Origin of the sequence: Lysobacter sp. cf310, assembly GCF_900114355.1 — a bacterium.
Taxonomy (GTDB): Bacteria; Pseudomonadota; Gammaproteobacteria; order Xanthomonadales; family Xanthomonadaceae; genus Lysobacter.
In genome coordinates this window covers 499,572-554,115 of record NZ_FOSS01000001.1, presented here as the reverse complement: position 1 = coordinate 554,115, position 54,544 = coordinate 499,572, and the positions used below count along the sequence as shown (strand labels likewise).

The 54,544-nt window shown below is 69.3% G+C and carries 54 protein-coding genes and 1 pseudogene (2 of these 55 only partly in view); 18 read left to right on the top strand and 37 right to left on the bottom strand.

The features are described 5' to 3' along the window. Positions 1-432, top strand: partial view of a hypothetical protein gene (locus tag BMZ45_RS02420; protein ID WP_091632006.1) — the end only. 3,462 nt of this gene lie to the left of the window's left edge; the window shows 432 of its 3,894 coding nt (coding positions 3,463-3,894); its start codon lies beyond the left edge, outside the window; it ends in the stop codon at positions 430-432. A gap of 31 nt (positions 433-463) precedes the next feature. On the opposite strand, the gene BMZ45_RS02415 is transcribed toward BMZ45_RS02420, so the two are convergent. After that, positions 464-1,030, bottom strand: coding sequence for a DNA-3-methyladenine glycosylase I (locus BMZ45_RS02415; RefSeq protein ID WP_091632003.1), 567 nt, complete (start codon positions 1,028-1,030; stop codon positions 464-466). A gap of 161 nt (positions 1,031-1,191) precedes the next feature. On the opposite strand from BMZ45_RS02415, the gene BMZ45_RS02410 reads away from it, so the two are divergent. The 4 genes and pseudogenes from BMZ45_RS02410 to BMZ45_RS02395 all read left to right on the top strand — a co-directional run. After that, positions 1,192-1,758 carry a YqgE/AlgH family protein gene (locus tag BMZ45_RS02410; protein WP_175488892.1) on the top strand — a complete coding sequence of 189 codons (567 nt, stop codon included), beginning with the start codon at positions 1,192-1,194 and terminating at the stop codon, positions 1,756-1,758. Beyond that, positions 1,755-2,249, top strand: a complete 495-nt coding sequence (ruvX, locus tag BMZ45_RS02405; RefSeq protein ID WP_056182780.1) for a Holliday junction resolvase RuvX — start codon at positions 1,755-1,757, stop codon at positions 2,247-2,249. Before BMZ45_RS02410 ends, ruvX begins: the two co-directional genes overlap by 4 nt. After that, positions 2,246-3,190: an aspartate carbamoyltransferase catalytic subunit gene (locus BMZ45_RS02400; protein WP_091632000.1), complete on the top strand. Its 945-nt coding sequence runs from the start codon at positions 2,246-2,248 to the stop codon at positions 3,188-3,190. The genes ruvX and BMZ45_RS02400 overlap by 4 nt, the downstream gene beginning before the upstream one ends. A gap of 45 nt (positions 3,191-3,235) precedes the next feature. Next, positions 3,236-3,451 (top strand): annotated as a pseudogene (locus BMZ45_RS02395) (alkylphosphonate utilization protein); the annotation flags it as partial. Positions 3,452-3,690: 239 nt separating this feature from the next. Here the strand turns inward: BMZ45_RS02395 and BMZ45_RS02390 are convergent. Both BMZ45_RS02390 and mgtE read right to left on the bottom strand, forming a co-directional pair. Then, positions 3,691-4,557, bottom strand: coding sequence for a carboxylesterase family protein (locus tag BMZ45_RS02390; RefSeq protein WP_254776508.1), 867 nt, complete (start codon positions 4,555-4,557; stop codon positions 3,691-3,693). A 127-nt stretch (positions 4,558-4,684) separates the two neighbouring features. Further along, positions 4,685-6,046 carry a magnesium transporter gene (gene mgtE / locus BMZ45_RS02385; RefSeq protein WP_056182786.1) on the bottom strand — a complete coding sequence of 454 codons (1,362 nt, stop codon included), beginning with the start codon at positions 6,044-6,046 and terminating at the stop codon, positions 4,685-4,687. Between the two features lie 316 nt (positions 6,047-6,362). Between mgtE and BMZ45_RS02380 the strand changes: the two genes are divergently transcribed. Then, positions 6,363-6,920, top strand: a complete 558-nt coding sequence (locus tag BMZ45_RS02380; RefSeq protein ID WP_091631994.1) for a DUF4189 domain-containing protein — start codon at positions 6,363-6,365, stop codon at positions 6,918-6,920. A gap of 22 nt (positions 6,921-6,942) precedes the next feature. Here the strand turns inward: BMZ45_RS02380 and ptsP are convergent, their stop codons facing one another. The 15 genes from ptsP to BMZ45_RS02305 all read right to left on the bottom strand — a co-directional run bounded on the left by ptsP (position 6,943) and on the right by BMZ45_RS02305 (position 19,090). Beyond that, positions 6,943-8,655: a phosphoenolpyruvate--protein phosphotransferase gene (ptsP, locus tag BMZ45_RS02375; RefSeq protein WP_091631992.1), complete on the bottom strand. Its 1,713-nt coding sequence runs from the start codon at positions 8,653-8,655 to the stop codon at positions 6,943-6,945. Between the two features lie 29 nt (positions 8,656-8,684). Further along, the gene (locus BMZ45_RS02370; RefSeq protein WP_091631989.1) at positions 8,685-8,954 is read right to left on the bottom strand and encodes an HPr family phosphocarrier protein; all 270 of its coding nucleotides are present in this window, start codon (positions 8,952-8,954) and stop codon (positions 8,685-8,687) included. A 61-nt stretch (positions 8,955-9,015) separates the two neighbouring features. Next, a complete protein-coding gene (locus BMZ45_RS02365) occupies positions 9,016-9,408 on the bottom strand; it encodes a PTS sugar transporter subunit IIA (protein ID WP_057163929.1) in 393 nt (130 codons plus the stop codon). Between the two features lie 157 nt (positions 9,409-9,565). Further along, positions 9,566-9,859 carry a hypothetical protein gene (locus tag BMZ45_RS02360; protein ID WP_139215364.1) on the bottom strand — a complete coding sequence of 98 codons (294 nt, stop codon included), beginning with the start codon at positions 9,857-9,859 and terminating at the stop codon, positions 9,566-9,568. A gap of 68 nt (positions 9,860-9,927) precedes the next feature. Continuing rightward, positions 9,928-10,266 carry a hypothetical protein gene (locus BMZ45_RS02355; protein ID WP_091631984.1) on the bottom strand — a complete coding sequence of 113 codons (339 nt, stop codon included), beginning with the start codon at positions 10,264-10,266 and terminating at the stop codon, positions 9,928-9,930. A gap of 177 nt (positions 10,267-10,443) precedes the next feature. Next, positions 10,444-11,325 (bottom strand): RNase adapter RapZ, encoded by an 882-nt coding sequence (gene rapZ, locus BMZ45_RS02350; protein ID WP_091631981.1) that lies wholly within the window; start codon positions 11,323-11,325, stop codon positions 10,444-10,446. Beyond that, positions 11,322-12,272, bottom strand: a complete 951-nt coding sequence (hprK, locus tag BMZ45_RS02345) for an HPr(Ser) kinase/phosphatase (protein WP_091631978.1) — start codon at positions 12,270-12,272, stop codon at positions 11,322-11,324. The genes rapZ and hprK overlap by 4 nt, the downstream gene beginning before the upstream one ends. Next, positions 12,269-12,742, bottom strand: a complete 474-nt coding sequence (locus BMZ45_RS02340; protein WP_091631975.1) for a PTS sugar transporter subunit IIA — start codon at positions 12,740-12,742, stop codon at positions 12,269-12,271. Before BMZ45_RS02340 ends, hprK begins: the two co-directional genes overlap by 4 nt. A 43-nt stretch (positions 12,743-12,785) precedes the next feature. Continuing rightward, a complete protein-coding gene (gene raiA / locus BMZ45_RS02335) occupies positions 12,786-13,112 on the bottom strand; it encodes a ribosome hibernation-promoting factor, HPF/YfiA family (protein ID WP_091631973.1) in 327 nt (108 codons plus the stop codon). A gap of 980 nt (positions 13,113-14,092) precedes the next feature. Then, on the bottom strand, positions 14,093-15,535 hold the full coding sequence (locus BMZ45_RS02330; RefSeq protein WP_091631970.1) for an RNA polymerase factor sigma-54: 1,443 nt from the start codon (positions 15,533-15,535) through the stop codon (positions 14,093-14,095). Between the two features lie 97 nt (positions 15,536-15,632). Next, on the bottom strand, positions 15,633-16,352 hold the full coding sequence (gene lptB, locus BMZ45_RS02325) for an LPS export ABC transporter ATP-binding protein (protein ID WP_091631967.1): 720 nt from the start codon (positions 16,350-16,352) through the stop codon (positions 15,633-15,635). Beyond that, positions 16,352-16,879 (bottom strand): lipopolysaccharide transport periplasmic protein LptA, encoded by a 528-nt coding sequence (gene lptA, locus BMZ45_RS02320; protein WP_091631965.1) that lies wholly within the window; start codon positions 16,877-16,879, stop codon positions 16,352-16,354. Before lptA ends, lptB begins: the two co-directional genes overlap by 1 nt. Then, the gene (gene lptC / locus BMZ45_RS02315; RefSeq protein ID WP_091631962.1) at positions 16,860-17,426 is read right to left on the bottom strand and encodes an LPS export ABC transporter periplasmic protein LptC; all 567 of its coding nucleotides are present in this window, start codon (positions 17,424-17,426) and stop codon (positions 16,860-16,862) included. Before lptC ends, lptA begins: the two co-directional genes overlap by 20 nt. Continuing rightward, complete coding sequence (locus BMZ45_RS02310; protein ID WP_091631960.1) at positions 17,423-17,971, bottom strand: KdsC family phosphatase; 549 nt, start codon at positions 17,969-17,971, stop codon at positions 17,423-17,425. The genes lptC and BMZ45_RS02310 overlap by 4 nt, the downstream gene beginning before the upstream one ends. A 102-nt stretch (positions 17,972-18,073) precedes the next feature. Continuing rightward, a complete protein-coding gene (locus tag BMZ45_RS02305; RefSeq protein WP_091631957.1) occupies positions 18,074-19,090 on the bottom strand; it encodes a KpsF/GutQ family sugar-phosphate isomerase in 1,017 nt (338 codons plus the stop codon). Positions 19,091-19,567: 477 nt separating this feature from the next. On the opposite strand from BMZ45_RS02305, the gene BMZ45_RS02300 reads away from it, so the two are divergent. From BMZ45_RS02300 to BMZ45_RS02290, 3 genes are all read left to right on the top strand, one after another. After that, the gene (locus BMZ45_RS02300) at positions 19,568-19,807 is read left to right on the top strand and encodes a BolA family protein (RefSeq protein WP_056182837.1); all 240 of its coding nucleotides are present in this window, start codon (positions 19,568-19,570) and stop codon (positions 19,805-19,807) included. A 116-nt stretch (positions 19,808-19,923) separates the two neighbouring features. Further along, complete coding sequence (murA, locus tag BMZ45_RS02295) at positions 19,924-21,180, top strand: UDP-N-acetylglucosamine 1-carboxyvinyltransferase (protein ID WP_091631954.1); 1,257 nt, start codon at positions 19,924-19,926, stop codon at positions 21,178-21,180. A 215-nt stretch (positions 21,181-21,395) separates the two neighbouring features. Then, positions 21,396-25,811: an RHS repeat protein gene (locus tag BMZ45_RS02290; RefSeq protein ID WP_175488891.1), complete on the top strand. Its 4,416-nt coding sequence runs from the start codon at positions 21,396-21,398 to the stop codon at positions 25,809-25,811. A 754-nt stretch (positions 25,812-26,565) separates the two neighbouring features. On the opposite strand, the gene BMZ45_RS02285 is transcribed toward BMZ45_RS02290, so the two are convergent. Then, the gene (locus tag BMZ45_RS02285) at positions 26,566-28,113 is read right to left on the bottom strand and encodes a S41 family peptidase (protein ID WP_139215363.1); all 1,548 of its coding nucleotides are present in this window, start codon (positions 28,111-28,113) and stop codon (positions 26,566-26,568) included. A 142-nt stretch (positions 28,114-28,255) separates the two neighbouring features. Here BMZ45_RS02285 and BMZ45_RS02280 point away from each other — a divergent pair, with 142 nt between their 5' ends. After that, positions 28,256-29,581: a winged helix-turn-helix domain-containing protein gene (locus tag BMZ45_RS02280; protein WP_175488890.1), complete on the top strand. Its 1,326-nt coding sequence runs from the start codon at positions 28,256-28,258 to the stop codon at positions 29,579-29,581. A gap of 172 nt (positions 29,582-29,753) precedes the next feature. Next, complete coding sequence (locus tag BMZ45_RS02275) at positions 29,754-30,824, top strand: hypothetical protein (RefSeq protein ID WP_091631946.1); 1,071 nt, start codon at positions 29,754-29,756, stop codon at positions 30,822-30,824. A gap of 120 nt (positions 30,825-30,944) precedes the next feature. On the opposite strand, the gene BMZ45_RS02270 is transcribed toward BMZ45_RS02275, so the two are convergent. The 7 genes from BMZ45_RS02270 to purM form a co-directional block, all read right to left on the bottom strand. Further along, positions 30,945-31,643: a DUF3108 domain-containing protein gene (locus tag BMZ45_RS02270; protein WP_091631943.1), complete on the bottom strand. Its 699-nt coding sequence runs from the start codon at positions 31,641-31,643 to the stop codon at positions 30,945-30,947. After that, positions 31,643-32,356: a DUF3108 domain-containing protein gene (locus BMZ45_RS02265; protein ID WP_091631940.1), complete on the bottom strand. Its 714-nt coding sequence runs from the start codon at positions 32,354-32,356 to the stop codon at positions 31,643-31,645. Before BMZ45_RS02265 ends, BMZ45_RS02270 begins: the two co-directional genes overlap by 1 nt. A 94-nt stretch (positions 32,357-32,450) precedes the next feature. Beyond that, positions 32,451-33,113, bottom strand: coding sequence for a phosphoribosylglycinamide formyltransferase (gene purN, locus BMZ45_RS02260; protein WP_091631938.1), 663 nt, complete (start codon positions 33,111-33,113; stop codon positions 32,451-32,453). A gap of 94 nt (positions 33,114-33,207) precedes the next feature. Next, entirely contained in the window at positions 33,208-33,615 is a 408-nt protein-coding gene (locus BMZ45_RS02255) for a DUF4259 domain-containing protein (protein WP_091631935.1), read from the bottom strand. A 117-nt stretch (positions 33,616-33,732) separates the two neighbouring features. Continuing rightward, positions 33,733-34,209, bottom strand: a complete 477-nt coding sequence (locus BMZ45_RS02250) for a hypothetical protein (protein ID WP_091631932.1) — start codon at positions 34,207-34,209, stop codon at positions 33,733-33,735. Then, on the bottom strand, positions 34,206-34,814 hold the full coding sequence (locus tag BMZ45_RS02245) for a DUF2238 domain-containing protein (protein ID WP_091631930.1): 609 nt from the start codon (positions 34,812-34,814) through the stop codon (positions 34,206-34,208). Before BMZ45_RS02245 ends, BMZ45_RS02250 begins: the two co-directional genes overlap by 4 nt. Before the next feature lie 108 nt (positions 34,815-34,922). After that, positions 34,923-35,951, bottom strand: a complete 1,029-nt coding sequence (purM, locus tag BMZ45_RS02240) for a phosphoribosylformylglycinamidine cyclo-ligase (protein ID WP_175488959.1) — start codon at positions 35,949-35,951, stop codon at positions 34,923-34,925. Positions 35,952-36,110: 159 nt separating this feature from the next. On the opposite strand from purM, the gene BMZ45_RS02235 reads away from it, so the two are divergent. The 4 genes from BMZ45_RS02235 (at position 36,111) to BMZ45_RS02220 (ending at position 39,619) form a co-directional block, all read left to right on the top strand. Continuing rightward, positions 36,111-37,184 (top strand): DUF2066 domain-containing protein, encoded by a 1,074-nt coding sequence (locus BMZ45_RS02235; protein ID WP_091631925.1) that lies wholly within the window; start codon positions 36,111-36,113, stop codon positions 37,182-37,184. A 74-nt stretch (positions 37,185-37,258) separates the two neighbouring features. After that, positions 37,259-38,410 carry an AI-2E family transporter gene (locus BMZ45_RS02230; protein WP_091631922.1) on the top strand — a complete coding sequence of 384 codons (1,152 nt, stop codon included), beginning with the start codon at positions 37,259-37,261 and terminating at the stop codon, positions 38,408-38,410. Between the two features lie 45 nt (positions 38,411-38,455). Continuing rightward, entirely contained in the window at positions 38,456-39,151 is a 696-nt protein-coding gene (gene hda, locus BMZ45_RS02225) for a DnaA regulatory inactivator Hda (protein ID WP_091631919.1), read from the top strand. 126 nt (positions 39,152-39,277) lie between these two features. Further along, a complete protein-coding gene (locus BMZ45_RS02220) occupies positions 39,278-39,619 on the top strand; it encodes a hypothetical protein (RefSeq protein ID WP_139215362.1) in 342 nt (113 codons plus the stop codon). Between the two features lie 378 nt (positions 39,620-39,997). Here the strand turns inward: BMZ45_RS02220 and BMZ45_RS02215 are convergent, their stop codons facing one another. The 7 genes from BMZ45_RS02215 to cysG all read right to left on the bottom strand — a co-directional run bounded on the left by BMZ45_RS02215 (position 39,998) and on the right by cysG (position 46,363). Continuing rightward, on the bottom strand, positions 39,998-40,636 hold the full coding sequence (locus BMZ45_RS02215; RefSeq protein ID WP_091633967.1) for a dioxygenase family protein: 639 nt from the start codon (positions 40,634-40,636) through the stop codon (positions 39,998-40,000). Between the two features lie 52 nt (positions 40,637-40,688). After that, positions 40,689-41,417: a 5,6-dimethylbenzimidazole synthase gene (gene bluB, locus BMZ45_RS02210; RefSeq protein WP_091631913.1), complete on the bottom strand. Its 729-nt coding sequence runs from the start codon at positions 41,415-41,417 to the stop codon at positions 40,689-40,691. A 43-nt stretch (positions 41,418-41,460) separates the two neighbouring features. Continuing rightward, positions 41,461-42,012 (bottom strand): RNA 2'-phosphotransferase, encoded by a 552-nt coding sequence (locus BMZ45_RS02205; RefSeq protein WP_091633964.1) that lies wholly within the window; start codon positions 42,010-42,012, stop codon positions 41,461-41,463. A 42-nt stretch (positions 42,013-42,054) separates the two neighbouring features. After that, positions 42,055-42,753 carry an N-acetylmuramate alpha-1-phosphate uridylyltransferase MurU gene (gene murU, locus BMZ45_RS02200; protein ID WP_091631911.1) on the bottom strand — a complete coding sequence of 233 codons (699 nt, stop codon included), beginning with the start codon at positions 42,751-42,753 and terminating at the stop codon, positions 42,055-42,057. Then, the gene (locus BMZ45_RS02195; protein WP_091631908.1) at positions 42,750-43,766 is read right to left on the bottom strand and encodes an aminoglycoside phosphotransferase family protein; all 1,017 of its coding nucleotides are present in this window, start codon (positions 43,764-43,766) and stop codon (positions 42,750-42,752) included. Before BMZ45_RS02195 ends, murU begins: the two co-directional genes overlap by 4 nt. A 154-nt stretch (positions 43,767-43,920) precedes the next feature. Next, positions 43,921-44,901, bottom strand: a complete 981-nt coding sequence (cysK, locus tag BMZ45_RS02190; protein ID WP_091631905.1) for a cysteine synthase A — start codon at positions 44,899-44,901, stop codon at positions 43,921-43,923. Positions 44,902-44,935: 34 nt separating this feature from the next. Beyond that, positions 44,936-46,363 (bottom strand): siroheme synthase CysG, encoded by a 1,428-nt coding sequence (cysG, locus tag BMZ45_RS02185; RefSeq protein WP_091631903.1) that lies wholly within the window; start codon positions 46,361-46,363, stop codon positions 44,936-44,938. 286 nt (positions 46,364-46,649) lie between these two features. On the opposite strand from cysG, the gene BMZ45_RS02180 reads away from it, so the two are divergent. Further along, positions 46,650-47,633 (top strand): LysR family transcriptional regulator, encoded by a 984-nt coding sequence (locus BMZ45_RS02180; RefSeq protein WP_056182892.1) that lies wholly within the window; start codon positions 46,650-46,652, stop codon positions 47,631-47,633. 308 nt (positions 47,634-47,941) lie between these two features. Here the strand turns inward: BMZ45_RS02180 and BMZ45_RS02175 are convergent, their stop codons facing one another. From BMZ45_RS02175 to BMZ45_RS02165, 4 genes are read right to left on the bottom strand one after another with little or no spacing between them, the layout of a single operon-like run. Continuing rightward, a complete protein-coding gene (locus BMZ45_RS02175; protein WP_091631900.1) occupies positions 47,942-48,688 on the bottom strand; it encodes a phosphoadenylyl-sulfate reductase in 747 nt (248 codons plus the stop codon). Continuing rightward, entirely contained in the window at positions 48,685-50,439 is a 1,755-nt protein-coding gene (gene cysI / locus BMZ45_RS02170; RefSeq protein WP_091631898.1) for an assimilatory sulfite reductase (NADPH) hemoprotein subunit, read from the bottom strand. Before cysI ends, BMZ45_RS02175 begins: the two co-directional genes overlap by 4 nt. Then, a complete protein-coding gene (locus BMZ45_RS21495) occupies positions 50,436-50,573 on the bottom strand; it encodes a hypothetical protein (protein WP_157499692.1) in 138 nt (45 codons plus the stop codon). Before BMZ45_RS21495 ends, cysI begins: the two co-directional genes overlap by 4 nt. Further along, positions 50,573-52,375: an assimilatory sulfite reductase (NADPH) flavoprotein subunit gene (locus BMZ45_RS02165; RefSeq protein WP_091631895.1), complete on the bottom strand. Its 1,803-nt coding sequence runs from the start codon at positions 52,373-52,375 to the stop codon at positions 50,573-50,575. Before BMZ45_RS02165 ends, BMZ45_RS21495 begins: the two co-directional genes overlap by 1 nt. A gap of 267 nt (positions 52,376-52,642) precedes the next feature. Here BMZ45_RS02165 and cysD point away from each other — a divergent pair, with 267 nt between their 5' ends. Both cysD and cysN read left to right on the top strand, forming a co-directional pair. Further along, complete coding sequence (gene cysD / locus BMZ45_RS02160; RefSeq protein WP_254776507.1) at positions 52,643-53,542, top strand: sulfate adenylyltransferase subunit CysD; 900 nt, start codon at positions 52,643-52,645, stop codon at positions 53,540-53,542. Beyond that, positions 53,542-54,544, top strand: the 5' portion of a protein-coding gene (gene cysN / locus BMZ45_RS02155) for a sulfate adenylyltransferase subunit CysN (RefSeq protein WP_091631889.1). 869 nt of this gene lie beyond the right edge of the window; only the first 1,003 of its 1,872 coding nucleotides appear in the window; its start codon is at positions 53,542-53,544; the stop codon falls past the right edge of the window. Before cysD ends, cysN begins: the two co-directional genes overlap by 1 nt.

The following is a 54,544-nucleotide window of genomic DNA, read 5'->3' as shown; positions in this document are numbered from 1 at the left end:
ACGCGCGCGCGCGCCGCGGCCTTGCCATGGAAAACCCTGCAGCCCGGCGCGACCATGCCCGGGATCGAGAACGTGGTGCGCTCGGCGCGCGCGCGCAACGCCGACGCCCCCAAGGCCTATGCGCAACCGACCCTGGTGGTGCACCGCATCGACGACGACGGCGCCTGCGCCGAGGCGCTCAAGGATTGGCTGACGCCGCAACTGAGCGCCTGGTACGGCCCGGCGCCGCAGGTCGAACTGCGCAAACTGCCCGGCGCCTTCAAGCCCGAGGACCGCGTGATCGAACTGTGGCTGCCGAATGCGCGCGCGCCGGTGCAGCAGGCGGCATCGCCCGGGCTGGCGCCCGCGTCGCGCACGCCGGCGACGGGCGCGGAGCCGGCTGCGGTCGTTGCGCGCGTTCCTGCCACGGTCGCATCCGCGCCGACGCGCTAGCGCGCGGGCCTTGCTACGGAACGTGGATCGTTCAGGCCTTCGCCGCCCGCATCCACGGCGGCGGCGGACGCCGCTTGGCCAGCTTGGCGTAGACCGGGCAGCTCTCGCGATGGCCGCCGGGCAGGTAGCCCAGGCTCATCAGGAATTCGTTGGTGATTTCGCCGCCGGTGAAGCGGAAGGTGTTTTTGAACAGCTTGACCCAGGCCGCCTTGTCGCGCGGGCGGCCGTCCAGCAGTAGGTGCGCGTCCAGCCATTGCGCGAAACCGCCGTGACTGGCGCGCAGGCTCTGCACGATCTGGGCGTTATGGATGGCGGCGTCGACCTTGAGGCGGTTGCGGATGATGCCGGCGTCGGCGAGCAGGCGCGCGCGCTCGGCGTCGCCGTAGGCGGCCACCGTGTCGACGTCGAAACCGTCGTAGGCGGCGCGGAAACCGTCGCGCTTGCGCAGGATGGTTTCCCAGCTCAGCCCGGCCTGGTTGATCTCCAGGATCAGGCGCTCGAACAGCTCGGCCTCGGCGCGTTGCGGGAAGCCGTATTCGCGGTCGTGATAAGGGCCGTGCAGGGGATGGCCGGGGGCGTAATCGCAGTAACCGGACATGTTCAAGCGCGTCCGTGGCGCGAGTGGACGGCGGCCGTGGCCGGCGCCGGGAAACGGAGGGTCGGCCGGGGCATGGCTCGGGTCCGGGGCAGGGGGCAAACCCCATGCTACGACGGATCGGCCGCGACCCGCGAGCGCGACACGCACGTTAGAATGGCGCCATGTCCGTGATGCCCACACCCCTGGCCAGCCAGCTCCTGATCGCGCTGCCCGCGCTGTCGGATACCAACTTTTCGCGCAGCGTCGCCCTGATCTGCCAGCACGACGACGACGGCGCCATGGGCATCGTGGTCAACCGACCCTCCGAGTACACCCTGGGCGAGGTCTTCGGCCAGATGGGCGTGGACGGCGGCGACGACCGCCTGCGTTCGCAGGTCGTGCTGGCCGGCGGCCCGGTCCATCCGGAGCGCGGCTTCGTGCTGCACGACGGCGGCATGCACTGGGATTCGACCCTGGCGATCGCCGATGCGCTGTTCCTGACCACCTCGCGCGACATCCTGGAAGCGATGGCGCGCGGCGAAGGTCCCGAGAACGCGATCGTCGCGCTGGGCTGCGCGGGCTGGGGTTCGGGCCAGCTCGAACACGAGCTGACCGAGAACGACTGGCTGACCGCGCCGGCCGACGCCGAGCTGCTGTTCGACCTGCCGCTGGACGCGCGCTGGCATGCCGCCGCGGGCCGCATCGGCGTGGATTTCGCGCACCTGGCCGACTACGCCGGGCACGCATGAACGCCGACGCCGATCAGCGCACGGTCATCCGCCGCGACGGCACGGTGCTGGGCTTCGATGTCGGTGCGCGCCGGATCGGCGTGGCGGTGGGCAGCGCCTTCGGCCACGGCGCGCGCGCGCTGGCGGTGGTGGACGTGCACGGCCACGGCCCGGACTGGAACGCGATCGACCGTCTGCGCAACGAATGGCGCCCGGACGGCCTGATCGTCGGCGACCCCATGACCCTGGAGGGCGGCGATCAGCCGGCCCGCCTGCGCGCGCACGCGTTCGCGCGCGAGCTGCATGCACGCTACAACCTGCCGGTGGTGCTGGTGGACGAGCGCTTGAGTTCGATCGAGGCCGCGCAACGCTTCGCCGCCGATCGCGCCGAGGGCCGCAAGCGCCGGCGCGACGCCGAGGCGCTGGACGCGGTCGCCGCGGCGGTGATCGTCGAGCGCTACCTGGCCGCCCCCGACGACGCTCTCGACCTGAACCAACTGCCCGCCGCATGAACTCGACGTTTTCGCATACGCCGCCGGCCGCCGCGCCGCGCCATCTGTTGACCCTGGACGGCATCTCGCGCGACGCGCTGACCGCCCTGCTGATCCGCGCCCAGGCCTTCGCCGAAGGCCACTACGACCGCCGCGCGCTGGACGGGCTGGCGGTGTGCACGCTGTTCTTCGAGCCGTCCACGCGCACGCGCATGAGCTTCCAGCTCGCGGCCCAGCGCCTGGGCGCGCATACGATCAACTTCGACGCCTCGACCTCGTCCACGCGCAAGGGCGAGACCGCGCTGGACACGCTCAAGAACCTGGAAGCGATGGGCGTGCGCGGCTTCGTGATCCGCCACCACGAGGACGGCGCGGTCGCGGCCCTGGCCGAGCACGTCGATCCGGGCACCAGTCTGGTCAACGCCGGCGACGGCCGCAGCGCGCACCCGACCCAGGGCCTGCTCGACATGCTGACCCTGCGCCAGGCCAAGGGCACCGATTTCTCCGGCCTGCGCGTGCTGATCGTGGGCGACCTGCGCCATTCGCGCGTCGCGCGTTCGGACCTGCACGCGCTGCGCGCGCTGGGCACCGGCGAGATCCGCGTTTGCGGCCCCGCCGCGCTGCTGCCCGACGCGGCGACCCTGCAGGGCTGCACGGTCTCGCAGGATCTGGACGCCGCGCTCGAAGGCGTGGATGCGGTGATGATGCTGCGCCTGCAACGCGAGCGCATGGAGGAGGGCCTAGTGGCGTCGCTGGACGACTACCACCGCGACTACGGCCTCACCGCCGCGCGCCTCAAGCGCGCCGCCGCGGACGCGATCGTGATGCACCCGGGCCCGATCAATCGCGGCGTCGAGATCACCGACGAGGTCGCCGACGGCCCGCAGTCGCTGATCCTGACCCAGGTCGCCAACGGCGTCGCCGCGCGCATGGCCGTACTCGAAGCCCTGCTCAAGGGCTGAACCCATTACTAGCCGCGACGCCCCCGGCGCCGGCAAGGACATCGAAGCATGATCGTGAAAGACAGCAATGGCACCGCGCTCGCCGACGGCGACTCGGTGCTGGTGATCAAGGACCTGAAGGTGAAGGGCACCTCGGTGACGCTCAAGCGCGGCACCCTGTGCAAGAACATCCGCCTCACGGACGACGAAGATCTGATCGAGTGCAACGTCGAGAAGGTCAAGGGGCTGGTGCTGCGCACCGAGTTTCTGAAGAAGGCTTGAGCGGGTAGAAGCGAATCCCGCTCAATAGCGGGTAGAGCAAATCCCCCTCAATCCCCCTTTTTCAAAGGGGGAGGAAGCGTATGGCTGGCCGGTCCCAGCGTACGCTTGTCTTGTTTTTGGATGAGGAAACAAGCTCAACAAGGCGCATCGCGCCCCGCTTGTCTTCCCCCTTTGAAAAAGGGGGATTGAGGGGGATTTGCTGTTGTTGTTGCTGTTGCTGTTGCCCCGAGCCTTCCGCCTCAGTGCCGCCGCTGCCGCCACAGCCAGGGCCACAGCGCATCGCTGGCATAGGCCGGATCCCAGGCGTTGTGCGCGACACCCGCGAACTCGGTGTAGCGCACGTCGCCGCCGGCCTGCTTGAGCGCCTCGGCCATGCGCCGCGACTGCTGCACCGGCACCGACTCGTCGCGGTCGCCGTGGAAGATCCAGGTCGGCAGGCGATGCAGGCGCTGGGCCGCGATCGCGAACGGATCGTCGTCGGTGGCCACGCCGCGCACATACAGGTCCCCGCCGGCGACCGGCGCGGTCACGCCGCCGCAGATCGGCACCAGCGCGGCGAAGCGGTCGGGCTGCAGCAGCGCCAGTTCGTAGACGCCGTAGCCGCCGCGCGACAGGCCGGTCAGCGCGACCCGGTCCGGGTCGCCGTCGAATTCGCGCAGCGCCGCATCCAGCGCGGCCAGCGCCATGCGCGCGGTGCCGTCGGTCCAGGATTCGTTGGCGGGCGACTGCGGGAACACCGCGATCGCCGGAAACTCGTCCTGGGCGCGGCGGATGTGCGGCGCCAGCCCGACCGCGAGCTGGCGCTGGTTGTCGTCGCCGCGTTCGCCCGAGCCGTGCAGGAACAGCAGCGCCGGCGGATGCCGGCCGCCGGCCGCGCGCGCGGGCACGAACACTTGATAGCGATAGGTCCGACCCTCGAGCTCCAGGCTGCGCTCGACGAAGGCGCCGTGTTCGCGGGCCGCGGGCGTGTGCGTGCAGGAGGCCGCGATCATCACGGCCAACGGCAGCAGGATCGCCCAAAGGCGAACGGTAACGGGTCGCAGCATCGTGCTGTCCACGGCATCCTTGTTGATCGCATCATTCCGTGCGATTTCCGCGCTGTCCATGCGCGATCCTGCGATTTGCCGCGACCGCCACATTGGGAAAAGTCGTCGTTCACCTTCGTGGATCCCGTTCAGCGAGCGTGGTGATGCGCAGCACGATCCAGGTGTGCGCCGCTGCGTCCGAGCGCGCTCAGCGCAGCAGGATCAGCGTGGCCAGGCCGAGGAAGCTCAGGAAGCCCATCACGTCGGTGAGCGTGGTCAGCACCACGCCGCCGGCCAGGGCCGGATCGAAGCCCAGACGCTTGAGCGTGACCGGCACCAGCACGCCACCGGCCGCGGCGGTGAGCAGATTGATCGTGAGCGCGGCGCCGATCACCAGCGACAGGCCGGGCTGGCGGAACCACAGCAGCACGATCAGACCCAGGCCGATGCCCAGCACCACGCCGTTGATCAGCGCCACCGACAGCTCCTTGCGCAGCAGCACGCCGACGTTGGACGCGCCGATCTGGCCCAGGGCCAGGCCGCGGATCATCAGCGCCAGCACCTGAGTACCGGCGTTGCCGCCCATGCCGGCGACGATCGGCATCAGCGCCGCCAGGGCGACCAGCTTGGCGATGGAGTCCTCGAACTGGCCGACCACGCTGGCGGCCAGGAAGGCGGTGCACAGGTTCACGCTGAGCCAGATCAGGCGGCGCCGGAACGCGCGCCGGACCGGGCTGAACAAGTCCTCGTCCTCGTCCAGGCCGGCCGCGCTCAAGGCCTGGTGCTCGGCCTGGTCGCGGATGATGTCGACCACGTCGTCGATGGTGATGCGGCCGAGCAGGATGTTGTTGTCGTCGACGACCGGGGCGCTGATCCAGTCGTGGTCGGAGAACTGGCGCGCGACTTCGCTGTCGGTCTCGGTCACGTCGATCGCCGGCTGCTCGTCGTCGATCAGTTCGTTGATCGGCGTGCCGGGCTCGTGGGTGAGCAGGGCGGCCAGGGCGATGCGACCCAGGTACTGGTGGCGGCGGCTGACCACGTACAGGTGGTCGGTGTGTTCGGGCAGTTCGCCGCGCAGGCGCAGGTAGCGCAGCACTACGTCGATGGTGGTGTCGGCGCGCACCGTCACCACGTCCGGGTTCATCAGGCGGCCGGCGGTGTCCTCCGCGTACGACAGCACCTGCTCCAGGCGCTCGCGGTTTTCGCGGTCCATCGACTTGAGGACTTCGTCGATGACGGTGTCGGGCAGATCCTCGACCAGATCGGCGAGGTCGTCGATGTCGAGGTCCTCGACCGCGGCCACGATCTCGTCGGTGTCCATGTCCGCGAGCAGGCTTTCGCGCACTTCGTCGCCGACGTGGACCAGCACCTCGCCGTCGTCCTCGGGATCGACCAGGCCCCAGACCACGACGCGCTTGCCGGGCGGCAGCGATTCGAGCAGGTTGCCGATCTCGGCGGGCGAGAGGGTGTTGACCAGGCGCCGCACCGGCCCCAGACGACCGCTGTCGAGCGCATCGGAAAGCAGGCGCAGCTGACGCGCGGTCTTGTCGTGGCGGACGGCTTCGGCCATGCGGTACTTCCGTTGGCGCGTCGCGGCCACGAGGGCGGCGACTGGGTTAAGCGTTCATGCGGGCATTATCGCCCGCGAGGCCGGCAAAGCCTAGAGAAATCGGCATCCGCGCGCGTTGGCGCGGCGTACGCCGCATCGCTGGGAGCGACGCGGCACACGCGTGTACGCGCATGCGCGACCGGTCCGCCGCAAATTCGGTGGACAGTCCGGTGGCGCATCCGGCCGGCGCGCGCGTGGCCGCCACAATGGCGGGGCGCGCACTCGCGTATTCGGCGCGAGCGCGGACCGCAGCGGGCGCAGACAGGGGGAAGCAAGGATGAACATCAACACGTGGGCCCTGATCGGCCTGTTGCTCGTCGCCGGCGGCGCGCGCGCCGAGCAGGGCTGTCCGGACGGGCAGTATCCGGGCGGCAGTTCGGCCGGCCAGCTGTGCATCCCGCTACCGGGCTACGGCATCAACGGCGGCAACAAACCGGCCGAGTCGGCGCCCGAGGGCGGGCCGCAGGCGGTCAAGCACGAGTACAAGGCCTGGGCCGCGATCGCCCACGATCCGGTCAGGCGCAGCCTGGGCATGGCCGGGCAGGACAACGGCATCAGCGAACGAAAAGAAGCCGAGCAGGGCGCGATCGAGGCCTGCCGCGCCAACGGCGGCGGCGCCGACTGCAAGGTCCTGATCGCCTATCGCGCCGAGTGCGCGGCGATCGCGGTGGGCATGGGGGCGGACGGCAACGCCAGCCTCTACGCCGACAAGGGCCGCAGCGAGGAGCAGGCGCTGGCGACGGCGCTGGCGCGTTGCGGCAAGGCCGCGCGGATGTGCCAGAAGATCAGCAGCAACTGCGTGACCGGCAGCTTCTACTTCGACGGCTGGAAGTAGCCCGCCGCGCGTGGGCCACGGTTCAGTCCGCGCGCAGCCAGGCCTCGATCGCCTTGCGGTCGCGCGCGCGCAGCAGCGCCGGCGCACGCGCGCGCAGCGCGCCCAGGTCCATGCCGCGGATCGCGCGCCGCAGCTCCAGCAAGGTCGCCGGGTGCAGGCTGAATTCCTCCAACCCCAGGGCCAGCAGCAGCGGCGCGAAGGCCGGGTCGCCGGCCATCTCGCCGCACACCGCCACCGACTTGCCGCGCGCGCGCGCCAGCCGGATCACGTCGCGGATCAGGCGCAGCACGGCCGGGTGCAGGGGCGTGTAGAGCTCGCCCAGGGCCTCGTTGTTGCGGTCGGCGGCTAGCAGGTACTGGATCAGATCGTTGGTGCCGATCGACAGGAAATCGATCGCGCCGATGAAGCTGGGCAGGGCGATCGCGGCCGCGGGCACCTCGATCATCGCCCCCAGCGGCACGTGTTCGGCGATCTCGTGGCCCTCGCGACGCAGGTCGGCGGCGACCTGGTCGAGCAGGCGCTTGACCCGTCGGATTTCCTCGCGCGAGCTCACCATCGGCACCAGCACGCGCAGCGGGCCGTAGCCGGAGGCGCGCAGCAGCGCGCGCAGCTGGGTTTCGAGCAGGCCGTCGCGCGCCAGCGACAGGCGAACGCCGCGCAGGCCCAGGGCCGGGTTGGGTTCGTCGCGCAGGGCCAGGCCGGTGCGGTCGGCCTTGTCCGCGCCCAGGTCCAGGGTGCGGATGGTGACCGAGCGGCCGGTCATGCCCAGCACCACGTCGCGGTAGGCGCGGAACTGCTCTTCCTCGGTCGGCAGCTCGCTGCGCTGCAGGAACAGGAACTCGGTGCGGTACAGGCCGACGCCGGCCGCGCCCAAGGCATGCGCCTCGGCCACGTCCTCGCGCGATTCGGCGTTGGCGTAGAGCTTGATGTCGACGCCGTCGACGGTGCGCGTGGGCTCGCGGCGCAGGCGGTGCAGCTGCTTGCGTTCGCGCGCGTGCTCGCGCACCCGAGTGCGGTGCGCGCGCAGGTCGTCGGCGTTGGGCTCCAGGATCACCGTGCCGCTGCTGCCGTCCACGGTCAGCGCGTCGCCGTCGTTGATCTTGAGCAGGGCCTGCGAGGCGCCCACCACCAGCGGCAGGTGCAGGCTGCGCGCGAGGATGGCGCTGTGCGAGAGCGCGCTGCCGGCGGAGGTCACGATCGCCAGCACGCCCTGGGTCTGCAGCTGCGCCAGTTCGGCCGGGGCGACGTTGTCGGTGATCAGGATCTCGCCGGCCACGCCCTGCATCTCGCCGGCACGGCGGTGCAGGGCGGCGTGGATGCGGCCGATGACCTGGTCGATGTCGTCGACGCGGCTGCGGAAATAGGCGTCGTCCATGGCCTCGAACACCGAGGCGATGCGGTCGCGCTGCAGGCGCAGGGCATAGTCGGCGGCGTAGCGGCCGGTGCGGATCAGCTCGTCCAGGCCGTGCAGCAGTTCGGGGTCGTCCAGCAGCAGGGTGTGCAGGTCGAGGAACTCGCCGACCTCGTGCGCGAGCGCCCCGTGCAGGCGTTCGCGCAGGGCGTGCATCTCGCCGCGCACGGTCTCGATGGCGGCGTGCAGGCGCGCCAGCTCGGCTTCGACCTGGGCCGGCGAGATCCGCTCCTCGGCGACTTCCAGCGCGTGCGGCAGACGGACCCGGGCACGGCCCAGCGCACTGCCCCGCGATGCGCCATGTCCGAAGAACGCTTGCCTCATCTAGCCTGCCTCACGTTAGCGCGCACCGCTCAGCTGTCTTCGTCGAAGCGGCGATCGAACAGCGCGATCACGGCATCGACCGCGGTGGTTTCGTCCTCGCCTTCCACGCGCAGCTTGACCGCGGTGCCCTGGCCGGCGGCGAGCAGCATCACGCCCATGATGCTCTTGGCGTTGACCTCGCGGCCCTTGGCGGTGAGGGTGGCGCTGCTGCGGAAGCCGGACAGCACCTGCACCAGCTTGGCGGTGGCGCGGGCATGCAGGCCCAGTCGGTTGGAGACGGTCAGTTCGCGTTCGATCATTGCGGGTTCCTCAAAATCCGTCTCGTTGTTGCGGTGTCGCGCTGCGGTCTGGGGTCGGACATCAGGCCTCGTCGATGATCACGCCGTTGCGCGCCCCGGCCGCGGCGACCGCGGGGAGTTCGTCCAGGTCGAGGTCGGAATAGTTCAACACCCGCAGCAGCATCGGCAGGCTCAGCGCCGACACGCGGCGCACCGGCGTGCCCAGACGGGCGACGCGGGCGGCGAGATTGCTGGGCGAGGCGCCGTACAGATCGGTCAGCACCAGCACGCCCTGGCCGCCGTCGACGCGGCGCAGCGCGGCGCTGGCCATCGGCAGCAGCAGGTCGTGGTCGGCATCGAACGGCACTTCCAGCGCTTCCAGTTTCAGCGGCAACGGCCGCATCAACCGGCTCGCGACCGCGACCAGCGCATTGCCGATGCCTTCATGGGTGATGAGGAGGATGCCGACGCTCATGCGGCCAACTTAGCAGACGGCGGTGACAGCCCGGAAGCGTCGGAAGGGCCGCGCTTGCGATTTTGCGAGCGCGGTCGGCGACGCTCGCGGCATGGGCGGCCCGGAGGCCGCCCATGCGGGGTGGTGGGGGCGGGCGCGTCGCGTCCGCGACGGGTCCTTACTGCGCTGGCTGCGGCTTGGCGTCGGTCGAGGGCTGGTCCGGCGGGGTCTGGTTGGAACTGCCCTCGACCGGCGGCGGGGTGCCTGCATCGGTGGCCGGCGGCGTGCCGTCGCTGGGCGGCGGCGCGGTGTCGGCCGGGGGCGGTGCGGTGTCCGCGGGCGCTGCGGTGTCGGTGGCCGGCGGCGGCAGCTCCCCGGCCGGCGGCTCGGGCTTGCTGCAAGCGGTCAATGCGACGCCGGCCAGCAGGGCGCTCAGGGCCAGGGCCAGCGGGCGAAGAACATGGGCATTCATGGTGGGCTCCTTGGTCTGGGCCGGGCCGCGATCGGGACGCGCGCGGCGACGCGATCGCGGCATCCGGCTTACTTGCGTTTGCCGGCCTCGTGCTTGACGGCATCGGCGTGGTACTCGGCCTCGCTCAGCGCGCCGTCGCGGTTCTTGTCGCGCGCGGCGAAGTCGCGGCTGAGCTGGCTGTCGATCGCGGCTTCGGCCTGGCTGATCTTGCCGTCGCTGTCGACGTCGAATTCGGCGAAGGCGGGCGTGACGCGGGCCGCGGCCGGCGCCGCTTGCATGGCGTCGGCGCCGGTGGTCGGGGGCGGGTCCTGCGGCGGGGGCGTGGCCTGCGCGAATGCTGGCGGTACCGACAGGGCGGCGGTCAGCGCAAGCAGGACGGGCAGCGGATTGCGGATGCGATGGGTCATCGTCGGTGCTCCGGTTCGGGGGACTGCGCCGGAGAGCGCGTATCCACCCTAGCGGCGCCGACGTAGAGCAGCGGCAGGAATGCGCAAAAGTTTCGTAAGGCGGCGCGAAGTCAGCGGCGATTCACCGCTGCGATGTCGTTGCCGAATGCGGCCGAAGGAACAACGCGATCGGCGCGCTCAGTCCAGTTCGCGATGATGCACGGCGACTTCGTTCCAGCCGCGCTCGCGCGCGTGCTCGGCCAGGCGTTCGGCCAGATAGACCGAGCGATGGCGGCCGCCGGTGCAACCGAAGGCGACGGTGGCGTAGCTGCGCGTGCTGTCGGCCTGCAGGCGCGGCAGCCAGGTGTCGAGGAACTCGCCGATCTGGCTCACGAACTGCTGCACATAAGGCTGCGCCTGCAGGTAGTCGCGCACGCCCGCGTCGCGGCCCGACAACGGGCGCAGCGTGGGGTCCCAATGCGGATTGGGCAGCGCGCGCGCGTCGAACACGAAGTCGGCGTCGGCGGGCACGCCGCGGCGGTAGGCGAAGGACTCGAACAGCAGCGACATGCCGGTCTCGCCGCCCATGCCGAACTCGGTGATCACGTAGCGGCGCAGCTGGTGCACGTTGAGGTCGCTGGTGTCGACCACCGCGTCGGCGATCTGGCGCAGCGGGCGCAGCACCTGATGCTCCAGCGCGATCGCGTCGGCCAGGGCCAGGCCGAGCTGGCTCAGCGGATGGCGGCGACGGGTGTCGGCGTAGCGCTTGAGCAGCACCTCGTCGCGCGCGTCGAAGAACACCAGCTTGGGATCCACGCCCAGTGCGCCCACCGTCGACAGCCAGCCCGGAATATTGGCCAGGTCGCTATGGCGGTTGCGCACGTCGATGCTCACCGCGAGTTTGGCCGGCGCGCCGTCGCCGGCCTGCATCACGCTGCGCACGAACTCGGGCAGCAGCTCGGCAGGTAGGTTGTCGACGCAGTAGTAGCCCAGGTCCTCGAAGGTGTGCAGGGCCACCGACTTGCCCGATCCGGACAGGCCACTGACGATGATCAGGACCGGTTCCACGCTCTGATTCATGATTCGCCGCGCTCGAGGAAATTGCTGTGGCGCGCGATGAAGGCCGCGGCCGGATCCAGCCCCTTCATGCGCAGGCTGTGCAGCCGCGTCGCGGCCTCGGTGAGCACGGCCAGGTTGCGGCCGGGCATCACCGGCAGGGTGATCATCGGTACGTCCAGATCCAGCACGCGGCGCAGGCCGGTGTCGCCGGTGAGGCGCTCGATGCCCGAAGGCAGCGGCTCGGTCATGGGCTTGGTCAGGTGCACGATCAGGCGCAGGTATTTGTTGTTCTTGACCGCGGTGTCGCCGAACATCTGGCGGATGTTGAGCACGCCCAGGCCGCGCACTTCCAGTAGGTCCTGCAGCATTTCCGGGCAGGTGCCGTCGAGCACGTCGGGCGCGATCTGGGTGAACTCGGGCGCGTCGTCGGCGACCAGCCGATGGCCGCGCGTGACCAGTTCCAGCGCGAGCTCGCTCTTGCCCGAGCCGGATTCGCCGGTGATCAGCACGCCGATCGAGTAGATCTCCATGAACACGCCGTGCATGGTGATGCGCGGCGCCAGCGTGCGCGCGAGGTGGTACTGCAGGTGGTTGAGCAGTTCGTGGCCGCGGCGCGGCGAGACCCACAACGCGGTGCCGCTTTCCTCGGCGGCCTGGCGCAGGTCCTCGGGACAGGGCTGGTTCTTGCTGATCACCAGCGCCAGCGGGCGGAACTGGATGATCTTCTCGATGGTTTCCCAGCGCAAGCGCGAATCCAGCGCATCCAGCCAGGCCAGCTCCTCGCTGCCCAGGATCTGCACCTTGTTGGGATAGATCGCGTTGAGGTAGCCGGCCAGGGACGGACGCCGCGCCACCGTTTCCACCGCCGCGACCACGCGGTCGTCGCCGCGCTGGCCGGCCAGCCAGCGCAGGTCCAGGCGTTCGCGCTGCTGCTCGAACAGCTCGCCGGCGCTGATGCTGGTGGTCATGCGCGCGCTCCGCTGCGCAGGGCGGTGCCGCCGAGCAGGCGCCAGCCGAGTTCGTCGACGTCGGCCGCGCCGCGCAGGGCGGCGCGGAAATCGGCGTCGCCGAAGCGCTCGGCCAGTTCGGCCAGCAGCTGCAGATGCTGTTGCACGTAATGTTCGGGCACGGTCATGGCGAGCACCAGATCGACTTTTTCACCGTCGGCGGCGCCGAAGTCTACCGGTTGTTCGAGGCGCAGGAAGGCGCCGCGGCTGTCATCGAACAGGGCGCTGCGCCCGTGCGGGATGGCCACGCCGTGGCCGATGGCGGTGCTGGCCAGACGCTCGCGTTCGCGCAGGCTGTCGCCGATGGCGCGGATCGCCGTCGGCGTGCCGTCGGCCAGCAGGCGCGCGGCGGCGTCCAAAACGGTGTCGCGATCGCCGGATTCCTCCAGGATCGCGACCCGTTGCGCGCTCAGCAGTTCATGAAGCGGCATCGTTCAACACAGCGTCGGGAGGCGCCGCATTATCCCCGAACGATCAGCCGAATTCGCCGTTCCGGGCGAGACTTTCTCCACGGTGATGGTCGACCAGCTTGCTCTTGTGCTTCATCAGCAGGCGGTCCAGCTTGTCGGCGAGCAGGTCGATGGCCGCGTACATGTCGATGGCGGCGGCGTCGCAGTGCAGGGTGCGGCCGGCGAGGTTCACGGTCGCTTCGGCGCGATGGTCGGGCTTGTCGAGGCTGAGTTGGGTGCGAATGTCGAAAGGCTGTTCGTAATGACGCTGCAGCCGCGCCAGCTTGGTTTCGACGTAGTCACGCAGGGCGGTGGTGACTTCGATCTGCTGGCTGTGGGTTTCGATACGCATCGGAGGCCTCCTTACACGTTGCAGGGAATGCGGCTCCGTAGCCGGAGCCACGAACCCAGCATCGCACGCTGGGGCGTGGGCGCAAGGGGTGGATGACACGAAATCTGGCGGCTGGGGTGAAAAGCGTTGATCCGATGGGGGTTTCGTGTGAACTGCGACCAAAGTCGGGTGGGCGGGTGAAAACGAAGTTAATAAAGCGCTGCGAAAATGTTCCACGCGCGGCGGCGATGCTCCACGCGCGAGGGTCCGTCTTGGGGCTGATCCTTTTCCCGCCTGCGAGAGAGGGGTGAGGTGAGGCGCACTTGATCTCCCTTCTCCCGCCTGCGGGAGAAGGTGCCCGGAGGGCGGATGAGGGCGACGGGTGAGATCGGAGCTTGCGGCCTGCGGCGCACCCTCACCCCAACCCCTTTCCCGCTCGCGGGAGAGGGGCTAAAGCGAGGCGGACTTGATCTCCCTCTCCCGCCAGAGGGAGAAGGGCTAAAGCGAGGCGCACTTGATCTCCCTTCTCCCGCCTGCGGGAGAAGGTGCCCGAAGGGCGGATGAGGGCGACGGGTGAGGTGAGAGCTTGCGCCTGCGGCGCGCCCTCACCCCAACCCCTCTCCCGCCAGCGGGAGAGGGGCTAAAGCGAGGCGCACTTGACCTCCCTTACTCCCGCCAGCGGGAGAAGGGCTAAAGCGAGGCGCACTTGATCTCCCTTCTCCCGCCTGCGGGAGAAGGTGCCCGAAGGGCGGATGAGGGCGACGGGTGAGGTGAGAGCTTGCGCCTGCGGCGCGCCCTCACCCCAACCCCTCTCCCGCGAGCGGGAGAGGGGCTAAAGCGAGGCGGACTTGATCTCCCTCTCCCGCCAGCGGGAGAAGGGCTAAAGGGAGGCGCACTTGATCTCCCTTCTCCCGCCTGCGGGAGAAGGTGCCCGGAGGGCGGATGAGGGCGGATGAGGGCGGCCTGGGGGGCTTCGGGCTAGGCCAGGCCACAGCCCGGCCTCAGGCCATCCGCACCCGATCCTGCGACGAGGGAATGCTCATCGCCTCGCGGTATTTGGCCACGGTGCGGCGCGCGACCGGTACGCCGGTGGCCTTGAGGGTTTCGGCCAGGCGCGCGTCGGATAGCGGCTTGCGCGGGTTTTCGGCCTCGATCAGGCGCCGGATCATGGCCTGGATCGCGGTGCTGGAGGCCTCGCCGCCGGTGCCGGTGTCGATGCCGGAGGCGAAGAAGGCGCGTAGCGGCACGGTGCCGCGCGGGGTGCGCGCGTACTTGCGCGAGATCGCGCGCGAGACCGTGGACTCGTGCAGGCCGATCTCGTTGGCGACCTCGCGCAGGGTCAGCGGGCGCAGGGCGCTGTCGCCGAATTCCAGGAACGCGGCCTGTTGCTTGAGCAGGCAGCGGGTGACCTTGAGCAGGGTGTCGCCGCGCGCTTCCAGGCTCTTGAGCAGCCAGCGCGCCTCCTGCAGGTGGCCGCGCAGATAGCTGGCGTCGGCCGCGCTGGCGTGGCGGATCATGCCCTCGTAGCCGCGGTGGATCGACACCCGCGGGCGCATGCCGTCGGCCAGGGCGACCCGCCACAGGCCGTGCTGGCGCCAGATCACCACGTCCGGGGCGACATAGGTATCGGCCGCGATCGCGCCGATCTGCGCGCCCGGGCGCGGGTCCAGCGAACGCAGCAACTGCACCGCAGTCTCGACCTCGGCGACCTCCAGCTTGAGCTCAGCCGCCAGCCCGGCCACGCCGACCTTGGGCAGGCGTTCCAGCGGGCCGTTGGCCAGGCGGCTGGCGAGTTCGCGCCCCGGCGTGTCGGCGGGCAACTGGCTCAGCTGCAGGTGCAGGCATTCGCCCAACGAACGCGCGCCGACCCCGACCGGATCGTAGCGCTGGATCTGGTGCAGCACCGTGGTCAGCTCGTCCACGCCGGCGTCGATGGCCGGGCCCAGCGAGGCGGCGATCGCGTCCAGCGGCTCGCGCAGGTAGCCGTCGTCGTCGATGGCCTCGATCAGGGACACCCCGATCAGGCGGTCGCGCGCGGTCAGCGGGCTCAGATGCAGCTGCCACAGCAGATGGTCGTGCAGGGTGTCGGCGTCGGCGACCTGTTCCGCGACCGGGCCGTCGTCGTCCTGGTCGGAGGGGCCGATGCGCTGGTACCAGGGCTCGCCGTCGCTGGCGCCCCAATCGGCTTCCGGCGGCAGGGCGTCGCGGTGGTCCTCGCCGGAGGATTCCGGCGCGCTTTCGCGTTCGTCGCCGCTACTGCCGTTGGCGCCGTTGCTGACGCTGATCGCGGTCTCGGTCCAGTCCAGCAGCGGGTTGCTCTCCACCGCGGTGACCAGTTCGGCTTCCAGTTCCACCGCCGATAGCTGCAACAGACGGATGGCCTGACGCAGTTGCGGCGTCATCACCAGCTGTTGACCTAGCGAGGCTTGGAGGCGGGGCTTCATGCTCGGTGTCTAACGCGACCTGATAGGGCGGGCGGCCGCACGCGCGTTCCAGCAAAGGCGAAAACGCCGACTGGAACCCTGCGCAATCGAGCTAAGGTTACAGGCGGAAGGTTTCGCCCAGGTACACGCGACGGACGTCGGGATTGGCCAGCAGCGCGTCCGGAGCCCCCTGCGCGAGCACGCCGCCTTCGTTGAGGATATACGCCCGGTCGCAAATGCCCAAGGTCTCGCGCACGTTATGGTCGGTGATCAGCACGCCGATGCCTCGATTCTTGAGGTGGCGCACGATTCGCTGGATCTCGCCGACCGAAATCGGGTCGACGCCGGCGAAGGGCTCGTCCAGCAGCATCAGCCGCGGCTTGGCCGCCAGCGCGCGCGCGATCTCGACGCGGCGGCGCTCGCCGCCGGACAGGCTGGCGCCGATCTGCTCGGCGACGTGGGTCACCTGCAGCTCGTCCATCAGATTGGCCAGCTCGCGCTCGCGGCCGTTGCGGTCCAGGTCCTCGCGCAGTTCCAGCACCAGGCGCAGGTTGTCGGCCACGCTGAGCTTGCGGAACACCGAGGGTTCCTGCGGCAGATAGCCCACGCCGTACTTGGCGCGCGCGTACATCGGCTCGCTGGTGATGTCCTTGCCGTCCAGCACGATCTGGCCGGCGTCGGCCGGGACCAGGCCGACGATCATGTAGAAGCAGGTGGTCTTGCCGGCGCCGTTGGGGCCGAGCAGGCCGACCACTTCGCCGGCGTCCAGCGTCAGGCCGAAGTCGCGCACCACTTCGCGCGAACGGTAGGCCTTGCGCAGGCCGCGGGCGACCAGCATCAGCGGCCTCCCTTGGCCGGCGCGGCGGGCTTGCCCTTGGGTTGCAGGCGCAGGTTCACGCGGCCGCCGGTGCCGCCGCTCTCGATCTGGCCGGTCTTCATGTTGTAGACGATGCGTTCGCTCTTGATCGTGTCGCCGGCCTTGTCGACGTAGGCGTTGCCGGTGAGGATCACGGTGTCCTTGGGCATGTCGTAGTCGACTTTGTTGGCGCGGCCGTTGAACGGCGAGCCGTCGTCGAGCTCCTGCTTCAGGTTCACCTGCGAACCGGTCAGGGTCACGTAGCTGATGTCGCCGTCGGCGCGCTTGATGTCGGCCTTGGCGGCGTTGATCACCAGGGTGCCCTGGACGATCTTGACGTTGCCGGTGAGCACGCAGGGGCCGGTGTCGCTGGCGACCGAGCAGTTGCTGTGGTCGGCGCCGACATCCATGGGCTGGTTGCGGTCCGAAGAACGCGCATGCGCCGCGGTGGCCGCCAGCAGGGCGACGATCAGGCACAGCACCTGCGGCTTAGCGGGCTTTCGCTTCATAGCGGACCTTGACGTTGGGGATGTTGACGTTCTTGGTTTCGAGATCGGCCTGCAATCCCGAGCCGGTCATTATAGTCCCCGGCTGAACCACCTTAACCGGAACCGCCGAAGTCGCCTTGTTCGTGTCGGGGAACACGTTCAGTTCCTCGGAGGTGATGCTGATCGGCTTGCCGCCGGCATTGGTGCTGTCGGCCTGGACCGCGCCGCGCAAACGCACCTCGTCGGCCTTGGCGCTGACCCAGGCGGCCTTGGAGCGCACCTCCCAGGCGCCGCCGCCGGCCGCGTCGGCGGGCGGGATCAGGAAGGTCGGGGTGGCGATGTCCATGGTCTTGACGTTGGGGTCGCGCGTCAGCTTGGGCGCGCGCAGGGTGAAGGATTCCTTGCCCTGCTTGTCCAGCACCACCACTTCGAAATCGTTGAGCACGTAGTCCGAGCGCCCGCCGGCGGCCGCGCCGCCATGGTCCTTGTTGCGCTGCGACCACAGCGCCCAGCCGCTGGCGAGCGCGCCCAGCACCAGGAAGGCGGTGATCAGGCCGCGCCAGCTCATTCCAGCACCTGCGCGAGCAGGCGCTCGGCGTGGCCCTGCGCGGCCAGCAGCAGGTCGCACAGCTCGCGGCCGGCGCCGCAGCCGCCCTGGGCGCCGGTGCGCCAGTGCACGCGCTCGCGCACCCAGGGATGGGCGTTGGCGGGCGCGACCGCGAGGCCGACGTGGGCCATCGCGCGCAGATCGGGCAGGTCGTCGCCCATGAAGCTGACCTCGTCCAGGCCCAGGCCCAGGCGCTGCGCGATCTCGCGCACGCAGGCCAGCTTGTCGGCGACGCGGGTATGCGCCTCCAGGCCGAGTTCGGCCGCGCGCTGCTCGGCGATGGTGCTGGCGCGCGCGGTCACGAACGCCACCGCGATCCCGGCCTTGCGCAGCAGCACCAGGCCCTGGCCGTCGTGGACGTGGAAGGCTTTGAGTTCGCGGCCCTCGCTGTCGAAGATCAGGCGGCCGTCGGTCAGGGTGCCGTCGACGTCGAAACAGGCCAGCCGGACCCGGGCGGCGCGTTCGCGGATTTCGGCGGGGTAGTCGTTGAGGTGGCTGTAGGGCATCAGAGCAGGGATTCGGGATTGGGAATTTGGGATTGGAAGAGGCGGCGCCGGAATTCGGCTCGGGATCTCGAATCCCGAATCTCGAATCCCCAATCTCGGCCTTTAAACCACTCTAGCGCGCAACAAGTCATGAATATTGAGGGCGCCGACCACGCGTTGTTCAGCGTCCACCACCAGCAGGCCACTGATCTTGTGGGTTTCCATGAGCTGCGCGGCCTCCACGGCCAGGGCCTCGGGGCCGATGGTCTTGGGCGCGCGGGTCATGACTTCGACGATGCGGGTCGAACGCAGGTCCACGCCCGGATCGTCGAGGGTGCGGCGCAGGTCGCCGTCGGTGTACAGACCGAGCAGGCGCCCGCCGTCGTCGACCACCGCGGTCATGCCCAGGCGCTTGCGGCTCATCTCCACCAGCGCCTCGCTGACGCTGGCGTCGGCCGCGATGCGCGGCACGTCGTCGCCGGCGTGCATGATGTCGGTGATGTGCAGCAGCAGGCGCCGGCCTAGCGCGCCGGCCGGATGCGAGCGGGCGAAATCGTCGGCGGTGAAGCCGCGCGCTTCCAGCAGGGCGACCGCGAGCGCGTCGCCCATCGCCAGCGAGGCGGTGGTGCTGGAGGTCGGCGCCAGCGCCAGCGGGCAGGCCTCGGCGGGCACGCTCACGTCCAGGTGCACGTCGGCCTCGCGCGCCATGGTCGACTGGGCGCGGCCGGTCATCGAGATCAGCTTGTTGCCCTGGCGCTTGAGCACCGGCAGCAGCATCAGCACCTCGTCGCTCTCGCCCGAGTAGGACAGCGCCAGCACGATGTCGGCGTCGGTGATCATGCCCAGGTCGCCGTGGCCGGCTTCGCCCGGGTGCACGTAGAAGGCCGGGGTGCCGGTGGAGGCCAGGGTCGCGGCGATCTTGCGCGCGACGTGGCCGGACTTGCCCATGCCGGTGCAGACCACCCGCCCGCGCGCTTCCAGCATCAGCCGGCAGGCCGCGGTGAAGGCGCCGTCGATGCGCGCGGCGACCGCGGCCAGGGCCTGGCCCTCGATCTCGAACACGCGCCGGCCGCTGGCGGCCAGGCCGGCGTCGGAGACCGGGTGCGGGGCGGACGCCGCGCTGAGGGGGGAGATCGTCATCGGGACTTCGCTCTGGGGCGGGGCGGCGGGGCGCTCCGGGTCGGAAAGGGGGCCGGCGGGTCGCGGCGCGCCGGCAGACCTGGCTCGCCGGCGCGCGTGGCCGACAGGTCGGTGGGACGGGCCGTTCCCTTGCCGCCATTCCGGACCGCGGGGCTTTCCGCTAGGCTAATCCGTGAATTCTATGCGGTTCGTCCGCTGAATGCCCGTCTAGCCGGGCGTCGCAAACGCCCAGCTAGCGCGGCCAGGGACTGGCCGCGTCGGCGAAACCCGCGCGCAAGCGCAGGGATCGCCGCGAGCGCGTCCGGGCTGGTCCCGGGCTGGCGACGCGAGGGGCGCCCCGGACGGGCGCGCTTCGACCTCCGCGAGGCGGGCCGCCAGCGGCACCCCCAACCCTCCACGGCTCGCCGGGCCGCGCGCAACATCGCGCCGACCGTCGTGCCGTCGTCCTCCGACCGACTCCAAGGCTGTGCCCCAGACGTGAACGCCGAAACCATCCAATCCTTGATCGAACAGGGCCTGCCGGGCGCCCGCGCCGACGTGCGCGGCGACGACGGCGTGCATTTCGAAGCCACCGTCGTGGCCGAGGCCTTCCGCGGCAAGCTGCCGCTGGCCCGCCACCGTCTGGTCTACGCCACCCTGGGCGAGCGCATGGGCGGAGAAATCCACGCCCTCGCGCTCAAGACCCTGACCCCCGAAGAAGCCGGGAATCGGGAATAGGGAGTCGGGAATCGGGCCGCGCCTTTTGTCGCGCTCCGATTTCGTCGCGACCTTCAATCCTATCGCCCGCTCTTAACCATTCCCGATTCCCCATTCCCGATTCCCGGCGGAAAAACATGCAGAAGATCGTGGTCGAAGGCGGACAGCCGCTGAACGGCGAAGTCCAGATTTCCGGCGCCAAGAACGCCGTGCTCCCCATCCTGTGCGCGACCTTGCTGGCCGACGCGCCGGTGACGATCCGCAACGTGCCGCACCTGCACGACGTGGTCACCACCGCCAAGCTGCTGGGCGAGCTCGGTGCCGGCGTGGTCACCGACGGCGCCACCATCACCGTCGATCCGACCACGGTCAACAGCCACGTCGCGCCCTACGAGCTGGTCAAGACCATGCGCGCCTCGGTGCTGGTGCTGGGCCCGCTGCTGGCCAAGTACGGCGAGGCCGAAGTCTCGCTGCCGGGCGGCTGCGCGATCGGTTCGCGTCCGGTCGACCAGCACATCAAGGGTCTGCAGGCCCTGGGCGCGCAGATCTCGGTCGAGAACGGCTACATCAAGGCCCATCGCAACGGCCGCCTCAAGGGCGCGCGCTTCGTCTTCGACGTGGTCAGCGTGACCGGTACCGAGAACGTGCTCATGGCCGCGGTCCTGGCCGAGGGCACCAGCGTGCTCGAAAACGCCGCGATGGAACCGGAAGTGGTCGACCTGGCCGACTGCCTCAACGCCCTGGGCGCGAACATCGAACACGCCGGCAGCGGCCGCATCGTCGTGCACGGCGTCGAACGCCTGCACGGAGGCAGCCACGACGTGTTGCCCGACCGCATCGAGACCGGCACCTTCCTGGTCGCCGCCGCGATGACCGGCGGCCGCGTCACCACCACCCACAGCCGTGCCGACACTCTGGATGCGGTGCTCGACAAGCTGCGCGACGCCGGCGCCGTCATCGAAGTCGACGGTGATCGCATCACTCTGGACATGCAGGGCCGCCGCCCGCGTTCGGTCGACCTGACCACCGCGCCGTACCCGGCGTTTCCGACCGACATGCAGGCGCAGTTCATGGCGCTCAACTGCATCGCCGAAGGCGCGGGCGTGATCAACGAAACCATCTTCGAAAACCGCTTCATGCACGTCAACGAACTGCTGCGCCTGGGCGCCGACATCCGGGTCGACGGCCACACCTCGGTGGTGCGCGGCGTGCCCAAGCTCAGCGGCGCCCCGGTGATGGCCACCGACCTGCGCGCCTCGGCCTCCCTGATCCTGGCCGGCCTGGTCGCAGACGGCGAAACCACGATCGACCGCATCTACCACCTGGATCGCGGCTACGAGAACATCGAGGCGAAGCTGTCGCAGTTGGGGGCGAAGATTCGCCGTATCGGTTGATTCGTTGTGTAGTTCAGCATGGATTATAAGCCCCGCTTCGGCGGGGCTTTTTCGATCTTAGTGTTGACTTGGCGACAGGATATTGTTCGCTGGCATGACGCGGTTGTGTGGGGCGTCAGGTTTGGGTCGTGGAACTTCTCGTGGCGTTCGTTCGCCGGTAGCAAAGTGAAGAAGGGCAGGAAATGGGGCAGGTAACGCGAGCGTTCGCATTGGCTATGTTGTTGCTCGGCGTGATCGCGCCGGCTTGGGGGCAGGAGCATTCGTTGCCGTCCACCACCATGTATCAGGCCGGTGTTGACGGCAAGACCTTGCTCTTTGCGAACGCGAACGTGGCCTGTCGACTGGTCGGCGACTCCATCACCCGGAACTCGCCTCAGCCGCCGATCACCTATGCGAATGGCCGATTCGGCACCCATCCGACCTCCGGCATAGGGTGCTACTACGACGTGACCGATCGCTCGACTGGGCAGACGCAATACAACGTTTTCCACCAGAACTACGTGGCGCTCAAACAAGTGTGCCCGGTTGGGTACAACTACCTGAAGAACCAGTTCACCTGTGTGCGCTACTCGTCGGTGGTGGCGCCCGCCAAGGCCTGCCAGCACTGCCCCACGGATGTCGGCAACCCCATTTCCGTCAACAGCGGCGTCAAGATCGAGCGCACGCGCGATGAGCTGACCGCGCAACTGAGCCTGGCGCGCAGCTACAACTCGTTCCCCACCTTCATCGGCTCACCGAACCCGTATGGCGGCTCGTGGTTCTCCGATCTGACGCGCGAGTTGGTCGTGAGCGACGCGCGGCCCTCGCAGTTCCAGGCGGCGCTGGTGATGCGCGCGGACGGGCGCTCGCTGGCGTTCACCCATGACGGCAATGGCCAATGGAAGCCCGAGGACGACCTGCGCCAGTACCGGCTCATTCCGTATCAGGTGGGCGGGCAAAGCTTCTGGGAGCTGCGTAAGCCGGGCAACGCACAGGAGATCTACGACGCTCAGGGCTTGATCCAGCGCGATCTGCGCGACGGCCGCGTGGTGGCGTCCTACGCGCGTGATGCCAACGGTCGGGTGGCCTCCGTCACCGATGCCAACGGCCGCGTGTCCACGATGACCTACGGCGTCAACGACCAGCTCAGCCGCATCGACCTGCCCGACGGGCAGGCCATCGTCTACGGCTACGACGCCAACGGCCAGCTGGCCAGCGTCACCCAGGGCGCCTCGGTCACGTCCTACAGCTACGTCAAGATCGTCAACAGCTGGTACCTGACCGAAGTGGCGCACAACGGCGTGGCGTACGCTACGTTCACCTACGACGGCAACGGCCGCGCCGTCACTACCGAACATGCCGGCGGTGTCGACCGCTACGTGGTCAACTACGGCGCCGACGGCAGCAACGTCAACGTCACCACGCCGCAGGGCGGCAATACCCAGTTCCAGTTCCAGACCCGGTTCGGCGTGCGGGTGCCGAGCCAGCAGGTGGAGTCGGGGGCGGGTGGGATGACCATCGCTGCGGGCACCGTCTACGACACCAAGTCGAACGTCTCCGCCCGCCGCCGCGGCGATCTGCTGTCCTGCCTCTACTACGATGCCGACTGGCTCAGGGTCATCGCGCGTTACGACTACCCGGCGGCCACGACTCCCCAATGCCCGGCCACCGACGCCTTGGCCGCCGCCAGCATCCGCCTGCGCAGCGAGACCACGGTGTGGGACACCGCCCTGGACCTGCCCACGCAGCGCCAGACCTACACCGCCAGCGGTACCGCCTTGGCGAAGCAGGACAACAGCTACAACGCTCGCGGCCAAGTGCTGACGTCCACCGCCACCGACCCGGCAGTGCCCGCCAGTATCCGCAGCAGCACCAGCACCTACTGCGAACAGTCCCACATCACCGCCGGCACCTGCCCGCTGCTGGGTCTGGTGACCTCGGTCAACGGCCCACGTACCGACGTCACCGACACCACCCAGTTCACCTACTACGCCAGCGACGACGCCACCTGCGCCAGCGCCCCGACCACCTGTCCGCACCGCAAGGGCGACCTGTGGAGGGTCACCAACGCCCTGGGCCAAGTCACGGAAACCCTGGCTTACGACGGCGCCGGCCGTCCGCTGTCGGTCAAAGACCCCAACGGCGTCATCACAGACATGGAGTACCACCCCCGTGGCTGGCTGACCGCGCAGAAGGTCCGCGGCCCCAACGCCGGCAGCGAAACCGACGACGCGATCACCCGTTACGAGTACACGCCCACCGGCTTGGTCAGCAAGATCACCCAGCCCGATGGCAGCTACACCGTGTTCGGCTACGACGCCGCACACCGCCTGACCACGGTCACCGATAACGCCGGCAACCAGATCGTCTACACCCTGGACAACGCCGGCCAGCGCACCAAGGAAGACACCAAGGACAGCGGCGGCGTGCTGCTGCGCACCTTGTCGCGCGTCTACAACCAGCTCGGCCAGCTCAGCACCGGCAAGGATGCCTACAACCACGCCACTGGCTACGTCTACGACGCCGCTGGCAACGTAGACACCGTCACTGATGCCCTAAGCACGGTCACCGACAACAACTACGACCCGCTGGGCCGTCTGTTGAAGACCCTGCAGGACACCGCCGGGATCAACGCCCAGACCCAGTACCAATACGACGCGCTGGACCGCCTAACCCAGGTCACCGATCCCAAGGGCCTGAACACCCAGTACCAGTACAACGGTCTGGGCGACCTGTCCCAGCTGACCAGCCCGGACACCGGCATCACCGGCTACACCTACGACAGCGCCGGCAACCGGAAGACGCAGACCGACGCCCGCAACGAGACGGCCACCTACAGCTACGACGCCCTCAACCGCGTGGTCGGTATCGCCTACAGCGATACCGCGCTCAACGTCGGCTACACCTACGACACCACCCAGGCCGTCTGCCAGAGCGGTGAGACCTTCAGCGCCGGCCGCCTGACCCGCATGGACGACGGCAGCGGAAACACCCGCTACTGCTACGACCGCCGCGGCAACGTGGTGCGTAAGGTCCAGACCACCAATGGCCAGGTGTTCACCCTGGTCTACGGCTACACCCTGGCCAACCAGCTGGCGTCGGTCACTTATCCCAGCGGGATGCGGGTGGACTACACCCACAACGCCTTGGGCCAGCCCAGCGGCGTGACCGTGACCCAGCCAGGTCAGCCTGCGCAGGTGCTGCTGACCAGCGTGACCTACTACCCCTTCGGCCCGGTGGCCGAGCTGGAATACGGCGACGGCCGCCGCCTCAAGCGCACCCACAACCAGAACTACCAGCCGGGCGTGATCGAAGACGTGGGCCCGGACGGCCTGTCCCTGGGTTACGAGTTCGACGCCGTCGGCAACCTGATCAAGCTGCGCAAGGGCGACCAGTCCGAGCCGCCGCTGCGGGCCTATGCCTACGATAAGCTCGGCCGCCTGACCGAAACCCGCGACGGCACGACCAACGCGTTGCTGCAGGGCTACACCTACGACGCCACCGGCAACCGCACCAGCAAGACCGACGCGGGCGCTACGCAGACCTATACCTACCCGACCACCAATCACCGCCTGTCACAGGTGGGTGCTACGGCCCGCACGTACGATGCCGTCGGCAACACGGCCGCCATCGGGGGCACAGCCAAAGAGTTCATCTACACCGCGGCCAACCGCATGGGTCAGGTAAAGCAGGGCGGCAATGCGGTGATGAACTATGCCTACAACGGCAAGGGCGAGCAGACGCGGCGTTATCCGACCAGCACCTCAACGGCGCAGACCTATGCGAGCTATGACGAGGCAGGTCATACGGTTGGCGTGTACGACCATGCAGGCAATCGCGTCCAGGAAGTCATCTGGCTGGGCGATCTGCCGATCGGCGTCATCGACACGAACAAGCTCCACTACATCCAGGCCGATCATCTCGGCACGCCGCGCAACGTGATTGATCCGGTCGCGGAGAAATCCGTGTGGGCGTGGCAGTTGGGCGATGAGGCCTTCGGCGACAGCGCACCGAATCAGGATCCAGACAACAACGGCGCGATGTTCGTGTTTGATCTACGGTTCCCTGGGCAGCGCTATGACGTTGTCAGCGGACTAAACTACAACTATTTCCGTGACTATGAGTCTGTCACTGGTCGGTACTTTGAAAGTGATCCGATCGGACTGTGGGATGGTCCCAGTACTTACGCATACGTGCATTCCACGCCGCTACATTCGTTTGATATCTACGGTCTTGCCAGGTATTACGGATTCTCCCCTCCTAGGGAGAAGGAGATGCGTGCGGCAAACGAAGAGGCCATTCAGCGTCTGCGGAAATGCTCAGGCTGCACGGATTGCGGTCCGAACGGGTACTACAGTGGGTACTGCATCTCCGATATGGAGAAAGAGCTGATCATTGCTAAGCTTCATGATGCGGAATATCGCTATGTGCCACGGCAAGTATTTACGACTGATAATCCGCCGCGGCCAGTAGACGCAATTCATGTGAATGCTGATCTAGTGGACGTGTATCCTCATATGTTCATATCGGCAAAGGCTTGCTCTTTGGCCAGCTTGCTTGCTCATGAGGCCGGCCACCAGGCGCAGGTGCGAAACGGTCATCAGAGGATTTTCTTTATGGAAGAACGTTGTTTCGGCTGCAAGAAATGGTGACCCCTATGCGAACAAAAGCACTTGCCCTCGCGATCTCTTGTCTGACAATTGCCAGCTGTGCATCTGTTGATGCTCGCGAATGCGCAGGAAAGAGTATGGATATAGCGCCAGAAAAAATAGGAAACGGAGATGTAATCGATGACGTCAAATGGTTGATAGGGGCGGAGCGGATCAAGTCGCAAGCAGTTAAGCGCCTAGGCTCTCCGAGAGACCTGCCCTCAGGAGAGTCTGCTTGGAGCTATGGCACTAGGCGTGAGGGGCGCGACTGCCATGAAGATGGCACGTACACGAGCACGTTCTATGTTCGCTACGCGATCATATCGATGAATTTTGATGCTCGGTCCTGCAATGTCAAAGAAAGCGCATACATATCTTCAACCGCTGAGGTAGACCCGTTTGGCTCCGAAGCTGCCATCTCAGAGGAAGCCATGAGCTGTGAGCGGTTTGTCGCTCGCGAACAGGGGAGGTAGCAGCGATTGAGAAAATCCGCTGGGGCAGGAGAGCAAAAGATCTATCTGGGAGATCTATCTGGGACACCCACAGTTCCGTACTAGCCTGACATCAGATTCAGACTTTTCTGGCTGCGCAAGCACGACAGACCCGAGATGCTGGCCTCATGACACAGGCTCGCTCTTCGCTAATTCCGCCCGGCCAGGCCGGCGTAAGCAGGGGTCAGAGTGGACTTTTTCGGCAAGTCGACTCTGCACCTGTTCCGGTCGAGTAATGAGCAGTTGCTCCGCACCGTCTCGCATAACTATTCGCCTTTGACCGTTTGCGCAGCCCGCTTGAGTTCGGGTCCGTCCGCCACGATCCGCAACGCCCGCGCCAGCACAGGATCGTCCGCGCCGGCCACTAGCGGCGTCTCGATCGCGATATCCGGCACCACGCCTCGCGCTTCCGTGTTGCCGCTGGGACGGATCAGGTAGGCCTTCGGGAACTTCACTTCGATGCCGGTGCGCGAGAGGGTGAAGCTTTCCGAGGCGCCGTAGCTGGTGGCGAGGTCCGAGGTTTCCTCGCCCAGCACGGTCGCGAAGCCGTAGTCCTGCGATAGCGCGGCGACGGTGACGGTGTTGGAGTAGGAGCGGCGGTCGATCAGCAGGTAGACCTTGCCGCGGAAGCGTTCGCCCGCGCGCGGTTGCGTCATCGGGATTTCGAAATCGAACACTTCGCCCAGGCGATGCCGGGCGTAGGCGCGGGCGTATTGGCGCGAGGTCGCGTTGCGTTCGGAAGCGTCGGCGTCCAGGCGCTTGCGGTTGCTGTCGATCGCGGCCTGGCTGGCCTTGACCTTGAATTCGGAGACGAAACGGAACGGTCGGTCGGCGTACCAGGCGACCATCAGGTCGCTGAAGGAGTTGTCGCCGCCGGGGTTGCTGCGCAGGTCGATCAACAGGGTTTTGGCGTCGGCCCTCAGGAAACTGCGGAAGGCTTCATCGATGAAGGACGAGAACGCGGCGTAATCCCACATGTCGGCCGCGCCGGGCGTGTTGTTGTAGAACGGGCCCGGTCGCAGGTAGGCGACGCCACCATCGAGCATGCGGTACTCGCGTCGATCCCAATCCAGCTCCAGCGACTTGGGCTGCGCGGCAGCGGCGGCGCGCATCTGCGCCTGGGTGCGTGCCGGCAGGCTCAGGTCGGCTTCGTGGCCTTGCGCGTCGCGGATCCGCAGAGCGTAGCTGTCGCGCGGGCCGTGCTCCAGCCACACCAGGGCCGGCAACCACATTTCCATCTGCGCTTGGGCTAGGTAGTCGTTGTCGGCCGAGACGTGGCGGCTCAGGCCTCGCAGCCAGGTCGCCGCGGGTCGGCCGTCGATCGCGACGATCTCGGTGCCGGGCGCGGGGGCGGGCTGGCCGCTGAGGTTCTCGCTCACGCGCAACTTGCCGGCGACCGCGCGCAGCGACAGCGGGAAGGCGCGGCCGCCGCCTTCGCGGTAGCTCTGGAACGCGGGCAACGGGAAGGCGATGTTGGCGTGCGCGATGCGGCCGTAGGCGGCGAAGGTCTGGAAGCGGGTCTGTACCTCGAACGCGGTCAGCGGACGGTCGAAGGTGGCGTGCATGCGGGCGTAGAGGGCGTCGTACTCGGCCCGGTTGCGGCGCGCGTACAGGTCGTAGTGGGAATCGCGCAGGCGGCGGTAGAGCTCCTCGAACTCGGCGCGGACCTCGGCGGCGGCGATCCGGGTCTCGGCAGGGACGGGTGTCGTGGGTTGAACCGCGAGCTCGGCCGAGGCGGCCTGGTGGCCGCAGCCGACGCCAAGGAGCAGGGTCAGGGCGAGGGCGGGCAGGGCTTTGAAGGCTGGCAGGGGCATGCGGCGCTCCGGGCGGGACGATGGGGTCGGCCTCGCCGGGATGGGCGACGGCCGGTGCTGCCGCCATTCGCGCCCAGACGCTATCGTAGGGCAAGGACGGTTTCCTCCTTTTTTCCTGACCAATCCGAAGGCGGGTGCGGACGTGGGGTTTGCGGCGAACAACACGGCGGGGCCGGCGGCGATCGAGGTCGGCGAGTGGCGCGCGCTGCGTGCTTCGGGCGAGCTGATCGGCGCCGACGGCGTGCAGCGTCTGGAGCTCAAAGTCATGGACCTGCTGTTCGCGCTGGCCGCGCGGCCGCAGGCGGTGCTATCGCGCGACGAGCTGTTCGCGCAGTTGTGGCCGGGCCTGGTGGTGGGAGAGGACACCCTGGCGCGCACGGTGTCCAAGCTGCGCAAGGCTCTGGGCGACGACTCGCGCGAGCCGCGCTATATCGAGACGCTGTCCAAACGCGGTTATCGCCTGATCGCGCCGGTGCGTGCGCTGGAAGCCGCAGTGCCTGGGTCCGCTGAGGCGGTTGTGGTCGAAGCGCCGAGTACGCAGACGCCCGAGCCCTCATCGTCACCTACGCCAGCGCTTCGCGCCCGCACCCGCCTGCGTCCGTTCGCGCTGGCCTGCGCTGCGGGCGTGGCGGCGCTCGCCCTGGTCGGGTGGCTGACACTGTCGCTGCCGCAGCCGGCCGGCGCGCAATCGCGCGCGATCGCCGAGCGCGCGGGCGATTTCTACATGCGTTTCTCGCGCGCCGACAACGAGGCCGCGATCGATCTCTACGAGCGCCTGATCGCGACCGATCCCGACTATGCACCGGCTTACGCCGGCCTGGCCAACGCGCTGGTACAGCGCGTGCTGCGCTGGCCGCATCCGCCGGGGCAGGGCGCGGAGTACACCAAGCTCGGCGACGCGCTGGCCAGCGGCAACCTGGAGACAGCGACTGCACGCGAGACCTTGCGGCGCGCACGTCAGATGGCGGAACAGGCGGTGCGCCTGGCGCCGGGCGATGCGGCCTCGCACAAGGCGCTGGGTTTCGTACGCAGCGCGCAGGCGGATTTGGACGGCGCCCTCGCTGCGTATCGGCAGGCGCTGGCCTTGGATCCGGATGCGTGGGCGCCGTTGATCAACATCGGCGACGTGCTCGAGATCAGCGGGCGCGACGAGGCCGCGCTGCCGTACTTCGAAGCGGCCTACGCCGCGATGACGCGGGTCTACGATCAACAGAAATCGCAGTTGCTGCCGTGGTACGCCGAAACCGGCGTATTGGTGGCCGACCGCCATCTGGCCCTGGGCCACACCCGCGAGGCCGAGCAGTGGTACCGGCGCGTGCTGGAGTTCGCGCCCATGCATCCGCTCGCGACCACTCGACTGGCACGGCTGCTGCGCGAGAGCGGTCGCGCGGACGCGGCACGGCGTTTATGCGCGGACCTGCAGCGTCGCGTCGGTCGCGATGCCGGTTGCGCGTCGCCTGCCGGCTGATGCGCAGCGGGGTTCGCGCGCTAGGTACACTCCCTGGGCCGATGCCGACGAAGGCTCGCACTTTCAGGTGAGCGGTGCGGCGTTTACGGTAGGGGAACGATCACGGAACGCCATCGCCTGGCCTCGATGCCGCCGGCGCGGCGTATGACGCACGCCTTTTGACGGAGACGATATGGACCTCGATACGCTCGTACGCGGGGGTGCCGGCCGTGGCGATTACAGCCATCTGCTGCCGTTCGCCTGGATGCTGCCCACCTATTACGCGGCGCCGGCGGGCAAGGTGATTCCCTCCAGCGGCGCACCGCTGCTGCAATTGCCCGATCCGGATCTGCAGGCCCGCGCCCAGCGTCTGCTCAACGTGCTGTATTGGACGGCGCAGCGCCATGCCAATCTCGACGGCATGGTCGACGAGCAGACTTTGAAAGTCTTCCTGGCGCCAGAGTTCCTGTTCCGGAAAGGAGCGCAAGCCGCCACCGCAGCCACCGATGCCGGTTTCGGCGCCTATCCGGAATCCCTGCGCCACGAGTTGGCCGGAGCCCTGTATAGCGCGATTAATGGGACGCCGTTGTTCAAGAACTGGCTGTTGGTAGCCGGCAGCCTGTGCGCGTCGCTAACGCAGCGAAGGGGCTTGCTCAACTCCATCTTGGTGCTGCGCGGCCAGCGCGCGCAGATGGATGCATCGCCGCCGTACGTGCTGCTGGAAAAGCTATACCGTCCGCGCCTGGACGACGCCGCTGCAGCGCGCCTGGCCGACGCCGACCAGAGCCTGGCCAGCCGCTACGCCTTGGACCCGGAGCAAAGTCTGGACAACCTGATTCGCTGGGATGGAATGATGCTGGGCGTGGAGTTGGGCCTGGACCACGGCCAGCAGACCCTGCGCAACGATATGAACTACTTGGGTCGCGTGCTCGGGCCGGAGGTGCCGGGCCTGGACCTGCAGCTGATCGCCTCCTGCGGCACGTCCATCATCGACCCCTCCTGCGCGGTCAGGGGCGGCGGACTGGTCGTTCTGGCCGACGGCCAGCACACCGCCAGCCAGGCTTCGATCGAGCCGCGCTTCCAGATCGGCCGCCACGACGCGCAACGCGGCGTGTTGGTTCCCTTGCCGTCCAGCGATATCGTGTTCAGCGAGCTGCCGCGCGGCGACGATTACCAGATCGATTACATGCGAGGACGCTACGCCCAGCTCGGGCGGCGGCAAGGGGTGTGGTCCTGCAAGGCGAAAATCCCGCTGCAGGCGTGAGGATAGTCGCGCCGGCCGCGGAGGACGGCATCGACAGGCCGGTCGAACCTCGTGCGCCCTAGAACGAAGAGCCCCGCGATCGCGGGGCTCTCGTTGTCGTTCATCGGGCGAGAACGGACCTCAGCGCACGCCGCGCACGCGCAGGTCGATCGCGTCCTGGCCCTTGTCGCGCTGCAGAATGCGCGCGGGCACCGGCATGCCGTCGACGACCCAGGCGATGGTCTGCTTGTCGCCGTTGCTGCTGATCAGCTTGGTCGCGGTCTGGCTCTTGCCGCCGATGTCGATGCTTTCCTTGCCGGCGATGGTGTAGGTGAGCTGCTTGACGCGGCCGTCCTCGACCATGCGGTAACTGATGGGTTTGCCGGCGCCGGCGTCGCGCACCAGGGCCAGGTTGATCAGCAGCGCGTCCATGTCGCCCGCGAGCAGCGGGATCGGGCCGGCGCGGTTGGCCTTGACGTCGCCGGTCCAGGTGGCGACGCCGCGGTTCCAGTCGTAGTTGGCGTTCTTGACCTGCTTGCGGGTCAGCACCTTGCTGGAGTCGCTGCCCGAGATCGGGCGCCACTGGCCGCCCTTTTCCTCGAACACGGTCGACTGGCTGAGGTTGGCCAGCGGGCTGCTGACTTCCAGGCTGTACTTCCAGCGGCCGGGCCCGGCCGCGGCCAGGGTCATGCGGCCGTTGCCCTGCATGCCCATGTAGCTGGCCGTGTAGTCGGCGCTGAAGGGCTTGATCGCGAGCGCGGGCAGGCTGGTCAGCGCCAGCGCGCCGGCCAGCAGCCAGGGCGACGGACGCAGCGACGGAACCTTGGGGGTAAGGGCCATCAGTTCACTCCTCGATATTCGACCAGACGCAGGTCGTAGGTATCTTGACCGTTTTCGCGTTGAAGAATGCGAACGGGGGTCGGAACGCCTTCCACGACCCAGATCACGGTCTCTTCGTTGCCGCTTTGGACCCGGTTCACGCGCATGGCGTTGTAGCCCATGTCGGCGACCGACACGCTTTCCAGTTCCTGCGCGACCACGTATTGGTGCGGACGCACGCGGCCGCCGTCGACGAAGCGATAGCCCAGGGTCTTGCCGGGCTGGGCGTCGCGGATCACGGCCAGATTGATCAGCAGGCCGCTCATGTCGCCGTCCTGCAGCGCGATGGGCTTCTGCCGGCTTTCCTTGACGTCGCCGGTCCAGCGCGCGCTGCGCTTGTTCCAGTCGTAGATGCCGATCACCTGGCGCTTGGAAAACACGACCTTGCGCACCAGCGCCTGGCTGAGCGGGCGGTAGGTATCGCCGACCACGTCGAACACCGTGCTCTGCTGCGCGGCCGCGCCGGCCAGGCCCATCATGCCGTGCTCGGCGCGGATATCCAGGTCGATGCGCCAATGGCCGCCGGAGGGCACCACCTGCATGGTCGCGTCGCCCAGCACCTTGCCGCTGTTGTAGACCTGGTAGTCGGCCACGAACGGCTCCAGCGCGGACGCGCGGGCGGGGAGCAGCGCGCCGAGCAGGACGGCGGCGAGCAGGGGCAACGGTGACTTCATGGCGGGAGCGGGGTCCTTGGGGCGCGAGGGCGTCGACGGACGAGTGGGGCGGAGGGGCGCTTATGCGTATTGGACCGGGCGTACGCGCTCGGGTTCAGGGCTGCAGCGTGTGTCCGGCGGAATCTAAACGCAGGGGGGTAAATAGCGGATGACCATCCAGGGTCACGGTTGCGCCCTGTTCAGCAATCCGGCCCGCGACCGCCAGTCGCAGCGTGGCCAGCAGCAGCGGGTGTTCCACCGAAAGTACGCGCGCGGCCAGGGTCTCGGGGTCGTCGCCGTCGGCGATCGGCACCACCGCCTGCGCGATCACCGCGCCGGCATCGAGCTCGGGGATCACGAAGTGCACGCTGGCGCCGTGTTCGCGGTCGCCGGCCTCGATCGCGCGCGCATGCGTGCGCAGGCCGCGGTGGCGCGGCAGCAGCGAGGGATGGATGTTGAGCAGGCGGCCGCGGAAGCGTTGGACGAAGTCGGCGCCGAGGATGCGCAGGTAGCCCGCGCACAGCACCCAGTCCGGCCGGCAGGCCGCGACCGCGTCGCCTAGCGCGGCATCGAAGGCCTCGCGCGAGGCGTAGGCGCGCGGATCGTCGCTCCAGCGCAGCGCCGCCGGCACCCGTTGCAGCGCCGCCGCGCCAGGCTTGTCGGAGCGCACCCCGACCACCTCGGCGGCCAGACGGCCGTCGGCGATCGCGTCCAGCACCGCCTGCAGGTTGCTGCCGCGTCCCGAGGCGAGGACGGCGATGCGGGGAAGCTGGGGCATGCGGGCGGGATTCGGGAGCGGGCCCGCATTTTAGGCGATCCGCTGCGGTGGGCGCGGTTCGGGCCGCGATTGCGCCGTCTCGCGACGGCCGCGCTCAGGCGCCCACGTGCGAGCGCAGGCGCGCGACGTCGGCGCACCAGTCCTCGTAGTCCTCGGTTTCTTCCCACAGTTCGCGCAGTTCCGAATCCGGCGCCAGGACGCGCTCGAGCGCGCGCAGCGCCTCGGGCACCAGGCTGGGGTCGCCCTGCAACTGCAGCCGCGCCAGCCAGGCCTGGAATTCGGTTTCGTCCTGGATCGCGGCGGTGGGCCGGCCCAGGGTGGCGGCCAGCACTTCGATCGCGGCCAGCGCTTCCACCGCCAGGTCGGAATCCAGGTAGTCGTCTTCCGCCAGCACTTGCGCGATCGCCGCGCGCATCGGCGCGAGATCCTCGCCTTCGATCAGGTCCAGCAGCCAATCGCTGGCGTGGTCGTTGTCGAACGAACCGATGCCCCAAGCGCCCATGCGTCCTCCGTGACGGCGGGCCGGCGCCGTGTGGATGGGTCAGCGCGGGCGCGGCCAAGCCGCCTGCGAACGGGCAGTGTCGCAAGAAAGCGGCGGCGGTGCGCGTTCGCGGCGCCTTCAGTCCGCGCCTGGCTCCAGCGCCAGCAGGGCCTCGTGGGCGGTGACGGCGTCGGCGCCGCCCTGGGCGGCGATGGCTTCCAGCACAGGGCGCAGGGCGCGCGCCTGGCGCGCCAGCTCGGGCGCCAGCGCCTGCTGGTCGCGGTCGGGCTCGAACGACAGCGCCAGGTCGAAGAAGGCCTCCAGGGCGGTGCTGCGCGCCCAGCCCTGGCCGTGGCGCATCAGTTCGCCCAGAAACGGCAGCACCGCCAGCGCGATCGCGTGGTAGGTGCCGGCGTGGTTGTTGCCCACCGCGTACAGCACGGCGTGATAGGCGCTGTCGCTGCTGGCGCGGTCGTGCGCATGCAGGGCGTCGGCCAGCGCCGCGCGCACCTGCGCGGCGTCGCTCCATTGCGGGCGCTCGTAGGCGTCCCAATCGACCGCGGCGACGCGGCGCTCGAAGTCCTGCAGGGCCGGCGGCAGCGCGACGACGTTCATGCCCGGGCGCGGCGACGCGGCCAGGCCGCGAACGAACCCAGGGTGGCCAGGAACATGTCGGTGTGCGCGTCCCAGACGTCGCCCTGCTGGCCGTTGTAGGACTCGGCCGCTTCCGGCGACATGCCCAGCGCGATCGCCCACTCGATCCATTCGTAGATCAGGCTGGTGCACATGATCGCGGCCACCGCGAGCACGAACGCCTGACGCGCGCTCAGCGCCGGCCAGCGCTGGCGGAAATACTCGCGCACCGCCGGCGCGAAGCACACGCCGTAGAGGAAATGGATCAAGCGGTCGAAGTGATTGCGTTCAAAGCCCAGCGCGCGATCCAGCGACCAGCCGCCGGTCAACCATTGGATCCAGCGGTCGTAGGGCACGTAGGAATACAGCCAGCGCGCGGCCACGCAGTGGGCGATCATGAACACGCAGATCGCGATGAAGTGGCTATCGCGCATCGGCCAGCGCCGGTTGTGCAGCCACAGCCAGGCCAGGCCGACCACGGTCAGTACGCTGTGCATGCCTTGCTCGAAGGGGCTGGTCGGGGCGATCCAGCTGATCGCGAACACGGCCAGGACCGCGGCCAGCGCCGCCTTCTTGACGGCGTTCATGGCTTGGAGCAAGAAGTGAGCGTGGAGTAGTGAGCAGCGAGCGAAAGCGCCCGCTCAACGAAGATATTGCCTTTACTCACTCCTCTCTCCTCTAAGCTCACTCCTGCTTCAACCGATATGCACGCGTTCGCCGTCGGCGTGCGCGACCACCCGGCCGATGCGCCAGTTCGCCAACGCCATGCGCTCCAGCTCGGCTTCGATCTCGGCGGCGTCTTCCGGCGCCACGATCAGCACGAAGCCGATGCCGCAGTTGAAGGTGCGCCACATTTCTTCCTGGGTCACCGCGCCTTCGCGCTGCAGCCACTGGAACACCGGCGGCAGTTCCCAGGACGCGGCGTCGATGGTCAGACCCAGGCCGTCGGGCACCACCCGGATGATGTTCTCGGTCAGGCCGCCGCCGGTGACGTGGGCCATGGCGTGGATCTTGTGCGCGCCGCCGTTGGCGCGCAGCAGCTCCAGCACCGGCTTCACGTACAGGCGGGTCGGCGCCATCAGCGCGTCGATCAGCTTGACCCCGCCCAGGTCGGTGTCGGCCGGGCGGCCGGCGCGGTCGTAGATGCGGCGGATCAACGAATAGCCGTTGGAATGCGGGCCGCTGGAGGCCAGGCCGATCAGCAGATCGCCCTCGCGCACGCGGCTGCCGTCGAGCAACTGCGACTTCTCGACCGCACCGACGGTGAAGCCGGCCAGGTCGTACTCGCCCGGCGGGTACATGTCGGGCATTTCGGCGGTCTCGCCGCCGATCAGGGCGCAGCCGGACTGCTCGCAGCCGGTCGCGATGCCGCTGACCACGGCCGCGGCGGTGTCCACGTCGAGCTTGCCGGTGGCGAAGTAGTCGAGGAAGAACAGCGGCTCGGCGCCCTGCACCAGCACGTCGTTCACGCACATGCCGACCAGGTCGATGCCGATGCTGTCGTGACGGCCGAGCTGCTGGGCCAGCTTGAGCTTGGTGCCCACGCCGTCGGTGCCCGAGACCAGCACCGGCTCGCGGTACTTGCCCGACAGGTCGAACAGCGCGCCGAAACCGCCCAGCCCGCCCATGACTTCGGGGCGGAAGCTGCGCTTGACCATCGGCTTGATGCGTTCGACCAGGGCGTTGCCCGCGTCGATATCGACGCCGGCATCGCGGTAGGTCAGGGGAGTGGGAGCGTCGGGGATGGAAGCGGTCACGGCGGCTCCGGCGGGCGCGAGTAAGAGGAGAAGCCCGACATTTTACCAGTCGCGGAGCGCGCGAATGGACGTTCCGGCCCCACTACGGCACCATTTCATCCATTACGCACCTATCTAGGGACAGCGATGGTTCGGGCAATCCGCGTTTTACTGGTCGCGACCCTGCTGCTGGCGAGCTCTGCCGCCTGGGCGCAGCGTGTCGAAGGCGATCGTGCCAAGGCCGAGGGCGTTTACGCGGCCGAAGTGCCGGTCAACGGCCAGGGCGAGGCCGAGCGCAACGCGGGCTTCGCGCGCGCGCTGGCGCAGGTGCTGGGCAAGCTGTCCGGCGACCGCGGCGCGGCCGCGCGCCCCGGCGTGGGCCAGGAACTGCGCCGCGCCAAGGACTACGTGGCCGGCTACGACTACCGCCAGGACGAGGGAGTGGGCCCGACCGGGGCGCCCAGCTACCGCACCACCTTGGTGGTCAATTTCGACCAGTCCCAGGTCGACAGCCTGGCCTCGGTGCTGGGTTTGCCGGTCTGGCCGACCCCGCGCCCCAAGCCGGTGCTGTGGCTGGCCATCGACGACGGCAGCGGCCCGCGCCTGGTCGGCCTGGCCCAGGCCAACGCCGCCCGCTCCACCCTGAACCGCGCGATCGAGCGCGGCTACCGCCTCGGTCTGCCCACCGGCAACGCGGCTGAACAGGCCGCGGTCGGCGCGATCTGGCGCGGCGACAGCGCCGCGGTCGCGCGCGCCTCGGCCCGCTACAGCCCGCCGATGCAGCTGATCGGCAAGCTCTACCGCTCCAAGGCCGGCTGGAAGGCCGACTGGATCTTCGTCGACGGCGGCAAGGTGCTGTCGACCTGGACCAGCGAGGAGGCCGACGCCCGCCGCGCCATGGCCGGAGGCGCCGACGGCGCCGCCGACGCCCTGATGCGCCGCTACGCCAAGCGCGGCACCGCCGCCGGCCCGCCGGGCAACTACCGCGTGACCTTCACCGGCATCACCAGCAGCGACGACTTCATCCGCCTGTCCGGCTACCTGCAGCGGCTGGCGGTGGTGCGCCGGATCACCCCGGTACGCGCCAGCCCCAGCGGGGTCGAGTTCGAGCTGGAGCTGATCTCCGGCCTGCAGGGCTTCAAGCGCATGACCGAGGGCGACGACGTGCTCGAGGCGCAGGAAGGCCTGGAAGGCCAGCCGCCGGTCTACCGCCTGCGCTGACCGGCTAGGCTGAGCCTTACCGCGATGCGCCGCCCGCCGGCGCGTCGCCCGCATGGAACCGATAGGACCCCCGGATGGAAACCACCCCCCTGCACGACATCGCCCAATTCCTGCGCCGCCTGCAATGGGCCGCGCTCGGCCTGGGCGCGTGCTGGCTGCTGTGGCTGCTGGCGCCGATCCTGACCCCGTTCGTGGTCGCCGCCCTGCTGGGCTGGCTGGGCGATCCGCTGGTCGACCGCCTGGAACGCGCGGGGCGCTCGCGCAACGTCGCCGTGACCCTGGTGTTCACCGCGATGGCGCTGTTGGTGCTGCTGGTGCTGGTGATCCTGGTGCCGCTGATCGAGCGCCAGATCTCCACCCTGATCGCCTCGCTGCCCAGCTACCGCGACTGGTTCATGAACACCGCGCTGCCGTGGGTGGAAACGCGCACCGGCCTGGAGATCACCACCTGGCTGGACCTGGAGCACATCAGCCAACTGGTGCGCAGCAACTGGGAGCGCGCCGGCGGCGTCGCCAGCACCCTGCTGGGCTATCTGTCGCGCTCGGGCTTCGCCCTGATCGGCATGGCCGCCAACATCGCCCTGCTGCCGGTGATCACCTTCTTCTTCCTGCGCGACTGGGACCTGATGGTCGCGCGCGTGGCCTCGCTGGTGCCGCGCAACCATCTCGACACCGTCGGCCGCCTCGCGCGCGAATCCAGCGACGTGCTCGGCGCCTTCCTGCGCGGCCAGTTCCTGGTGATGCTGATCCTGGGCGTGATGTACGGCCTGGGCCTGTGGGCGGTGGGCCTGGACCTGGGCATCCTGATCGGCCTGATCGCCGGCCTGCTGACCTTCGTGCCCTACCTGGGCCCGGCCAGCGGCATCATCCTGGGCACCATCGCCGCGCTGGTGCAGTACGGCGATTGGAAGTACGTCGCCGGCGTGCTCACCGTGTTCGGCATCGGCCAGCTGATCGAAGGCTATTGGCTCACCCCCAAGCTGGTCGGCGACCGCATCGGCCTGCATCCGGTCGCGGTGATCTTCGCCGTGCTCGCGGGCGGCCAGCTGTTCGGTTTCCTCGGCATGCTGCTGGCGCTGCCGGTGGCGGCGGTGGCCAACGTGCTGCTGCGCTACGCCCAGGAGCGCTACACCCGCAGCCGTTTGTACGCGGGCACGCCGTCGTCGATCCTGCTGGAGCCGGGCCCGCACATCGTGCCGGCCCCGGCCGAGCGCGAAGCCGAGTGAGCCTGTTGCGATCCGCGATGAGTCTGCCGTGATGAACCTGCAGCGATGAGCGTGCCGCAGCTGCCTTTGGCGCTGCGCTACCCGCCGGACCAGCGACTCGACACCTTCGTCGCCGCGCCGGCAGGAGCGATCGCGCAAGTGCGCGCGCTGGCCGAGCAGGCCGGCGGCGACTGGCTGTACCTGGCCGGCCCCGCGGGCGTCGGCAAGACCCACCTGCTGCTCGCCGCCTGCGCCGCGGCCGAAGCCGCCGGCCGCCGCGCCGCCTACCTGCCGTTGGTCGCGGCCGCCGGGCGCCTGCGCGACGCGCTCGAAGCGCTGGAAGGCAACGACCTGCTGGCGCTGGACGGCCTGGACGTCATCGCCGGCACGCGCGAGGACGAGATCGCCTTGTTCGACGCCCACAACCGCGCGCGCGCCGCCGGCGCGGCGGTGATCTACGCCGCGCGCGAAGCCCCCGACGGCCTCGCCCTGAGCCTGCCCGACCTGCGCTCGCGCCTGTCGCAATGCGCGCGCATCGCGCTGTCGCCGCTGGACGACGACGGCCGCGCCGACGTGCTGCGCCAGCGCGCGCAACGCCGCGGCCTGGTGCTGGAGGAAGCCGCGCTGGACTGGCTGCTCAAGCGCGTCGACCGCGACCTGGCCGGCCTGACCGCACTGCTGGACCGCCTCGACCGCGCCTCCCTGGCCGCGCAGCGCCGCATCACGGTGCCGTTCCTGAAGCAGACGCTGGAGCAGCGTTGAGGCGCGGGTAGCGCCCGGGCCTGTTCGGGCGTCGATCGGATCGGCGATGGTCGGAGCAGGGCTTGAACACGTGCATCGATCATGCGAGATGATCGGGCGGCGAACGGCCAGTTTCGGGAGCTTTGCGTGTCGTACGAACTCTGGAGCTTTGTCGGATATGTCCCGGCGTTGGTGTCGATAGGCTTGACCGTGGCGGCTCGCAAATCCTGGGCCGTGTTCGTGACTGTTGGGGTCGCGTTGCTGATCGCGTCGACCGCGCTGGCTATCGTCAAACCTTCTTTGACCGTAGGGCGAGTGAGCCCGATCTGTCTGATCGGCTATGAAACCTGGGCGGTGATAGCGTGCATCGCGGTCAGCGCATGCGTGGTAGGCCTGTGGCGCTGCATAACCCGTCCCGGCATTGCGACTGCCGTCGTTGCGACCGCGCCGTCCTTCATGGCCCTGTACATGGGTGCCTGGATTTCCTGAGGCGAGAACAGGAACAGGCGCCCCACCTGGCAAGGCCGGCACGGTTGCTTCCTGTAGGAGCGGCGCAAGCCGCGACCGCGACATCGGCTTGCGTCGAATGTGGGTGTCGCCGCGCTACCAATCGCGGCTTACGCCGCTCCCACAGGAAGCAGGGGGCACGCGCCTGTGTGCACGATTGTGGTTGCGGTCATCGCAAGCTTCGCCGTAGCGACGCACCCACCACTGTGGGAGCGGCGTGAGCCGCGATCGCGGGACTCGCTTGCGTCGTGAGCGGGGTGCCCAGTGGTAGTCGCGGCCCGCGTCGTTGTCGCAGTGGCGCGGTCGCGGCTTGCGCTGTTCCTACCCCGAGGCCGCGAATCAGTACGTCGGGCCAGCGGCTCAACGCCCGCAGCGCGCATACCCCGGCACGTTCAAGCCCAGCACGATGTCGCGTTGCACGCGCCAGCCCGTGCGCGCGTCGCCTTGCGGATGGGCGATGCCGTTGCCGCCGTAGGCCAGGCCTTGTTGCGCGCGGCGCGCGGCGGTCAGGCGCGGGTCGTCGTCGAACAGCACGTCGCCCAGGTAATAGGTGCAGCGCCCCGGCTCGATCACGTGCATGTGGATATGTTGCGGCTCGTCGCTGGTCGGGTAACCGCCGGGACGTATCGTGCGGAAGCTGTAGCGGCCTTGCGCATCGCTCACCGCCCAGCCGCGCAGGCGACCATGGCGCGCGGTTTCGCCGGACAGGCGCGGATCGCGCGGGTACACGCCGCCGCGATCGGTCTGGTAGGCGTAGACGATCACGCCCGGCACCGGCTTGCCCGCGGCGTTGCGGACCTGGCCGCTCAACAGCAGGGCTTGCCCAGGTTCCTTGGCCGGCGCGATCCGCGATGCGCTGGTCAATTGCGCCGGCTTGCCGTCGAACACCGCCTCGCAGCCTTCGCAAGGCAAGCCGACGATGGGTTCGGCCGCTCGGGCGCTTGCGAGGGCGCCGCACAGCAGCAAGGCATGCAGGCAGGCGATGGCGGCTCCACGCATGATCCGCTCCCAATGAACGCTGCCCGCGGACGCAGTGGCGGGCGGACTCATCCTAACCGCCGCGAGTCGGGTCCCGATCGGGCTCGCCGGCCAGCAGCGCGCTGCGCAGCGCCGGGTCCTGTACCTCGCCGCCCCAGACGTTGGCATGCACCAGATCCTGCAGCGGCAGGCGCGAGCGCCAACCGCGCGTTTGCAGCTCCGGTCGCTCCAGGAACTGGCTGACATAGCCCAGGCACAGGTAGGCGAGCGGCTCGACGCCCTCGGGCAGACCGAGCACGCGCGCCAGTTCGCGGGGTTCCAGGATGCTGACCCAGCCCACGCCGATGCCCTCCGCGCGCGCGGCCAGCCACAAGTTCTGCACCGCCAGGCAGGCGCTGAACAGGTCCGCGTCGAGCATGGTGTTGCGGCCCAACACATGTTCGCCGCCGCGGCCGCGGTCGCAGGTAATGCACAGATTGATCGGGCTTTCGACGATCCCTTCCAGCTTGAGCTGCCGATAAAGTTCGGCGCGTTCGTCGCGGTAGTTGTGCGCGGCCTGCGCATTGGCTTGCGCGTGCAGAGCCTTCACTTCGTGCTTGACCGCCGGATCCTCGACGACGATGAAGTCCCAGGGCTGCATGAATCCCACCGACGGCGCATGGTGCGCGGCGCGTAGCAGGCGCTCCAGTACGTCCGCAGGAATCGGGTCGGGCAAGAACTGCGAACGCACGTCGCGGCGCTCGAAGATGGCGCGGTAGACGCCGCCGCGTTCCGCGTCGGAGAAACGGTGCCCCGCGCTCATGCGACCATGCTCCTGTGGTGGCGTCGCGTTGCGGGCGCCGGCCTCATGTCTGCGCCGGCCATTCGATGAATTCCGCAGGGACCGCGTCGGTCAGCCACACGCCGTTGTCGGCGCGGAAGAAGGTCGCGCCGCGCGCGTGCATGTCGCCCGCGCGTACCTCCAGCACGACCGGCCGCCCGTGGCGGCTGCCGACCTTGAACGCGGTGTCGCGATCGGCCGACAGGTGCACGTGCTGGCGGCTCTGCTTGCGCAGGCCCTCGACGCGGATCGCGGCGGCGTGGCGGGTGGCGGTGCCGTGGTACAGCCGGGCCGGCGGCTCGATCGGCGCCAGGGCCAGGTCGATGTCGATCGAATGGCCCTGATTGGCGCGTATGCGATCGCCGTCGTCGCTGAGCTTGAAACGCTGCTTGTCGTTGTCGCGCACCAACTCGCGCAGCAGCTCGCGGTCGTAATGTTTGCCGTGCGCGGCCGCCTTGGCGATGAGTTCGTTTACGTCGACCCAGCCTTCCGCATCCAGGCGCAGGCCGATGGCCTCGGGTTCATGGCGCAGGATCAGGCTGAGGAATTGGCTGAGCGGCTTGTGTCGGTCGGTCATATCGCCGCGCATGCTAGCAGTTCGCCGGGCGATGCCTGGCGCTCAGCCCGACAGCGCCGCGTCCAGGTCGGCCAGCCGCTGCGGCGTGCCCACGTCGGTCCAGCGGCCGCGATGGTGTTCGCCATGGATGCGGCCCTCGGCCATGTGCGCGCGCAGGATCGGCGCCAGACGGAAGCGCGGCGGCGTTTCGGCGGCGCCGGCGTCGCTGCTGTGCGCGCGCCACCCGTCCAGCAATTGCGGGCGATACACGCCGAGGCCGGCGTAGGTGAGGCGGTGCGCGCCGTCGCTGCGCACCAGTCCGTCCTGATCCAGCGCGAAATCGCCCTGGGTGGCCTGCGGCGGGCGATCGACCATCACCAGATGCGCCAGCCCCTCGGGCGCGCGCGGCAGACGCGCGAAGTCGAAGTCGGTCCAGACGTCGCCGTTGACCAGCAGGAAGGGCGCGTCGCCGAGCAAGGGCAGGGCGTGCAGCATGCCGCCGCCGGTTTCCAGGGGCGTGGTGCCTTCGTAGGAATAAACGATGCGCAGGCCCCAGCGTGCGCCGTCGCCGAGCGCGCGCGGGAACTGCTCGGCCAGCCAGGAGGTATTCACCACCACCTCGCGCACCCCGCACGCCGCCAGCTTTTCCAGATGCCATTCGATCAGCGGCTTGCCGGCGACCGCAAGCAGGGGCTTGGGCGTGGTGTCGGTGAGCGGGCGCATGCGCTCGCCCAGTCCCGCTGCGAAGATCAGCGCCTTCATGGCGCGAGCCTCGCCAGTGCCGGACGGATGCGCGTCTCCAGCAGCTCCGCCAGCGCCTGCAATTCGGGATAGCGCGGCAGCACTTCGTCCAGATAGGCGATGAAGCGCGGCGCGTCGGGCAGATACTTGGTCTTGCCGTCGCGGTAATGCAGGCGCGCGAAGATGCCCAGGATCTTGAGGTGCCGTTGCACGCCCAGCCAGTCGGCGTCGCGACGGAAGCGCGCCAGCGCCGGCACCGGCACGCCCGCGGCGACGGCGCGCTGGTGGTAGCGCGCCAGCCAGCCGTCGACGCGGTCCAGCGGCCAGCTCAGGAACGCGTCCTTGAACAGACTGATCGCGTCGTAGGCGACCGGGCCGCGCACGCAGTCCTGGAAGTCCAGCACCGCCGGGCCCGGCTGCACCGGCATCAGATTGCGCGGCATGAAATCGCGATGGGTGAGCACCTGCCGCTGCGCGAGCGCGTTGTCCATCAGGCGACGCTGCACCAGCTCCAGACGGTCGGTGTCGTCGCAGTCGAGCTCCAGGCCCAGATGGCGGCGCAGGAACCATTCCTCGAACAGACCCGCGTCGCGCTGCAGCAGGGCTTCACCGAACTCGCCCATGCCCTCGGGCGGGGCGATCGCCTGCAGCTTCAACAACTGCTCGATCGCGGCATCGAAATAGGCGTCGGCGCTGTCGGCGTCGATGATCTGGGCAAGGGTCGGGCCGCCCAGGTCTTCCAGCAGCAGGAAGCCGTGTTCGGTGTCCTCGACCAGCACGCGCGGCACGCGGACGCCGCCGCCTTCGAGCAGCGCGCGCATGCGCAACCAGGGGCGTACGTCCTCCAGCGTCGGCGGCGAGTCCATGACGATGGCGCTGGCGGGCATGCCGGCCGCGTCGGGCGCGGCGCGCCAGTAGCTGCGGAAGCCGGCGTCGACCGAGGCGCGCTGCAGTTGCAGGCGGCTGTCGCCGGTGGCGCGGCGGGCCCAGGCGAGGCGCTGGTCGGCGCGCTCGTCGGCGTGAGGCTGGGTCATGCGATCTCCGCGCGGCCAAGGGGGCCGCGAGCGCACAGGGTAAACGCCCCGGTGCGCGCGGTGAATGGCGGGTCGCGGATTGGGCGCGGGGCGCGTATGGGGGGCGCGCGCGCAGGGCGATCGCGGCTCACGCCGCTCCCCCAGGCAGCGGGGCTCAGGCCGCCACGCTGTCTTCCTGCGCCAGCGCCGCCAGCCATTCGTCGTCGGAGCCTTCGGCCACGCCTTCGAACAGGAAGGTCGAGAGGTAGCGCTCGCCGGTGTCGGGCAGCATCGCCAGCAGCACGCTGCCGGCGGGCGCCTGCTCGGCGACCTGCAGCGCGGCGGCGACGGTGGCGCCGGCGGAGATGCCGACGAACACGCCTTCCTCGGCGGCCAGGCGGCGCGCGGTGTCGCGCGCGAGCACGTCGTCGACCGGACGAATCTCGTCGGCCACGCCGCGATCCAGCACCGCCGGCACGAAGTCCGGGGTCCAGCCTTGGATCTTGTGCGGCTGCCAGTCCTTGCCGCTCAGCAGCGAGGCGCCGGCGGGTTCGGAGGCGATGATCTTCAGATCCGGACGCGCGAGCTTGAGCACCTGGCCGGCGCCGCTGAGCGTGCCGCCGGTGCCCCAGCCGGTCACGAAGTAGTCCAGGCGCTTGCCGGCGAAATCGCGCAGGATTTCCGGGCCGGTGGTGCTGCGGTGGTAGGCCGGGTTGGCCGGGTTCTCGAACTGGCGGGCCAGGAACCAGCCGTGTTGCGCGGCGAGTTCGGCGGCCTTGCGCACCATGCCGCTGCCGCGCTCGGCGGCCGGGGTCAGGATCACCTTGGCGCCGTAGGCGCGCATCAGTTTGCGGCGCTCGACCGAGAAGGTTTCGGTCATCACCGCCACGAAGGGATAGCCGCGCGCGGCCGCGACCATGGCCAGGGCGATGCCGGTGTTGCCGGAGGTCGCCTCGACGATGGTCTGGCCGGGCTTGAGCGCGCCGCTGCGTTCGGCGTCGAGCACGATTGCCAGGGCTAGGCGGTCCTTGACCGAGCCGCCCGGGTTGAAGGATTCGACCTTGGCGTACAGCGAGACATGCGCCGGCGCGATCCGGTGCAGTTTGACGATGGGCGTGTTGCCGATGGTGTCGAGGATGCTGTCGTAGAGGGCCATGGCGGTTCCAGGAATCGAGAAAGAGGGGGCGGACTCAGGCCGCGGCGGCCAGCACCGGCGCGTGGCGCAGCGGCGCGGCGCCGTACCAGTGCAGGCGTTCGGCCAGGCCCGCGACTTCGCCCAGGATCAGCAGCGCCGGCGAACGTACGTCGTGCGCGAGCGCGGCCTCGGGCAGCTCGGCCAGGGTGCCGACCACGGTGCGCTGGTTCGCGCGCGATCCGTTCTCGATCAGCGCGAACGGCGTGCTCGGCGCGCGGCCGTGGGCGATCAGGCGATCGCGCATGCGCTCCAAGCCGGCCACGCCCATGTACACCGCCAGCGTCTGGCGCTCCTGCGCCAACGCGGCCCAGTCCAGGCTGTCGTCGGAATCCTTGCAGTGCGCGGTCACCAGGCGCACCGCCTGGGCGTGATCGCGATGGGTGAGCGGCACGCCGGCGTAGGCCGCGCAGGCGAGCGCGGCGGTGATGCCGGGCACGACCTCAAAGGCGATGCCGTGCGCGCGCAGCACTTCGATTTCCTCGCCGCCGCGCCCGAACACGAAGGGATCGCCGCCCTTGAGCCGGACCACGCGCTTGCCAGCGCGCGCATGCTCCAGCATCAGTTCGTGGATACGGTCCTGGGTGGTGTGATGATCGCCGGCCTGTTTGCCGACTTCGATGCGCTCGGCGTCGCGCCGCGCCAGCCGCAGCACTTCGGCGCTGACCAGACGGTCGTGCAGGATCACGTCGGCTTCGTTGAGCGCGCGCAGGCCGCGCAGGGTCAGCAGGCCCGGATCGCCCGGGCCCGCGCCGACCAGCACCACCGAGCCGCGCGGCGTGCGCGGTTCGCGCGTTTCCAAGGCTTCGGTAAACGCGCGTTCGGCGGCGCGATGGCGGCGTTGGCGCAGCAGCGCCGGCAGCGGGCCGTCGAGCAGACGGTCGAAGAAACGCCGGCGCGCGCCCAGGTCGGGATAGTGCGCGCGGATGCGCAGGCGTTCGCGCCCCAATAATTCGGCCAGTTCGCCCAGCGAGGGATCGAGCTGGGTTTCCAGGCGTTCGCGCAGATGGCGCGCCAGCATGGGTGCGCCGCCGCCGCTGGAAATCGCGATCTGCAGCGGTCCGCGCTCGATGCGCGCAGGCACGTGGAAGCTCGAGGCCTCGGCGTCGTCGACCACGTTGACCCAGACCCGGCGCGCTTCGCCGGCGGCGGCGACCGCGCGATTGACCTGCGCATCGTCGGTAGCCGCGATCGCCAGCCAGACCTCGTCCAGCCAGTGCTCGGCGAACTCGCCGGGCAGATGGCGGATGCGGCCCTGTTCGGCCAGTTGGACCAGCGAGGCCTGCAGGGCGGGCGCGCCGACCCGGACCTGCGCCCCGGCCTCCAGCAAGGCCTCGACCTTGCGCTGCGCGACCGCGCCGCCGCCCACCACGAGAACGGCGCGGCCGCGCAGGGCGGCGAACAGGGGGAAAAGACCGGTGCTCATGTTCAAGAAAGGGCGCTGTCGGGCCGAAGACGATGGGGCGAACCTACAAACCCCGGCCCGGCGGGGGAAATGACGCCCCCGCCTGTGCCCATGCCCTAACGGCATGAGCGCGGGGCCGCCGGCGGGCCGACACTACTGGACAGCGGCCGCGGGCCGGCTTAGGCTATAAATCCTTCTATCCGAATAGAGAGATAAACGTGGACGCGATGTCGTGCCGGATGCCCGGGTGTTGCCGCGCCGTCGCTTGCCGCCGTCCTCTCGTCTCCCTGTTCCGGATTCCGCCGTTATGACCCTCACCCAGCTGCGCTACCTCGTCGCGATCGCCGATTCCGGCCTCAACATCACCCTGGCCGCCGAGCGCGTACACGCCACTCAGCCCGGTCTGTCCAAGCAGCTCAAACAGCTGGAGGACGAACTGGGCTTCCAGTTGTTCGTGCGCAAGGGCCGCAGCCTGGAAGCGATCGCGCCGGCCGGCGAGCGCGTGCTTGCGCATGCGCGCCGCATCCTCGACGAGGCCGGCAACATCCGCGCCTACGCCGCCAACGAGCGCGGCCAGCACGCCGGCCGCCTGGTCCTGGCCACCACCCACACCCAGGCGCGCTACGTGCTGCCGCCGGTGATCGCGAACGTGAAGCGCGGTTTCCCGCAGGTCAGCGTGCACCTGCAGGCGACCGCGGACGGCGAGGTGCTGGAGCATCTGTCGCACGGCAACGCCGACCTGGCGGTGATCAGCACCGCCGGCGCCGCGCCCGAAGGCGGGCTGGCGGTGCCGTTGTTCCGCTGGCGCCGGGTGGTGCTGGTGCCGCGCACGCATGCGCTGGCCTCGCTCAAGCGCGCGCCCACGCTGGCCGAACTGGCCGCGCATCCGCTGATCAGCTACGAGTCCTCGACGCGTCCGGAATCCTCGCTGCGCCGCGCCTTCGCCGCCGGCGGGGTCGAGCCGCAGCTGGCGATGACCGCGCGCGACGCCGACCTGATCAAGACCTATGTGCGCGCCGGATTGGGCGTGGGCGTGCTCGCCGAAATGGCGGTGACCGGCCGCGACGAAGATCTCAAGGCGCTGACCGCGCCCGATGCGCTGCCCGAATGCGTGACCTGGGCGGTGATCCCGCGCGCGCGCGTGCTGCGCGACTACGCGCTGGAACTGCTGCACGGCCTGGCCCCGCAGATCGACCGCCGCGACCTGCGGCGCGTGCTCGAGGGTAACCTCGAAGCGCAGTGGCCGCGTGCGCCCAGTTGGGAAGAGTTGATGCGTACGGCTGCGGTCTGAGCGCAGCGTTCGGGCTGGCTCGCGAGACCGTCGCAGGCGCTGTGCATCGGCTTCGTTCGTCGGTCGGACGGATGGAGCGGAGAGCAAATCCCCCTCAATCCGTCCGGCCAGCGGGCAAGCCCGCTGGCGTTCAGTCGCGCACGAACCTGCGGTTCGTAAACCGCGCGCCCTCACCCTTTTTCAAAGGGGGAGGCAGCGCGCATGCAAGCGTGGAATTGCGGTGTTCTCCCATCTAAGTTCCTCCCTTCCTTGCGTCGGAGTTCCCCTCTTTGAAAAAGGGGGCAGGGGGGCTTCTGCGCGAGCGCGCCTCAAGCCGCCTGTTCGGCCGCGCCTTCGTCGTCGAAATGCAGCCCGCACTCGCGCTTGAGTCCGAAGAAGCGCGTGTCTTCCTCGCGCATGCCGTCCTCGAGCTTGCTGGTGGTGTGCACGTCGCCGATCGACACGTAGCCGTCGTGCCACAGCGGGTGATAAGGCAGATCGTGCGCCTGCAGGTACTGCCAGACGTCGCGGTCGCTCCAGTCGGCGAGCGGGTGCAGTTTCCAGCGGCCGTCGCGCAGGCTCAGGAAATCGAGGTTGGCGCGGGTGCTGGACTGGCTGCGGCGCAGGCCGGCGATCCAGGTGCGCACGCCGAGTTCGTTCAAGGCGCGCTGCATCGGCTCGACCTTGCGCAGGCGGTTGTAACGCTCGATCCCGTCCACGCCCTGTTCCCAGATCTTGCCCATGCGCGCTTCCATCCAGGCGATGCCGATCTGCGGACGGTAGACCTTGAGGTTGAGGTCCAGGCGCGTGCTCATCTCGTCGACGAAGCGGTAGGTCTCCGGGAACAGATAACCGGTGTCGATCAGGATCACCGGAATCTTCGGCGCCTGGCGGGTGACCATGTGCAGCGAGACCGCGGCCTGCGCGCCGAAGCTGGACGACAGCGCGTGCTCGCCGGCGGTGTTCTCCAGCGCCCAGGCCACGCGATCGGGCGCGCTCAGTCGTGCCAGCCAGCGGTTGAGATCGGCCAGCGCACGCGGCGATTCGGCGGCGGTGATGGGATCGGGCGGGCTCATGCGCGGACCTCGGTGGCGACGACGGCGATCGGAATGCTCGGACGGATGGCGTGGGGCGGGATGGCGACGGTTCCGCTGCGCAGCAGGTAGTCGCCGAAGCCTTCCTCGGCCTGGCGCTGCGCGGCGTAGTCGGCGAACAGCGGATCCAGCGCAGCCAGGATCTCGGGTTCGGCGATGTTTTCGCGGTACAGGGTGTTCAGACGCTGGCCGCGGTGATCGGCGCCCAGCATCAGGTTGTAGCGGCCGGGCGCCTTGCCGACCAAGGCGATCTCGCCCAGGTAGGGGCGCGAGCAGCCGTTCGGGCAGCCGCTGATGCGCAGGTGGATGGGCGCGTCGGCGATGGCGTGCCGTTGCAGCAGGCCTTCGACCTTGCCGATCAGTTCCGGCAGATAGCGTTCGGCCTCGGCCATGGCCAGGCCGCAGGTCGGCAGGGCCACGCAGGCCAGGGCGTTGCGACGCAGCGGGCTGGCGGCGCGGTAACCGTCCAGCCCGTATTGCGCGATCAGGGCGTCGACGCCCTCGCGCAGCGCCGGCGCGATCCCGGCCACGGTCAGGTTCTGGTTCGGGGTCATGCGGAATTCCGCGCCCGCGCCGTCTTCGTGCGCGCTCAGCAACTGCGCGAGCTCGCGCAGGCCGCTGAGGTGACGCACCTGCGAGCCGTCGGCGGACTCGCCGTCGACGATGCGGCCGGCCGGAATGCGCAGGGTCAGATGCGCGCGTCCGTCCTCGCCCTCGACCCAGCCGAAGCGGTCGCCGTTGTGGGCGAAGGCGAACGGCCGCGCCGGGAGGAGATGGAACCCGGCGCGGCGTTCGACTTCGGCTTGGAACCAGTCCAGCCCGTGGTCGTCGATGGTGTACTTCAGGCGCGCGCGCTTGCGCACGGCGCGGTTGCCGTGGTCGCGCTGCGCGGTGACCACCGCCTCGCCGACCGCGATCACCTGCTCGGGCGCGACGAAGCCGATCACGTTGCCCAGGCGCGGATAGGTCTCGGGATCGCCATGGGTCGCGCCCATGCCGCCGCCGACGCTGACGTTGTAGCCCAGCAGTTCGCCGGCCTCGTCGAGCACGGCGATGTAGCCCAGGTCCTGGGCGAACACGTCGACGTCGTTGTAGGGCGGCACCGCGAAGCCGATCTTGAACTTGCGCGGCAGGTAGACGTTGCCGTAGATCGGCTCTTCCTCGCCGCCGCTGCCGGCCACGCGCTCTTCGTCCAGCCAGATCTCGTAGTAGGCGCGGGTGTTGGGCAGCAGGTGCTCGGACAGCGCCGCGGCCTGCGCGTACACCGCCGCATGCGTGTGCGAGCGCAGCGGGTTGGCGGCCACCGCGACGTTGCGGTTGACGTCGCCGCAGGCGGCCAGGGTGTCGATCAGCGTGGCGTTGATCGCCTGCATGGTCGGCTTGAGTTCGGTCTTGATCACGCCGTGGAACTGGAACGCCTGGCGGGTGGTGATGCGCAGGCCGCGCTCGGCGTAGGTGGTCGCGATCGCATCCAGCTTCAGCCACTGCGCCGGCGTGACCACGCCGCCCGGGGTGCGGGTGCGGATCATGAAGCTGTAGGCCGGTTCCAGCTTGGCCAGGCGGCGCTCGTCGCGGATGTCGCGATCGTCCTGCTGGTAGCTGCCGTGGTACTTGATCAGGGTCTGATCGTCCTCGCGCAGGCTGCCGGTGACCGGGTCGGCCAGGCTCTCCAGCAGGCTGCCGCGCAGGCGCGCGCTGGAGCGCTTGATGTCTTCGACCGAATGCGCGCTCATGCCCGCGCCTCCGCGAGCAGGCCGAATGCAGCGCGCGCTGTCACCGCCATCGCGCGCTCTGCGGCGCGTCCATGGCGATACGCGCGCTGCATCCGATCCGCCGGGGCAAACCCGTTGTGGTCGAGCGCGGCCATCAGTACACGTCCCGGGCGTAGCGGCCCTGCTGCTGCAGCGCGTTGAGGTAGTCCTCGGCGTCCTCGGCGCTCTTGCCGCCGTGTTCGGCGATCGCCGCCAGCAAGGCGGCGTGCACATCGCGCGCCATGCGGGTGGCGTCGCCGCAGACGTACAGATGGGCGCCGCCTTCGAGCCAGTCGTAGAGATCGCGGCCGGCCTGACGCAGGCGGTCCTGCACATAGATCTTGTGGGCCTGGTCGCGCGAGAACGCCAGGTCCAGGCGGTGCAGCTGACCCGACTTCAGCGCCGCCTGCCATTCGGTCTGGTAGAGGAAGTCGCTGCGGAAATGCGGGTTGCCGAACAGCAGCCAGTTGCGGCCGCCGGCGCCGTCGGCGGCGCGTTCCTGGACGAAGCCGCGGAACGGCGCGACGCCGGTGCCGGGCCCGATCATGATCACGTCGCGGGCGCCGTCGCGCGGCAGGCGGAAGCGTTCGTTGTGTTCGACGAACACCGGCAGGCGCGCGCCTTCCTCGCTGCGCGCGAGCAGGTGCGAGGCCGCGCCCCAGCGCGTGCCGCCGGCGCTGGCGTATTCGACGTGGGCCACGGTCAGGTGGACCTCGTCGCCGACCAGCTTCTGGCTGGAGGCGATCGAGTACAGGCGCGGCGTGAGCGGGCGCAGCGCTGCCACCAGCTCCTCGCCGGACCAGGCGCCGTCGTAGCGCTGCAGCAGGTCGATGACCTGGGTGTCGGCGAGCAGGCGGGTGAACGCGGCCGCGTTGTCCGGCGCGAGCAGGCGGTTGAGTTCGTCGCTGCGCGCGTGGGCGGCGTGGCTGGCCACGAACGGGCGCGCCAACTTGGTCAGCTCGCGCTTCTCGCCCAGCCACTGGCGCAGCGGCAGGCGCTGGCCGCCGTGTTCGACCTCGCCGCCGCCGTCCAGCTCCAGGGTCCGCAGCACCGCCTCGACCAGGGCCGGCGGGTTGCGCGGCCACAGGCCGAGCGCGTCGCCGGGCGCGTAGCTCAGGCCCGAGCCTTCCAGCGACAGTTCGATATGGCGCACATCCTTGTCGCTGCCGCCCACGGTCAGACGCTGGTTGACCAGCAGTTCGGCGGCGAACGGGGATTCGCGGGTGTAGGCCGGCGCGGCCGGCAGCGGACGCAGCGGGGTGACGGTGGCCAGCGGCGCGCTCGGCTTGAGCGCGTCCTTGGCCGCACTCAGGGCCTGCTGCAGCCAGGGCGTGGCCACGGTTTCGAAGTCCAGGTCGGCATCGCCGCGCGCGAGCAGGCGGGTCGCACCGAGTTCGGCCAGGCGCTCGTCGAGCTTGGCGCCGATCGCGCAGAACTGCGGATAGCTGGAGTCGCCCAGGCCCAGCACGGCGTAGTGCAGCTGCTTGAGCTCGGGCGCGCGCTTGCCGGCGATGAACTCGACCAGGCCGCGGGCGTCGTCGGGCGGGTCGCCGTCGCCCTGGGTGCTCACCACCAGGTAGAGGTGGCGTTCGTTCTTGAGTTCGCGGGTCGGGTAAGCGTCGGCGCGCAGCAGCCGCACCGCCAGGCCGGCCTGCTCGGCCTGGGCCGCAAGCTGCTCGGCCAGACGCTTGGCGTTGCCGGTCTGGCTGCCGTAGACCACGGTCAGGCGTTCGCCGCTGCGCGCCTCGGGCGCCAGCGGGACCGGCGCCAGGGCGCCGCCGGCGGTGCGTGCGGCCAGTCCGGCGGCGTAGCCGGACAGCCACCACAGGCCGTCGCGGTCGAGGTCGTCGGTCAGACGCAGCAGCGCGGACAGCCGGTCCTCGGTCAGCGGAGTGGCAAGTAGCGCGGGCGCGGGCATGGCGGAAGGCGGGCTCGGGGCAGGGAACGGCGAGGTTCGGAGCCTGCAGGCTAGGCCCCGCGCGAGACGCGCGGAAAGGATGCTGCGTTATGCGTTCATGCCCTGCGCTCATTTCCGAGCGCGCCGGCCGGGGCGGCCTAATGGCGGCCCGTTCGCAGGTGCGTCGCCGCTGGCATGTCTCCCGATTCCCTTCTGTGGTCAGATAGTCCCGGTCGCGCCGGGTCCCGGCGCGGCGCCCACGCACGCCCCGCAGCCACGAGCCCGACCTTGGACCTGAGCCACCTCGACCGCCTCGAAGCCGAAAGCATCCATATTCTTCGGGAAGTAGCCGCCGAATTCCGTAACCCGGTGATGCTGTACTCGGTGGGCAAGGACAGCTCGGTGCTGCTGCACCTGCTGCTCAAGGCCTTCCATCCGGCGCGCCCGCCGATCCCGCTGCTGCACGTGGACACCGGCTGGAAGTTCCGCGAAATGATCGCCTTCCGCGACCGCCGCGCCGCCGAGACCGGCGTCGACCTGCGCGTGCACACCAACCCCGACGGCCTCGCGCGCGGGATCGGCCCGATCAGCCACGGCGCCAGCGTGCACACCGACGTGATGAAGACCCAGGGCCTGAAGCAGGCCCTGGACACGGCGCGCCACGACGCCGCGATCGGCGGCGCGCGCCGCGACGAGGAGAAGTCGCGCGCCAAGGAGCGCATCTTCTCGTTCCGCAACGAACAGCACCGCTGGGACCCCAAGAACCAGCGTCCCGAGCTGTGGAATCTCTACAACACCCGCATCCGCAGCGGCGAGAGCGTGCGCGTGTTTCCGATCTCGAACTGGACCGAGCTGGACGTCTGGCTCTACATCTACCGCGAGAAGATCCCGGTGCCGTCGCTGTACTTCGCCGCCGAACGTCCGGTGGTGGAGCGCGACGGCGCCCTGATCCTGGTCGACGACGAGCGCCTGCCGCTGCGGGCGGGCGAAACCCCGCAGCTGCGCAAGGTGCGCTTTCGCACCCTGGGCTGCTATCCGCTGACCGGCGCGATCGAGTCCGAGGCCGAGACCCTGGAGCAGATCATCGCCGAGATGCTGGTGGCGACCACGTCCGAGCGTCAGGGCCGGGTGATCGACCACGACCCCTCCGCCTCGATGGAGAAGAAGAAGCAGGAGGGCTATTTCTGATGGCCGTCGCCGAAGACATCGCCGCCTACCTGCGCCTGCACGAATCCAAGGGCCTGCTGCGCTTCATCACCTGCGGCAGCGTCGACGACGGCAAGAGCACCCTGATCGGGCGCCTGCTGCACGACACCCGCCTGCTGTTCGACGACCAGTTGGCCGCGCTCAACGCCGACAGCCGCCGCCACGGCACCCAGAACGGCGAGATCGACTACGCCCTGCTGGTCGACGGCCTGGCCGCCGAGCGCGAGCAGGGCATCACCATCGATGTCGCCTACCGCTATTTCGGCACCGAGCGGCGCAAGTTCATCGTCGCCGACTGCCCGGGCCACGAGCAGTACACCCGCAACATGGCCACCGGCGCGTCCACCGCCGACCTCGCCGTGGTGCTGGTGGACGCACGCAAGGGCCTGCTGACCCAGACCCGCCGCCACACCTACATCGCCGCGTTGCTCGGCATTCGTCACGTGCTGCTGGCGGTCAACAAGATGGACCTGGTCGGCTACGACCAGGACGTGTTCGAGGCCATCGTCGCCGAGTACCGCGAACTCGCGGTGCAACGCGGCATCGCCCAGGTCACCGCGATTCCGCTGTCGGCGCTGCGCGGCGACAACCTGCTGCAGCGCTCCCCGGCCATGCCCTGGTACGACGGCGTCAGCGTGCTCGAGCATCTGGAAACCGTGGACGTCGCCCGCGACGAGGTCGAGGTCGGCTTCCGTCTTCCGGTGCAATGGGTGAATCGCCCGAACCAGAACTTCCGCGGCTTCGCCGGCACCGTGGCCGCGGGCGCGGTGCGGCCCGGCGACGAGATCGCGGCGCTGCCCTCGGGCCGGCGTTCCAGGGTCGCGCGCATCGTCACCGCCGATGGCGATCTCGAGGTCGCCGGCGTCGGCCAGGCGGTCACGCTGACCTTGGACGACGAGCTCGACATCAGTCGCGGCGACGTGATCGCCTCCGCGGATGCGCCGGCCCAGGTCGCCGACCAGTTCGCCGCCCACCTGCTGTGGA

What these genes read in the sequence shown, in the direction of transcription:
- BMZ45_RS02390 (WP_254776508.1), bottom strand. Translation starts at nt 4,557, where the DNA reads ATGGACAGCGCGGAAATCGCACGGAATGATGCGATCAACAAGGATGCC.
- BMZ45_RS02305 (WP_091631957.1), bottom strand. Translation starts at nt 19,090, where the DNA reads ATGACGATCTCCCCCCTCAGCGCGGCGTCCGCCCCGCACCCGGTCTCC.
- hprK (WP_091631978.1), bottom strand. Translation starts at nt 12,272, where the DNA reads ATGACCACCAGCATCAGCGCCGGCGAGCTGTTCGAGCAGCAGCGCGAA.
- murA (WP_091631954.1), top strand. Translation starts at nt 19,924, where the DNA reads ATGCAGAAGATCGTGGTCGAAGGCGGACAGCCGCTGAACGGCGAAGTC.
- purN (WP_091631938.1), bottom strand. Translation starts at nt 33,113, where the DNA reads ATGCCCCAGCTTCCCCGCATCGCCGTCCTCGCCTCGGGACGCGGCAGC.
- cysG (WP_091631903.1), bottom strand. Translation starts at nt 46,363, where the DNA reads ATGAGCACCGGTCTTTTCCCCCTGTTCGCCGCCCTGCGCGGCCGCGCC.
- lptC (WP_091631962.1), bottom strand. Translation starts at nt 17,426, where the DNA reads ATGAGCTGGCGCGGCCTGATCACCGCCTTCCTGGTGCTGGGCGCGCTC.
- BMZ45_RS02270 (WP_091631943.1), bottom strand. Translation starts at nt 31,643, where the DNA reads ATGGCCCTTACCCCCAAGGTTCCGTCGCTGCGTCCGTCGCCCTGGCTG.
- BMZ45_RS02410 (WP_175488892.1), top strand. Translation starts at nt 1,192, where the DNA reads ATGTCCGTGATGCCCACACCCCTGGCCAGCCAGCTCCTGATCGCGCTG.
- lptB (WP_091631967.1), bottom strand. Translation starts at nt 16,352, where the DNA reads ATGCTGGTCGCCCGCGGCCTGCGCAAGGCCTACCGTTCGCGCGAAGTG.
- bluB (WP_091631913.1), bottom strand. Translation starts at nt 41,417, where the DNA reads ATGAGCGCGGGGCACCGTTTCTCCGACGCGGAACGCGGCGGCGTCTAC.
- lptA (WP_091631965.1), bottom strand. Translation starts at nt 16,879, where the DNA reads ATGAAGCGAAAGCCCGCTAAGCCGCAGGTGCTGTGCCTGATCGTCGCC.
- cysK (WP_091631905.1), bottom strand. Translation starts at nt 44,901, where the DNA reads ATGGCCCTCTACGACAGCATCCTCGACACCATCGGCAACACGCCCATC.
- BMZ45_RS02290 (WP_175488891.1), top strand. Translation starts at nt 21,396, where the DNA reads ATGTTGTTGCTCGGCGTGATCGCGCCGGCTTGGGGGCAGGAGCATTCG.
- BMZ45_RS02215 (WP_091633967.1), bottom strand. Translation starts at nt 40,636, where the DNA reads ATGCGTGGAGCCGCCATCGCCTGCCTGCATGCCTTGCTGCTGTGCGGC.
- BMZ45_RS02360 (WP_139215364.1), bottom strand. Translation starts at nt 9,859, where the DNA reads ATGAATGCCCATGTTCTTCGCCCGCTGGCCCTGGCCCTGAGCGCCCTG.
- BMZ45_RS02340 (WP_091631975.1), bottom strand. Translation starts at nt 12,742, where the DNA reads ATGCCGCTTCATGAACTGCTGAGCGCGCAACGGGTCGCGATCCTGGAG.
- BMZ45_RS02355 (WP_091631984.1), bottom strand. Translation starts at nt 10,266, where the DNA reads ATGACCCATCGCATCCGCAATCCGCTGCCCGTCCTGCTTGCGCTGACC.
- BMZ45_RS02175 (WP_091631900.1), bottom strand. Translation starts at nt 48,688, where the DNA reads ATGAGCCCGCCCGATCCCATCACCGCCGCCGAATCGCCGCGTGCGCTG.
- ptsP (WP_091631992.1), bottom strand. Translation starts at nt 8,655, where the DNA reads ATGAGGCAAGCGTTCTTCGGACATGGCGCATCGCGGGGCAGTGCGCTG.
- BMZ45_RS02415 (WP_091632003.1), bottom strand. Translation starts at nt 1,030, where the DNA reads ATGTCCGGTTACTGCGATTACGCCCCCGGCCATCCCCTGCACGGCCCT.
- rapZ (WP_091631981.1), bottom strand. Translation starts at nt 11,325, where the DNA reads ATGAATCAGAGCGTGGAACCGGTCCTGATCATCGTCAGTGGCCTGTCC.
- BMZ45_RS02400 (WP_091632000.1), top strand. Translation starts at nt 2,246, where the DNA reads ATGAACTCGACGTTTTCGCATACGCCGCCGGCCGCCGCGCCGCGCCAT.
- BMZ45_RS02285 (WP_139215363.1), bottom strand. Translation starts at nt 28,113, where the DNA reads ATGCCCCTGCCAGCCTTCAAAGCCCTGCCCGCCCTCGCCCTGACCCTG.
- ruvX (WP_056182780.1), top strand. Translation starts at nt 1,755, where the DNA reads ATGAACGCCGACGCCGATCAGCGCACGGTCATCCGCCGCGACGGCACG.
- BMZ45_RS02230 (WP_091631922.1), top strand. Translation starts at nt 37,259, where the DNA reads ATGGAAACCACCCCCCTGCACGACATCGCCCAATTCCTGCGCCGCCTG.
- BMZ45_RS21495 (WP_157499692.1), bottom strand. Translation starts at nt 50,573, where the DNA reads ATGGCCGCGCTCGACCACAACGGGTTTGCCCCGGCGGATCGGATGCAG.
- BMZ45_RS02310 (WP_091631960.1), bottom strand. Translation starts at nt 17,971, where the DNA reads ATGCCCTACAGCCACCTCAACGACTACCCCGCCGAAATCCGCGAACGC.
- BMZ45_RS02250 (WP_091631932.1), bottom strand. Translation starts at nt 34,209, where the DNA reads ATGAACGTCGTCGCGCTGCCGCCGGCCCTGCAGGACTTCGAGCGCCGC.
- BMZ45_RS02370 (WP_091631989.1), bottom strand. Translation starts at nt 8,954, where the DNA reads ATGATCGAACGCGAACTGACCGTCTCCAACCGACTGGGCCTGCATGCC.
- BMZ45_RS02165 (WP_091631895.1), bottom strand. Translation starts at nt 52,375, where the DNA reads ATGCCCGCGCCCGCGCTACTTGCCACTCCGCTGACCGAGGACCGGCTG.
- murU (WP_091631911.1), bottom strand. Translation starts at nt 42,753, where the DNA reads ATGAAGGCGCTGATCTTCGCAGCGGGACTGGGCGAGCGCATGCGCCCG.
- BMZ45_RS02380 (WP_091631994.1), top strand. Translation starts at nt 6,363, where the DNA reads ATGAACATCAACACGTGGGCCCTGATCGGCCTGTTGCTCGTCGCCGGC.
- mgtE (WP_056182786.1), bottom strand. Translation starts at nt 6,046, where the DNA reads ATGGCCGAAGCCGTCCGCCACGACAAGACCGCGCGTCAGCTGCGCCTG.
- BMZ45_RS02205 (WP_091633964.1), bottom strand. Translation starts at nt 42,012, where the DNA reads ATGACCGACCGACACAAGCCGCTCAGCCAATTCCTCAGCCTGATCCTG.
- raiA (WP_091631973.1), bottom strand. Translation starts at nt 13,112, where the DNA reads ATGCGTATCGAAACCCACAGCCAGCAGATCGAAGTCACCACCGCCCTG.
- BMZ45_RS02365 (WP_057163929.1), bottom strand. Translation starts at nt 9,408, where the DNA reads ATGAGCGTCGGCATCCTCCTCATCACCCATGAAGGCATCGGCAATGCG.
- BMZ45_RS02265 (WP_091631940.1), bottom strand. Translation starts at nt 32,356, where the DNA reads ATGAAGTCACCGTTGCCCCTGCTCGCCGCCGTCCTGCTCGGCGCGCTG.
- BMZ45_RS02195 (WP_091631908.1), bottom strand. Translation starts at nt 43,766, where the DNA reads ATGACCCAGCCTCACGCCGACGAGCGCGCCGACCAGCGCCTCGCCTGG.
- BMZ45_RS02245 (WP_091631930.1), bottom strand. Translation starts at nt 34,814, where the DNA reads ATGAACGCCGTCAAGAAGGCGGCGCTGGCCGCGGTCCTGGCCGTGTTC.
- cysI (WP_091631898.1), bottom strand. Translation starts at nt 50,439, where the DNA reads ATGAGCGCGCATTCGGTCGAAGACATCAAGCGCTCCAGCGCGCGCCTG.
- BMZ45_RS02330 (WP_091631970.1), bottom strand. Translation starts at nt 15,535, where the DNA reads ATGAAGCCCCGCCTCCAAGCCTCGCTAGGTCAACAGCTGGTGATGACG.
- BMZ45_RS02180 (WP_056182892.1), top strand. Translation starts at nt 46,650, where the DNA reads ATGACCCTCACCCAGCTGCGCTACCTCGTCGCGATCGCCGATTCCGGC.
- hda (WP_091631919.1), top strand. Translation starts at nt 38,456, where the DNA reads ATGAGCGTGCCGCAGCTGCCTTTGGCGCTGCGCTACCCGCCGGACCAG.
- BMZ45_RS02275 (WP_091631946.1), top strand. Translation starts at nt 29,754, where the DNA reads ATGGACCTCGATACGCTCGTACGCGGGGGTGCCGGCCGTGGCGATTAC.
- BMZ45_RS02255 (WP_091631935.1), bottom strand. Translation starts at nt 33,615, where the DNA reads ATGGGCGCTTGGGGCATCGGTTCGTTCGACAACGACCACGCCAGCGAT.
- BMZ45_RS02235 (WP_091631925.1), top strand. Translation starts at nt 36,111, where the DNA reads ATGGTTCGGGCAATCCGCGTTTTACTGGTCGCGACCCTGCTGCTGGCG.